Raw genomic sequence first — 54,435 nt, 5'->3', positions numbered from 1 at the left:
TTTATTCATCACATGAACTTCAGTGATAAAAGGTTTAAAACAACGTTGACAAATCTGTTCTAACGTCACTTTTGCATCTATTGTGATAACACAAAGTTTTAGCTCATCATAATCAAAAGATAAGCTACACTCAATATCACTTTTTAAACCTTCAACCCTTGTTGCACTTTTTGCTGGATAGTAGCCAACATAATCAAGTCTTTTTTGTGCGGCTTTAATCGGGTCAATAGTTAATGGTAATTTATTTTGCATAAGTTATGCATGCTACCTTAAATTTATTCGGTGTTGTTAAAAATCACACAAAGCCGTAAGGCGCGCATATTACCTTTAAATAAGGATTTCGTCAATGGGCGCGCGCAATATAATTTGTTTTAATTATTGATTATTAATTTAATATTGACTTTTATCATCTTATTTTTATTGTTAAATTGTTTCAGGTTTGCTATACGTTTAAGTATAAAAACAATTTTGATAATTTCCTATGACAACCGTCCAAAACTATCTTTCACTATTATTCGAAAATCATCAAATGTTTTGCTATCTAATAAACGTTTGGTTGATTTTTCTTTAACCAAATTAACAAACAAATTGTATATGCCCATCGCATCTTCATATTCATCTTTACTAATTGCCAATAGAAAAATAACCTGTGCCACCTCATTTTTATTCCATATAACACCTTGTGGAACTAAAACTGTGGTAACTACAGTTTTTTTTGCTAATAAACCAACTGAATGTGGAATAGCTATATTTTCACCTAATAAGGTGGATACTATTGCTTCTCGTTCTACTACTGAAGGATAAAAATCCGCATTAACAAAACCACTTTTTTCAAGTTTTTGGCAAACTATCTTAAAAAGTTCTTTTTGCGTAATTGGTTTATCTATAATAAGAAAAAATTTTTCATCAAAAAAACGTTCAATAATATAAGGCATAGTACGATCAACCATTGCTAATCGGCCCAATTGCTCAAGTTGATAAGGTGTAGGAAATGGTGCAATTTTCACAATTTGCTTATCTTTTTCAGTTAAACGAACAGTTGATACCACAAAATCCTCTTCAATTTGGGAGAGTTGTTCATATTCTCGATATGAAAGCGTACGATTGATTTTGATATGTGGAAAGTCACGTTTAATCTTTGATTCAATCATACGCAAAGCTGCATTACCAAGCTCACTAACTAACAAAATTTGAGCAAACCGTTCATGACCTGAGCTATAATTGCGCTCTAATGCAACCCCTATATGAACCGCTAAATAACTAATTTCATCTTCTGTCATTTTCGATTCTGTGTATTTTTCTGTATTGGTTAAGGCAGATAGAGTAATATCGTAGGCAAACGGATAATATTGTTTAATTTCATGTAATAAAGGATTAGTTGTGCGGATCTGATATTTAATCCTAGATAACATTGATGAAATATGAATTAACATATCTTGGCATAATTCTTTATCTGGCCATAAGTTATAGTGATAAGAATCATTAATATAAGATAAAATGTGTTTTACCAATGCTAAACTTTTCGTTTGATTCGGTGAGTCCATAATGGTGCGCGAGATAATTTGCACACATAAATAATTAAATTCCGCATCAGAAAGCACGCTACCCAAAAAATAAGAAAAACCTTCTGAAATTTCACGTGCGGCACCAATAACGGTACTATCTATTTTATCCACTCGATATTCATGAAGTTCATGTCCTTGGGTAATTCGAGTGATCGAAACAGCACAACTAAAAACTAAATATCCCAGTCCTTCAGCATTTAATTTTAATTCAAAACGTTCAAATTGATTTTGCAGTATTTTTTCGAGATAATTTAAATCAATATCGTTTAAAATAGTTTTTTTTAATCTATCAATGGTTAAAGTATCTTCAACCATATACCGTTGCCATAAAATATCAGTTAAGCATGCTCGAATTGCTGATTCATCACCAATTAATTTCATACCATAATAAGGACGATTTTCTAGAGATAAATTGTATTTGTCTAAGTACTGTTTAACTTCAAATACATCATTTTGCAATGTACTACGACTTAAAAACCACGCTCCTGCAATATCATCTAATTTGACCGAATTTGATTGGGTTAAAAACGCAATTAATAAAGCAGATACCCGTTCTTTGCTCGATCGAGGTAGTTGCTTCATTGATTGAGTGATGGGTAATTTAGCATAACGATCAGGATCGGAGATAACCAGTTGATAACCAATATTTCTGGTATAGGCTACTTGTGCGCCATAATCTCGTAAAATATCATTCAGTGCTGATATATCAGTGCGAATTGTTCGAGTAGATACTGCAAAACGATTGGCTAGTTCTTGTTGAGGTAGTATCTCGCTTTTTATCGTATCGAATAAATATGCTAATCGCTGATAAGAAAACAGCACTTTAGATGTCATCTCTTATCCTACGAGTTTTTGTGTAATTGCCAAAAGTTGTTTAACGTCATCTATTCTGGTTGCCCCCGATGCTTTATCAATAATCGAACTATAAATATGTGGAATGATTTTTTTCACCCCTGCATCTAATGCAATTTTCAAAATAGCGCCATAGTTGTCTAAATCTATTCCCCTTGTGGGTTCAAGATAAAAATTATTTTCTGCACAGCATCTGGCTACATATTCAAATTCATTTTGATGTTTTAATCCGCCCATTGGAAAATATTTTATCGAACTGCCACCCATGTCTTTTAATAAAGCAATGGCTGTCTCAACCGGTACTATTGCAGCAGCAGATTGAGAGCTTAATGGCCCGGTTGCAATATTAACTAAACCAACTTTTCCTGTCGGAGATACCAGTCCGTTAATAACCGTTTCTTTTTGTCCCAAAAGTGCCCTGCTTGTAGCAACGCCGGTAAAAACTTGGTTAATATGCTGCGGTTGCAGTTCCGCTGAAATTTCTGATACCATCGTGGACTGATTCGGGTCACCTGCACCCAAACCTACTGATATTGCATTATCTATTGCTAATGCATATTTTTTCATATCTGCAATCGCTGAACTATTATCTGGGTAGTTTTTTGATAAAATACCAACCACCACGTGGGTTTGTGCCGCTTCATAAATTGCTTTTGCATTAGCTATTGAATTGGCCAAAACATTTAAACAGACACGGTCATTGTAATAATTGGGGGTCAGTTGCATGAGCTTGCTCCTTGAATAATTGCTTTAATTTTGTTGTAAATAATATCGAGTTGTTCGCCCGTTACACTACGAACATCTGCATCTACTTTACCTTCATTCGCTTTATAGTCTCGAAAATAAACGGCAATTTTACCTTGTTTCATCAGATGTACCATATCTTGAGCGCTCTTACCTGTCACTTTTGCATCAAACGATATTTCGGCTCGGGCAATATCTCGCCCCGCTCCATCCCAAACGACCTTAGCTGATATACCGGCTATAGCATTTAGTTTTTCTATAAATGGAGTCATTTTTGCCACCATCTGTTGACCGGTTTCTTGCTTTGGCTCGGTAATATAAAGTTCAATGGCTTTTGTTAAACCCAAAATACCTTCTTTACCTACTTTCATTGGCCTTCCAATACCTTGTGATTGGCGTTTTACCCACTCAACTGCTTGTTGACGACCAATTACTAAACCGCTGGTCGGACCTTCTATCGCTTTGGCACCACTATAAATAACTAAATCAGCTCCCTGTTGATAATAAGTTTGCAAATCTTCTTCTGCCGCCGCATCAACAATTAGTGGAATATTATACTTTTTGGCAATACTGGCCGTTTGCGCTACCGACAACATACTTTTTTGAACACAGTGATGTGACTTAACATATAAAATCGCCGCCGTATCAGGATTAATTAACGATTCAATATGCTCCGGTTTGCACTCATTGGCATAACCTGCTTCAACTACAATACCACCACCTAAACCAACCATTGTGCCTATTGGGGCTCCAAAATTAACGTTATGGCCTTTAGGGACAATAATTTCACGTGGCACATATTTATCTGATGAATGTAAATTCATCAACAGGTCAAGGTCATCTTTTACAATAACCCCGGCAACCGCTTGTGCAATACCCGCTGATGCACATGACACCACTACGGCATTTTCAACATTTAGCAAGTTAGCAATATATTGCCCTGTTTTATCCACTAAATCCTTTATTTCAAAATACTCATTTAAGCCTTCACAAACAGTATTGACTACTTCTGGTCTCGGTGTTGATACACCTAATATTGTCATACGACCTGAGGCGTTAATCACTTTTTTTAAGTTATATTTTTGGTATATATCTTTTTCAGTTTGAGATTCTAAGCCCATTTTTATTACCTTCTTCTGTTATTTCAATGCGTACATGATTTTTGGTATTCCCTGACACAATACATGCTAAAGGCACAAATTGTTCATGACTTTGGCGAACTTGACCTTCTGAATCCAATAATGAAACAGGGGCTTGTTTTATATCAAAAATAGTGAGATCAGCATCATAACCAACCGCTAATTTACCTTTATTTTCAAGATGTAACACTTGTGCCGCATTTTTGGTTACACTATCAATAATTCTTTGCCGACTGTAACCTAGACAAATAAATTTCGTCATCACATTAGCTAAACTAAATACCGGTCCTTTTAGGCGGTTTTTCGAATAAATATCAGAACTAATGGTGTTTGGATAAATATCTAAACATTTAGCTCGTTCGGCTACAGCGAAACTAAAACTCTCACCACCATGACCAATATCTAAAATCACGCCTCGCGCAATGGCTCGTTTAATTGAATCACGTAGATTATTGTGCTTATCAAAAATTTGATTTGGTTTACCATTAAAACAATGAGTAATGATGTCACCTGCTGTTAATAGATCAGCAATTTCATCAAGTTCTGGCGGATTATTCCCAACATGTATCATTAAAGGTAATCCGCTTTTTCGTTGCATATCTTTGGCTTTAATCAACGGCAAAATACCATTTTCACCAACAACACTACGACTCATACGCACTTTAATACCTATAATAAAATCAGGATATTGAGTTAGTTTGGCATCAAATAAAGGGACATCGATATCATTCATGTCAGCAAGTTCACTTTGCCGAATCAAGCCAATTTTTGAAATGTTTAAAAAAGCATAAACGTTGGTATTTGCTTGTTGTGCTAATTGATAAAATTCATCAATATCTAGTGCTCCAACACTACCTGCATCAACAACCGATGCTACTCCTGATTTAACACCAATCAAATCAGGCTCATCATAGTAAATGGGAGAATGAGCAAAACAATGAGTATGGGAATCAATCCATCCTGAGCTGATGTAATGTTGAGCTTGTAGATCCATAATTTGCTGAGATGGAGCAATGATACTTTTATCAACCTTAACAATTTTTCCAAGATGAACAGCAATGTCGGTAATAGAATCGTCTATTAACTTGGCATTTTTTATAACTAAATCATACATAATTAGGTCCAAACCCTCTGTAATTTAAGTTATTACACAGGGTTAATAAAACATTATACAATTGGGAAAATACCACCAAAAATCATTGCACCTAAAATGGCACCACCCGTAATTGGTTTTTTCCAAACATAAAAAAGTAATGCCCCAAGTAATGATCCAATACCAATAGGAATTGAAGCAACCATAGCAGATAGAATTATCATTGGGCCTAAAAATCGACCTGATGCATTACCTGCACCCATCATAACATCGGCACCAAAAGTTGAACCACCGCCACTATTCACAGTAAATTTACGAATAAGGATGATAATTAAACCAATCAATATTCCTAATACTAAACCTGTTACCAAAGCAAGGGGGAAGTTTTCAATCGGTAAAGTATAACCACCAGCTAGTAATAACGCTGGCACACCTAAACCAATACCAGTTTGTAATGCTCCCCCAATATCAAGTATTCCAACTAGCGATCCTTCTATAACTCGCGCAAACAAAAAACTAGCCCCAAAAGCAGCAACTGCACCATAATCACCTGTGGTCATGCCTGATTTAAGCATGGCAACAAAAGCGATTTCATTAAATGCGCCTATACCATAAACATAAAAAGTATGTGTTCCTGCAAAAATACCGGCTGATAATAATCCACATATAATAGGGAATGACCAATCGGCATACCAAAAACTTTTGCTAATAGTTGTTTCTGTATTCATAATTCGTTCCCTATATACTATTTAAACCAATAAGATAGGCCATCTCTAAAAGAGTTGATCATCTTCATATCAAAACCACGGAAATATCCACTCATTACAAATAGAATAATTACTGCAACTAACATGATTTTCATCACTCGATTCCAACCACTGTCATCAACCCCTTTCCCAATCAAAATACCTAATACTAGTCCTGGAACAGCATTACCCATAACTAACTGAGCTAGCCCTCCAAATAATGTTCCCCAAAAACCACTTCGTCGTCCGGCATCTAACGCTGCTAACCAGAAAATTACTGGCATCACAGTCGCAACAAGTAAATTTGCCGCAGGTACTAAGACTTTAGTTGCTGTAATTTTTAGTGAATCAGGTATTGCCGAAGTCGTAGTGTTTAAAAATAAAACAACAATCACACCAATAATCATACAGGCAAATGCCATTTTTTTAGGATCGTGTAATGTTTCGGCAAGATTGCGATTTTTTATCATTAGTAATGATGCACCCCAGTTTGGGATAATGCGGTGATCAACATCTTGCGTGAAAGAACCTGCTGCGACTGATGACGCCCAAGCATTAAAAAAGAAACCTAGACCAAATGAGAAATGTGCTGCCGGATCGCCTTCGCACGAATTAAGCTCTCCTAAGGTACGAAAAGCCCCCATACCTTGATATGTCGGTGCATGAAACATTCGAGCAGCGCCAGCACCAACGCCAAAACCACAAAGTCCACCGATAATAATAGACTTTAATGCAATAATTAGAATTTCCATAACTTTCCTTTTACGTTATTTAGAGGTAAATTCAATGTCCTTTAGATCGACAAAGCTTATATCAACAGATATATCAAGTGTGATTTCATAAAAGGTTCTCTTCCTTGGTAAAAAGATAAACAAAAAACGCTCAGTAGTTATCTTTTCAGATGCTGACACCACTTCAATGTTAAGAGGTTTAATACGCAACATAATATTATCCGTATTTTTTAGTACCTCTTTTTGAACTTGATTCAATGCTGTAGCAAATGCTCGTTGCTTAGAATCACCCTGACCTTTTACCCTCACAATCATCTGCTGAGTTTTTTGCATGCTACTTTTCCATTTATCAACGAGGATTCTTTTTTAAAAATGCTTTGGCAATACGTTGTCCTAATTCTTGAGTATCCATAAAGCCAAAACCCAGTACTTTACAACCATCATTGATTGCGGTTTCACCTTCTTCAATAGATCGCATGCCATGACGTTGGGTATAGCCATATTTATTTTGTGCTGTAATTGCACCAGCACCACCACTACCACAGAAAGAGAGCCCTAAATCAGCATTCTCTTTGTTCATTACATCACCTAATTTCATATCAGCTGCCATACCTGGGATAACAATGGCACGACAACCCTCTACAGAATTAATACCTTCTGCAATTTTTTGCCCTTTTCCCATTCTATCGCCAATGACAATGACCACTTCAGTCATACCTTTTCTCCTATTAATTATTGTCTTTTGAATGTCTAATAACTTTTTTAATTTGCTTTGGCTACCTCGTAATGAACCGCCAATAAATAGGCTTCTTCCATAGGTAAATTATCAAATAATTTTACAGTCCTACGTGCAAGTTCTAAGGATTCCTCTGATAGTTCTGCAAACAACGTTGGATCTACTTCTGGTAATTTTTCCAATGTTTTTGATCTTTCTACCATTGCTTTGACATGTGAAAACAACATCGCTTTCTGTACGTCATTTTGGGTAATTTGCTTTTCTGATAACCAATTATTTATAATTTCAATGGTTTGTTTAGTTACTAATTCAGGTTTAAGGTTATCTTCAATCATTCGAAATTTTATTTGAGTCATATTAAATACATATTTTTTGTTTTATGAGATGCCTTAAGCGTAAATGAAACAAGAGACGATGTGGATAGAGACTTTTTCCATCAGCAACAGGAAATTTGTTATAAATTGGTTCAAATACTGTATCAAACTAAATTGTTCACATACTGCATAAATACAATCTGAATAAACTCTTTTTCAAATTTGTGATTTTGATCATGAAATTAATGTCACTCTTAAATTCAAAGGTGAATTCATATACTACGTGCGTGACAGTAAAAAAGGTCAGCCATTTATGATAATTTATCTGTCAGCGATCAAAATTAAGATAGCTCAGGATTATAATTATCCTAGTCAAACGCATGAATTTGCTATGGCTTGGTAAGAGGATAAGGTTGAGTGAGCAAATCACCTAAGTATATTGAATGTAGGGGTGTTTTTATACGCAAACGTATACTTAACCTGAAACATCTTTACAAATTAAGTATCATTAGTCAATATTACACATTAATCCGTTAGTTAATTATGATGTAATAAAACCACTATCTGTAGTAATTTATTTTAATTATTGAGGATGATATGAGTAATATCAGGGTTAATTTTTAGAAAAACATATTATGAAACAAGCCACCTATAAATGGCTCTATAAAATGGTTATCAAAACGAAAAAATATAAATAACACTAGTAGTAAAAAATATTGCCGTTAACGATCTGTATTGAATTTTCATTATTTAGGCGCCACTTGACGCCTATTTTTTAACTTAACTACCAACTACCAGATGCACCGCCACCACCACTGCGGCCACCACCGCCACCACTGAACCCACCTGAACCTCCGCCAAATCCACCACCTCCGTTACCACCAAAACCTCCACGTCGATGATTATTGCCACCACCATTATTACCTTGAATGTATAAAATACCACTTAAAATAGTACTAGCGACAAAAGCCAAAAATAAAAGCGGTAATGCAATATATAATGGATAACCATTCCACAAGGTAAATCCACCAACCGAAAAGCCATTAAGTATTCCGGTTCCTAAACTTCGATTTGCATGTAATTTGAATAAATTGATTGGAAATATGTTAGTTATAGCAAAACAAATAAAGAAAGACACTAAACCATAATTGATCAAATCTGCTCCAAATTCACTAGCAAGTAATGTTTTAAGATTAGGCTTTTCATTATTTGCATTATCTGGCATGGGTACAGAGTCATTTATTTTTTGTATTAATACGGATAAAGCATTATCAATACCTTGATAATAGTTATTTTGCTTAAATTGAGGCGCTAATTGTTCTCGAATAATTCGGCTAGCAACTAAGTCAGTAATAGTTCCTTCTAATCCATAACCTACCTCAATACGCATCAATCTGTCATCTTTTACAATCAATAACAATATACCGTTATCTTGCCCTTGTTTACCAATTTGCCAATCACGAAATACTCTTTGGGCATATTGTTCAACCGTTTCGTTATCGAGTTTTGCGATCATTAACACCGCTATTTGTGCGCCATCGGTTCTTGGTCGCTCATATTCAATTAAACGTGACTCTAACTCGTTTTTTTGCGATGCGGTTAAAGTATTTGAAGTATCAATAACTCGCTGTTCAAATATGGGGATGGCTGTTAATGCATAACTATAATAGCTAGCAATAAGCAAAAAACACAATACCAGATATTTTTTCATTATAGCTACTGCCCGAAATTGACTACTGGTGCATTCGATATTTGTTTTTCATTTTCAACTGTGAATTGCTGCTTAGGTTGTTCGCCTAATATATCAGCTACCCATTTTGTTGGTAATTTACGAATATAACTATTGAAAGTTTGCACCGTTTCGATATATCGGCCACGTGCAACTGCTATACGATTTTCGCTACCTTCAAGCTGACTCATTAAATCTTGATAAAGTGTATTAGCTTTAAGATCAGGATAATTTTCACTAACTGCAATAAGATGACTTAATGCAGAACTTAGTTGAGATTGAGCTTGCTGAAACTTAGCAAACAATGCTGGATCTGTGAGCTGATCTGCATTAAGTTGAACTGATCCCACTTTCGCCCGCGCTTCGGTTACTTCCGTTAATACTGTTTTTTCATGTTCAGCATAACCTTTTACGGTATTAACTAAATTCGGTACTAAATCAGCACGGCGTTTATATTGATTTAGAACTTCGGCCCATGAAGCTGCCACTTTTTCATCTTGAGATTGAATACTATTATAATTATTAAAAAATACCAACGCACCAACAATTATTAGCACAATAATGATATAAAAAGGTTTTACTTTCATCGTGAGCCCCTGTAATGAATTGTTTAGCTTATATACAAATTAAGAAAAGAAAGATACGGATTGATAACGTTACAAAACCACGTTACATTTTTAGATACTTTTTAAAACGAGTTTATTATACATTTATTAAATGTGATATGCGAAGTTTAATTACTATGCATGAAGCTTAATTACTATGCATAATGCTATATTAATACAAATTTTCTATTTATATCAAAAATAATAGATAAAAAAATAGCACGTCTATGCGTGCTATTTTATAAATAAAACCTAACTTAGGTTTATTGATTTTCCTCTGCAGAGTTAAGTAATTCGGCTAAATTAGCTGTTGCTTCCTCAGCTGAAATAGTTGTTTGCAGATCATCATTAGTAACAGGTGTTACTCGCTTACGCAAACGTTCTTTATGGTAAGCATAACCGGTACCGGCCGGAATTAAACGACCCACAATGACGTTTTCTTTTAATCCACGTAACTCGTCGTTTTTACCTGCAACCGCTGCTTCAGTTAACACTCGAGTCGTTTCTTGGAACGATGCCGCTGAAATAAACGATTCAGTAGTTAATGACGCTTTAGTTATACCCAATAAATCATGTAAGTATACAATTGGTTCTTTACCTTGTGCTTCAAGTTCACGGTTAATAATCTTCAAGCGTGAAACTTCAAGTTGTTCACCGTCAAGTAAACGAGAACCACCAGGATGAATAACCGTTGCCTTACGCAACATTTGGCGAACAATAACTTCAATGTGTTTATCATTGATTTTTACACCTTGCAAACGATAAACTTCTTGAACTTCGTTAACAATATAACGCGTTACTGCATTTACCCCGCGTAGACGTAAAATATCATGTGCTGATTCAGGACCGTCAGAAATCACATCACCACGCCCAACTTGTTCACCTTCAAATACGTTAAGTTGACGCCATTTTGGAATCATCTCTTCGTATGGTTCACTGCCATCTAATGGAGTGATAATTAAGCGACGTTTACCTTTAGTCTCTTTACCAAATGAGATAATACCGTCAATCTCCGCGAGAATTGCTGGCTCTTTCGGTTTACGTGCTTCAAACAAGTCGGCAACTCGTGGTAAACCACCGGTGATATCTTTGGTACCAACAGATGCTTGTGGAATACGGGCAAGTGTATCACCAACGTTGATTTCCGCACCGTCTTCTAACTGTACTAATGCTTTACCCGGTAAGAAATATTGTGCTAGCATTTCTGAACCTGAAACGTAAACATCTTTCCCTTTAGCATCAACAATCTTAATCGCCGGACGTAAATCTTTACCTACACCGGTACGTTCTGCTACGTCTAATATAACAATAGATGATAAACCGGTTAATTCATCAGTTTGACGAGTAATGGTTTGACCATCAATCATATCCACAAAACGAACAAAACCTTTTGCTTCTGAGATAACTGGCATAGTATGCGGATCCCAGTTAGCAATGGTTTCACCAGCATCAACAGCTACACCATTACCTTTAGTCAAGATCGAACCATAAGGCACTTTATATGTCTCTTTCATTCGACCTAGAGCATCAATAATCGTCAATTCAGCATTACGTGAAGTAATCACTAATTTCTTATCTGGATTAATTACAAATTTAGCATTCGTTAATTTAATGCTACCTTTATTTTTAACCTGAACACTTGATTCAGCGGCTGCTCGAGACGCCGCACCACCGATATGGAATGTACGCATGGTTAACTGTGTACCTGGCTCACCGATTGATTGCGCAGCAATAACACCAATTGCTTCACCTTTATTCACCAAGTGACCACGCGCTAAGTCACGACCATAACATTTAGCACAAACACCAAAATCAGTGTCGCACGATACGACTGAGCGTACTTTCACACTATCAACAGATTCGGCTTCAAGTAAGTCACAGTAACCTTCATCAAGTAAAGTATTACGTGGAATTAAAATATCGGCACTACCTGGTTTTAAGACATCTTCAGCAGTAACTCGACCTAATACGCGTTCACGCAGAGGTTCTTTAACATCTCCACCTTCAATAACCGGTGTCATTACTACACCTTCTAAGGTGCCACAGTCATCTTCAATAACCACTAAATCTTGAGCAACATCAACTAAACGACGGGTTAAATAACCTGAGTTTGCTGTTTTCAATGCTGTATCAGCAAGACCTTTACGCGCACCATGGGTTGAAATAAAGTACTGAAGTACGTTTAATCCTTCACGGAAGTTCGCAGTAATAGGTGTTTCGATAATTGAACCATCTGGTTTTGCCATCAAGCCACGCATACCAGCTAACTGACGAATCTGAGCAGCAGAACCACGCGCACCAGAGTCGGCCATCATATAAATGCTGTTGAAAGAAGATTGAACTTCTTCTTCACCGTCACGATTGATGACTTTTTCGGTTGATAAGTTATCCATCATCGCTTTGGCAACACGCTCATTGGCTGCAGCCCAAATATCGATAACTTTATTATAACGTTCACCTGCAGTCACCAAACCTGACTGGAATTGTTCTTGAATTTCAGCGACTTCAATTTCAGCTTCGTTGATGATTTGTAATTTCTTCGCAGGAATTTCCATATCATCAATACCGACCGATACCCCTGAGCGTGCAGCATAAGCAAATCCAGTGTACATAACTTGGTCAGCTAAAATTACTGTTTCTTTCATGCCTAATTGGCGATAACAAATATTTAAGATTCGTGAAATCGCTTTTTTACCAAGCGGTTGGTTAATCACAGAAAAACTCATACCTTTTGGCATAATCAACCATAAAATCGCACGTCCAACCGTAGTATCAATGACTGAAGTTGTTTCTTCCCATTCGCCAACAGCATTACGGTGATTTTCAGTTATACGTACCTTAACTTTTGCATGCAATTCAACTAGGCCTAAACGATACAGTTTTTCTGCTTCTTTAGGACCAGTTAAGATCATGCCTTCACCTTTAGCATTAATCTTATCGCGAGTCATATAATAAAGACCTAATACCACGTCCTGTGAAGGCACGATAATAGGTTCACCACTCGCTGGTGAAAGAATGTTGTTAGTTGACATCATTAACGCGCGCGCTTCTAATTGCGCTTCTAGTGTTAATGGAACGTGAACCGCCATTTGGTCACCATCGAAGTCCGCATTGAATGCCGCACAAACTAATGGATGTAACTGAATCGCTTTACCTTCAATTAGGATTGGCTCAAACGCTTGAATACCTAATCTATGTAAGGTTGGTGCACGGTTAAGCAATACCGGATGTTCACGAATGACTTCATCTAAAATATCCCAAACAATTGAGTCTTCACGCTCAACCATTTTTTTAGCTGCTTTAATAGTTGTTGCATAACCACGGCGTTCTAATTTGCCGTAAATAAATGGTTTGAATAATTCAAGTGCCATTTTTTTCGGTAAGCCACATTGGTGTAGACGTAAGTATGGCCCTACAGTAATAACTGAACGACCTGAGTAGTCAACACGTTTACCTAATAAGTTTTGACGGAAACGACCTTGCTTACCTTTAATCATATCAGCAAGTGATTTTAATGGACGTTTGTTTGAACCAGTAATAGCTCGACCACGACGACCATTATCTAATAGGGCATCAACCGATTCTTGTAACATACGTTTTTCGTTACGTACAATAATATCCGGTGCAGCTAGATCTAATAAACGTTTTAAACGATTATTTCGGTTTATTACCCGACGATAAAGATCATTCAAATCCGATGTTGCAAAACGTCCGCCATCTAGTGGTACTAATGGACGTAAATCAGGTGGCAACACCGGTAATACATTTAAAATCATCCATTCGGGTTTATTTTCTGATTGGATAAATGCTTCAATAATCTTAATGCGTTTAGTTAACTTTTTACGTTTAGTTTCTGAATTAGTGGTAGCCAGTTCATCACGAAGTGCTTCACATTCGGCTTGCACATCGATGTTACGCAATAACTCTTGAATAGCTTCCGCACCCATTCGTGCATCAAACTCATCACCAAACTCTTCTAACGCATCTAAATACTGTTCTTCAGTTAAAATCTGACCGCGTTCTAAGTTGGTCATACCACCATCAAGAACCATAAATGATTCAAAATAAAGTACACGTTCAATATCACGCAGTGGCATATCAAGTAATAGACCAATTCGAGATGGTAATGATTTTAAAAACCAAATATGTGCAGTAGGTGAAGCAAGTTCAATATGCCCCATACGTTCACGACGTACTTTGGCTTGAGTAACTTCAACACCACATTTTTCACAGATCACACCACGGTGTTTTAAACGTTTATATTTCCCACATAAACATTCATAATCTTTAACGGGTCCAAAAATACGCGCACAAAACAATCCATCACGTTCTGGTTTAAACGTACGGTAGTTAATTGTTTCCGGTTTTTTGACTTCACCAAAAGACCATGATCGAATCATATCAGGAGAGGCAAGGCCTATCTTAATAGCATCAAAATCTTCTGTTTTTGTTTGTGCTTTTAGAAACTTAAGTAAGTCTTTCACAATTGGCTCCTATGGAGTTAAACCAATTAGATAACTTATTATTGCTAATAAGTTATCCCTATAAATAGAAATCATTTGAGTTAATAAAGATTACTCTTCATCTAGCTCGATATTAATACCTAGCGAACGAATCTCTTTTAATAGTACATTAAATGATTCTGGAATCGCAGGTTCCATACGATGATCACCATCTACAATATTTTTATACATCTTAGTACGACCGTTCACGTCATCTGATTTAACAGTTAACATTTCTTGTAAGGTATAAGCTGCACCATATGCTTCAAGTGCCCACACTTCCATCTCACCGAAACGTTGACCACCAAACTGAGCTTTACCACCCAATGGTTGTTGCGTAACCAGACTGTATGAACCAGTTGAACGAGCATGCATTTTATCATCAACTAAGTGATTTAATTTCAACATGTACATATAACCAACTGTAACTGGACGTTCAAATTGTTCGCCAGTACGGCCATCATACAATGTAATTTGACCAGAAGTTGGTAAATCACCTAGTTCTAATAGTGATTTTATTTCTTGCTCTTTTGCACCATCAAATACTGGTGTTGCAAGTGGCATACCGTTACGTAAGTTTTGCGCTAATGTCATGACCTCTTGATCAGTAAATTCAGCCACATTAACTTTTTGCGCCGCACCTAAGCCAAGATCATACGCTTTTTGAATAAATTCACGTAATTTAGCTAGTTCTTGCTGTTCTTTTAACATTGTATCGATCTTTTGACCAATACCTTTAGCCGCCATACCTAAGTGTGTTTCTAGGATCTGTCCGATATTCATACGTGACGGAACACCTAATGGATTTAACACAATATCAACTGGGCGACCTTTTTCATCATATGGCATATCTTCAATTGGATTGATCTTAGAGATAACCCCTTTATTACCATGACGACCAGCCATTTTATCACCCGGCTGAATTTGGCGTTTCACTGCTAAATAAACTTTCACAATTTTTAGTACACCTGGTTGTAAATCATCACCTTGTGTAATTTTCATGCGTTTTGCTTCAAGTTTTTTGTTAAAGTCAGCTTTAATTTCTTCATGCTGCTCGGCAAGTTGTTCTAATTGCGCTTGTTTATCTTCGTTAGCAATACCGATGGTTAACCATCTTTCACGCGGTAAAGCATCTAATTTATCGGCTTTGATGCCACCAGAGATTAGCACATCACGAATGCGAGCAAACAAGGCTGCTTCTAAGATTTTTAGCTCTTCTGTTAAATCTTTTCTAGCTTGTTTAAGTTGCATGTCTTCAATTTCTAGTGCACGTTTATCCTTTTGTACACCATCACGAGTGAAGACTTGCACATCAATTACTGTACCTGAAACACCATTTGGTACACGTAAAGAGGTATCTTTAACATCTGAGGCTTTTTCACCAAAAATAGCACGTAGTAATTTTTCTTCTGGCGTTAATTGGGTTTCACCTTTAGGTGTCACTTTACCAACCAGAATATCACCACCTTTAACTTCTGCACCAATATAAACAATACCCGATTCATCCAGTTTAGAAAGCGCAGCCTCACCTACGTTTGGAATATCAGCAGTAATTTCTTCAGCGCCTAACTTAGTATCACGAGAAATACATGATAATTCTTGAATATGAATTGAGGTAAAACGGTCATCTTGAACCACTTTTTCAGAAACTAAAATAGAATCCTCAAAGTTATAACCATTCCATGGCATAAATGCTACGCGCATGTTTTGACCTAATGCCAATTCACCTAAGTCTGTTGAAGGTCCATCAGCAAGTACATCACCACGTTCAACTTTCTCACCTAATTCCACACATGGAATTTGGTTAATACAAGTATTTTGGTTAGAACGGGTATACTTCGTTAAATTATAAATATCGATGCCTGTTTCACCAGCATACATTTCATCAGCATTTACATTTACCACAATACGTGACGCATCAACATATTGTACTGTACCACCTCGTCGAGCAACCGCTGTTACCCCTGAGTCAACCGCTACCGCACGCTCCATACCTGTACCGACAAATGGTTTTTCCGCTTTTAAGGTCGGCACAGCTTGACGTTGCATGTTAGCACCCATTAAGGCACGGTTAGCATCATCATGCTCTAAGAACGGGATCAATGAAGCACCAACCGAAACGATTTGCTGTGTTGATACATCCATATAATGAACTTGTAGTGGACTATATAAACCAGATTCACCATTTAAACGACAGGTGACTAAATCCTCTTTAAACCGCCCATCATCATCTAAATTTGAGTTAGCCTGAGCAATAACAAATTCACTTTCATCTATCGCTGATAAATAATTAATTTCATCGGTCACCACACCATCGATAACTCGGCGATATGGTGTTTCTAAAAATCCATACTCATTTGTACGTGAATAAACAGCTAATGAGTTAATCAAACCAATGTTCGGACCTTCAGGTGTTTCAATCGGACATACACGACCATAATGGGTAGGATGTACGTCACGTACTTCAAAGCCTGCACGCTCACGAGTCAAACCACCTGGACCTAACGCCGAAATACGACGCTTATGCGTGATTTCAGATAATGGATTATTTTGATCCATAAACTGTGATAGTTGGCTTGAACCAAAGAACTCACGAATTGCTGCTGATATTGGTTTTGCATTGATCATATCTTGTGGCATCAGAGAATCGAGATCGCCTAATGATAAACGTTCTTTTACCGCTCGCTCTACTCGAACTAAACCAATACGGAATTGGTTTTCTGCCATTTCACCGACACTGCGAATACGACGATTACCTAAATGGTCAATATCATCTACTTCGCCATGACCATTACGGATAGCAATCAATTTCTTCATGACATCAACGATGTCACCTTTGGTTAAAACACTTTCACCTTCAATATCATCACGACCTAAAGAACGATTAAACTTCATACGACCAACAGCCGATAGATCATATCGTTCATCAGAGAAGAACAAATTATCAAATAAGCCTTCAGCTGCTTCTTTTGTTGGCGGTTCCCCTGGACGCATCATTCGATAAATTTCAACCAACGCCCCTAATCGGTCTCGAGTTGAATCAACATTTAATGTTTCAGAAATAAAAGAACCATGATCAAGATCATTGGTAAATAATGTTTCAATTTTTTTATGACCAGCATTAGTTAATTCAAGCAATAGCTCTAATGAAATTGGAGTATTGGCTAGTGCAATAACTTCACCAGTTGTTTCATTAGCATAATTTTTGGCAAGCACTTTATTGACAATATATTCAACTGGCACATCGATTTTGCTGATGTTATCTTTTTCCAATTCACGAATATGACGAGCCGTAATGCGACGACCTTTCTCAGCGTAAACTTTACCTTTTGCCTCAATATCAAATAGTGCGGTTTCACCACGTAATCGCTCAGGAACAAGATCCATCTTTAATTTTGATTTACCAACTTCAAAAATAGTCTTTTCGAAGAAAATATCTAAAATTTCTTCCGTTTCATAACCTAGAGCTCGCAAAATAATTGTTGCAGGTAGTTTACGACGGCGATCGATACGAGCAAAAAGGTTATCTTTTGGATCAAATTCAAAATCAAGCCAAGAGCCACGATAAGGAATAATCCGAGCATTATATAAAACTTTACCAGATGAGTGTGTTTTACCTTTATCACTATCAAAGAACACACCAGGACTACGATGTAATTGTGATACGATAACACGTTCTGTACCATTGATTACAAACGTTCCATTGTCTGTCATTAAAGGAATTTCGCCCATGTAGACGTCTTGCTCTTTAATATCTTTTACTGTTCCTTCTGGCGCATCTTTATCGTATATGACTAATCGTAATTTTACGCGCAACGGCGCTGAGTAAGTGATCCCTCTAATTTGACATTCTTTAACATCAAATACTGGTTCGCCCATCTTAAAACTCACGTATTGTAACTCAGCATTACCACTATAACTTTTTATCGGAAATATTGAACGAAACGCGGCTTCTAAGCCATATTGACCTTCAGGATCTTGCTCAATAAATTTCTGGAACGAATCAAGTTGAATAGAAAGAAGATACGGTATATCCAAGACTTGTGGACGCTTACCAAAATTCTTACGAATTCGTTTTTTCTCGGTATAAGAGTAAACCATTAGTTCCTCAACTTGCTTATCTGCTAATTCAGTATGATTAAATATTCATCAGGGGGTACTACCTATCAAATAATAACGCCTGACACCTCATCGAAAATATCTATAAATATCAGTTGATTAGGCTTAATAAATATACTATTTCTTTATTACTTCTTATTATATAGTCTTCAAATATAATTCTTGGACTTATTACAGCGCAAAAAGGCTGGAGGTATAAAACCCCCAGCCATTGATGGTGTTATTGATAACTTATTTAAGTTCGACAGTTGCACCTGATTCTTCAAGTGCCTTTTTAAGTTCATCTGCATCCGCTTTACTAATGCCTTCTTTAACTGTTGCTGGAGCTGATTCAACAAGATCTTTTGCTTCTTTCAAGCCTAAACCAGTTGCACCACGAACCGCTTTGATAACAGCTACTTTGTTAGCACCAACATCTTTTAAGATTACATCAAATTCAGTTTTTTCTTCTACTGCGTCAGCTGGACCTGCTGTTGCAACTGCAACAGCTGCTGCTGCAGAAACACCAAATTTTTCTTCCATCATTGATACAAGTTCAACAACATCCATTACAGACATTTCGGCAACTGCATCTAAAATTTGTTCTTTAGTGATAGACATAATATAGTTTCCCAAATTTACAATTTTTATTAATTAATAAAATTCACAATCATACTGCCAATTAAGCAGCTTCTTTTTGATCGCGAACTGCTGCAAGAGTACGAACCAATTTGCCAGCTGCGGCTTCTTTCATGGTTGACATCAAGCGAGCTAATGCTTCTTCATAAGTAGGTAATGTTGCTAAGCGATCGATGTTCGCTGCAGTAATTAACTCACCTTCAAAGGCTGCGGCTTTAATCTCAAAATTTTCATTTTCTTTTGCAAACGCTTTGAAAATACGCGCTGCGGCACCTGGGTGCTCATTTGAAAATGCAATTAGAGTTGGACCAACAAACGCATCTTTTAAGCACTCATACTGAGTACCCTCAACAACTCGGCGTAATAACGTATTACGAACAACACGCATATATACACCAGCTTCACGAGCAGATTTACGTAATGCTGTCATTTTCTCTACAGTTACGCCACGAGAATCAGCAACAACTGCAGATAGCGCACCTTTGGCGATTTCATTAACTTCAGCAACAATTTCTTGTTTATTTTGAAGATTTAGTGCCATTGGTTTTGCTCCTGGATTAAACTAGGCAGCGCCTAGATTTATTTTAACTAACTACAAATGTAGTTAACATAACCACGATGAGCAGAATTCCTGTATTATATCTTATCAGGTTCTGTCACCGTCTACGTAGGAAAATTAAGTAATTAAACTACAACTACACCTACGGTCTTGGACGGGGTCTGGTTAAGGCCAGACACCAACCGATTTTTTTGTTTAATGACTAAAAAATGTAATTAAACAGTTGCATTCAATGTTGCTTGATCAATCGCAACGCCAGCGCCCATTGTAGTAGACAGGCTAACTTTCTTCACAAATACACCTTTAGAAGATGCTGGTTTTGCACGTTTCAAAGCAACAAGTAATGCTTCTAAATTCTCTTTAAGCTTGTCTGTATCAAAATCTGCTTTACCAATAGTAGTATGGATAATACCATTTTTATCATTACGATAACGAATTTGACCAGCTTTAGCGTTTTTAACAGCTTCTGCAACATTCGGTGTTACTGTTCCAACTTTAGGATTTGGCATCAAACCACGTGGTCCTAAAATTTGACCTAATTGGCCCACTACACGCATTGCGTCTGGTGATGCAATAACCACGTCAAAATTCATTTCACCTTTTTTGATTTGATCAGCAAGATCGTCCATACCCACTAATTCAGCACCTGCTTCCTTAGCAGCTTCGGCGTTTGCGCCTTGAGTGAACACAGCAACACGAACACTACGTCCAGTACCATGTGGAAGCACAATCGCTCCGCGAACATTTTGATCTGATTTACGCGAGTCAATACCTAAATTGACAGCCACATCAACACTTTCAGTAAATTTAGCTGTCGCTAACTCTTTTAATAAAGCAATTGCTTCATTAATTTCATATTGTTTTGTTGCGTTCACTTTTTCGCGGATAAGTTTAGCTTTCTTAGATAATTTAGCCATTGATTAACCCTCCACTTCCAAGCCCATTGAACGAGCTGTACCTTCAATAGAACGCATCATTGTTTCAATGGTAGCACCATTCATATCTGCAGCTTTTAATTCAGCAATTTCGCGAATTTGAGTACTGGTTACCTTACCTACTTTTTTCTTGTTAGGTTCACCAGAACCTGATTTGATTTTCGCTGCTTTTTTCAATAACACTGCCGCTGGAGGCGTTTTAGTTACGAAAGTAAATGAACGGTCTGAATAAACTGTAATAACAACAGGAATCGGTAAACCCTTTTCCATGCTTTCTGTTTTTGCATTAAATGCTTTACAGAATTCCATAATATTAACACCATGTTGACCAAGTGCTGGACCAACTGGTGGACTAGGATTTGCTGCACCAGCTGCAACTTGCAACTTGATGTAAGCTTGTACTTTTTTTGCCATCTTAGTTTCCTTTTCTCGGGTGCAAACGCCTCTATTAACAAGAACTATTAATAAATAGACAGCTCCCCTAAGTTAAATGAGGGCAGAATTATCCTATAACTGATAACAAAATGCAACATTTATTTATGATAGAAATTAAAAGCAGGACATCTGCCCTGCTGACAGTGAATTAAAGCACATTTACCGCATTAAGTTCTTTAAATGCAAGTTCTAAACGTGCAACTAGTGATTCTTGACCTTTACGTAACCATACTCTCGGATCATAGTATTTTTTATTTGGTGCATCTGGTCCTTCAGGGTTACCCAATTGTCCTTGTAAATAAGCTTCATTCGCTTGATAATAACCTAAAATACCTGCCCAGTTAGCCCATTGAGTATCAGTATCAATGTTCATTTTAATCACACCATAACTTACCGCTTCGCTGATTTCTTCAGAAGTAGAGCCTGAACCACCATGGAAAACAAAGTTCAGAGATTTAGCTGGTAAATTAAATTTTTCAGATACATACTTTTGAGAATTATCCAAAATTTTTGGTGTTAATTTTACATTACCTGGTTTGTAAACACCATGAACATTACCAAATGAAGCGGCAATAGTGAAACGCGGACTAATTGCACTTAAACGTTCATAGGCATAAGCCACATCTTCAGGTTGAGTGTAAAGTGCTGAACTATCCATATGGCTGTTATCAACACCATCTTCCTCACCCCCAGTACAACCTAATTCCAATTCTAAGGTCATTTTCATAGCTGACATACGAGCAAGGTATTGACAACAAATGTCAATATTATCTTTTAGTGTTTCTTCTGACAAATCAATCATATGAGAAGAAAATAATGGTTTACCTGTTTTGGCAAAATGTGTTTCCCCGGCATCAAGTAAACCATCGACCCATGGAAGTAGTTTTTTGGCACAGTGATCAGTATGAACAATAACTGGCACACCGTATTTTTCTGCCATTAAATGCACATGCTTAGCACCTGAAATAGCACCTAAAACAGCGCATTCTTGACCTTCTAGTTTCAAACCTTTACCAGCTATAAATTGAGCACCACCATTTGAAAATTGCACAATAACCGGAGAGCCCATTTTAGCCGCTGTTTCAATTACAGCATTGATGGTATTAGTATCAACGCAGTTAACAGCTGGTAATGCAAAATTATTTTCTCTAGCAATTTGAAATACTTTTTGCACATCATCACCAGTAATAACACCGGGTTTAACGACATCAGAAATCTTTGTAGCCATTCTATTACCTATAATTTTATTTATATAAAAAATAAAGGATGATTAAATAACTCATCCTTTTTATTGAACTCTATATTTATGCTTTTGCTCTAGCCTCTAACATTGCAACAGCCGGTAGTTTTTTGCCTTCTACAAATTCAAGAAAAGCACCACCACCCGTTGAAATATAAGAGATTTTATCTTCGATACCAAATAAATCAATTGCAGCTAATGTATCACCACCACCAGCAATTGAAAAACCTTGGCTGTCAGCAATTGCTTTAGCAACAATTTCAGTGCCACGGCGGAAATTAGGAAATTCAAAAACACCTACCGGACCATTCCATAAAATGGTTTTAGCATTTTTTATAATATTCGCTAATACTTGAGCTGATTTATCACCTAAATCAAGAATTTGTTCATTTTCTTTTACATCTTGCACTGATTTTTCAGTTGCAGTAGCTGTTTCACTAAACTCAGTTGCGACACGAACATCAGTTGGTACTGGGATTTCACAATTTGCCATGAGTTTTTTTGCTTCAGGAATTAAATCAGCTTCATAAAGCGATTTCCCTACATTATAACCTTCAGCTGCAATAAAGGTATTCGCAATACCACCACCAACAATAATTTGGTCAGCAATTTTTGAGAGTGAATCAAGTACTGTTAATTTAGTGGAAACCTTAGAACCAGCGACTATAGCTACCATTGGACGTGCTGGATTATCTAGCGCTTTACCTAATGCATCTAACTCAGCTGCTAATAAAGGACCGGCACAAGCAATTGGTGCAAATTTACCAGCACCATGAGTTGAAGCCTGAGCACGGTGAGCGGTACCAAACGCATCCATTACATAGATATCACAAAGCGCAGCATATTTTTTAGATAAAGCTTCATCATCTTTACCTTCGCCGACATTAAAGCGTACATTTTCTAGAACAACTAATTCGCCTTCTTTAACATCAACACCATTGAGATAATCTTTCACTAAACGAACAGGGAAAGAAACATGTTCTTTTAAATAATCAACAACAGGTTGTAGAGAAAATTCTGGATTATATTCCCCTTCAGTAGGACGACCAATATGAGAAGTAACCATTACTTTAGCACCTTTTTTGATTGCTTCTTCAATAGTTGGTAGCGATGCTTTAATACGCGCATCAGAGGTTACTTTACCATTTTTAACAGGCACATTAAGATCTGAACGAATAAATAAACGTTTCCCTTTTAGATCAAGATCTTGCATTCTTATAACAGACATGAGACTCCCTCTTGTAAAATATAAAAAAATAAAATTGGTGCTATTCTAACATAAAAATTCTATTTAGGTTACTCTCATTAATGGTTAAATAGTGGGCATTTTAATTCCCATTATATTTATTAATCCTAATTTTTTTTATACAACAGCATTGACAAAAGAGAGAAAATCAGGCATATTTCGTCGCCTTATTAATATATAATTTTTATTTTGGGAGTTGACTTTGGCTAATATCAAATCAGCTAAAAAACGTGCGATTCAATCCGAAAAACGCCGTAAACATAATGCTAGTAACCGTTCAATGATGCGTACCTATATCAAGCGAGTTTACGCAGCTGTTGCAGCTGGTGATAAACAAACAGCTGAAGTAGCATTCAAAGACATGCAAGCAGTTGTTGACCGTCAAGCGGCTCGTGGCTTAATTCATAAAAATAAAGCTGCACGTCATAAAGCAAATTTAATCAAACAAATCAAAGCATTAGCATAATAATTCATTTTATCAGTTATAGTGAAATAATTAAAAGTGGTGAAAGCCACTTTTTTTATTTATATACTTAATCATTTATTCAATACTAATAAAAGAAAAGAGAGCATATTGTGGTTCAACGTGATTATGTTAGAAGAAAGAGCCAATCCAAAAAAAATAAGTCACGATTAATGCCTAAATTAATGACATTCACTGCTTTTGTTCTTGTTGTTTTATTTTCAGCTACTCTCCATTTTCTTTCAAAAAATAAACCCAATAAACCAGCTGAACCACCTAAAAAAATAACTCAATCACCGGCAATAACCTTACCTGAGGAACCACAAGAACGCTGGACATATTTAAAGGCATTAGAAACACCAAATGCTAGCTCTGGTTCAATATCGAATTCTGTTACTAATGAAAAAAAACAAATTATAGATAGTTTTGCTAATAATAACAGTAGCATTCCACCTCAAAACCAAGCAAATGCAGTAACACAGCTAAAATCAGAACCGGAAAACCCAGTATCTAAAGCTGATTCTATGACAAACAAATGGTTATTACAGTGTGGTGCATTTAAAGATAAAACTAATGCTGACGCATTAAAGGCAAAACTTGCTATGTTTGGTATTAATAGTAATATCATATCAGAGCAGTTATATCGTGTCACTGTAGGGCCTTATACTAGCAAAAACGAAGCGGATAAAGCTATGAACTCATTAAAAAATAATGGTATTGATAATTGTATAATATTTAATAAATAGAATAGACTATGACAACATTTAAGCAAGTACAGATTTTTTCAAAAATGTTATGGTCTCGGATTGTTCAAGACCGCTTGACTACCTTGTCTGCTGGGCTCGCTTATACGACAATACTGGCACTTGTTCCACTTATTACTGTTATTTTTTCGTTATTATCAGCCTTCCCTATGTTTAATGAAATTAGTCACTCACTAAAGCAGTTAATCTATAATAACCTTGTGCCTACCGCTGGGGATACGATTCAAAATTATCTTGAACAATTTATTGCCAATACAAAAAAAATGACCATTTTGGGCGTAGTAGGACTAATTGTAACGTCTTTGTTATTAATTAATTCTATTAATAATGCGCTCAATCATATTTGGAATACTAAGCGTAAACGCTCTTTTATTTATAATTTAACTATGTACTGGACCATCTTAACCTTAGGCCCAATTTTAGTTGGTTCAAGTATTGCAATTAGTTCTTATATTTTTTCTTTAAAATGGTTATCAGCGGCCGCAACCGGAAATATTTTGCTTAGTATTTTGCCATTTATTATTTCTGTTGTAGGATTTTGGTTACTTTACAGCATTATCCCCACCGAGTCAGTACCATTTAAAGAATCACTTATTGGCGCTATTGTAGCAGCCATATTGTTTGAATTAGGCAAAAGAGCCTTTGCATTTTATGTTACTTCTTTTCCAACTTATCAACTTATTTACGGTGTAGTTTCATCCATTCCAATTATGTTAGTTTGGATTTATTGTTCTTGGTGTATAGTTTTATTTGGTGCAGAATTTGCAGCAACACTAACTGACTACAATCGACAAAAAAAACTCACCTTTAACCATAACCCAGAGTCGGAGTAATTATACCATGATCGCCTTAATCCAACGTGTTAGACAAGCAAGTGTTACAGTTGATAATCAAATTATTGGACAGATTAATCATGGATTACTCGTTTTACTTGGTATTGAACAACAAGATAATGAGCAAAAAGCAATGCGCCTTTGTGAAAAGGTTTTGGGTTATCGCATTTTTAGCGACCATGAAGGTAAGATGAATCTCAATGTAAAACAAATAAACGGTGAAATATTAGTTGTTTCTCAGTTTACTTTGGCCGCTGACACTCACAAAGGAATGCGACCTAGTTTCACTCAAGGAGCTAAGCCCGAAGAAGCTAATAAGCTTTATCAATTTTTTGTTGAACTATGCCAAAAACAGATCCAAACACAAACAGGTCAATTTGCCGCTGATATGCAAGTTTCACTGATTAATGATGGGCCAGTGACATTTTGGTTACAAGTTTAATCTTCAACCAAAGGCTACTTTTTAAAAAAGATTCTAAAACAACATATAATGCTGGTTAATAATGATTTAATCTGCATAAATATATGCTTAGTACAAACAATAAATATACATTACATTTATATAGACTATTTTAAATTTTTTAACATTTCAAGCGTATTTTGGCTGTCCGTCAAGCCTAGTTTATTCAATTTATTAATATAAAACTGTTTAACATCCTGCCAACGATAATAAGGATAATTATTAGTTGGTACTGGAATTTTTACTTCCTGTTCGTTTAATAATACCTTGACTAAAACCGGTTGGTTAGTTTGCTGGCTTTGGTAAAAGATCCATTGAATATTGGCACTCATAGGAACAATTTTATCTGCTTGCCAAACGGAAGGATAATCAAAAAGCGAATTAGTCACCGTATATGTGCCGTTAATCTCAAGTAAGGTTGCTAGAGGCGATACCGTTTCCGCATGAGCAAAACGCAAATTGGCATCAAGCTTTTGATTAGCTATTGCCTCATCTGCAGTATGTATCATATGCCATAATAATGGTGCGGCTATTTTAATTTGGATACCATTTGCATCAAATGCTGGACCAATTTGTAAATAATTTTTCGTACCAACTACGGTATTCAGCCATGTTTGTTCTTCTAATGAGAAATAAGTACTAAGGTCAAGATGATTATCAGTTAAAACTTGCGATGGAAACGCAAGTAATTCTTGATAAAGTTGATAGATTGCAATAACAAAATCATTAGTTTTAATTGTTGATTTCCCTATTACATCAACACCATTATTTAATTTACTAGAAAAATCACTGGTGAAGATTTTTTTAGCAATTTCATCACCCATTTGTATAGTTTGCGGAGCATGTTCTAGTGATTTAATCGCTTTTTTAAGAGTTTTACTGCTTTTATATTCATAATAAGCAGGTGAATAGTCAAAAAAACGTAATAACGTTTGTGCATCATCGGGTTGTTGCCTTATTTCAACATTAGGATATTTAGTATTAAAAGCTTGCATAAAAATTTTGGACGTTTCTTTTGCTCTGGGTGAACTTGAGGTAATTACATCAAGCTGTTGCCCTTTAAACACCGTAGGATTATTAGCAAGCATTCGTTGACTAATTAAGCTAATATCTTTACGTCCAAGATCAGTAAGCTCACCATAATGGTTTTTATTAAGTTGCATAATCGTTGCGACTTGTTTAAGTAACGCTTTACCTCTATTAGTTAATTGATCTTCTTTGTCAGCTAATAGCAAAATGTTATAAGCAATATCTTCATACTTTTCTTTACTGATATAACGAGAACCATGACGCCCAATATGATTGATATAAAAAGCTTGATACCCTTTAGGTGCAGGTGTTAAATGTTGTGTAGTATCGTACTGATAAGCAGTTTTAGAACCAGAAACCGTCATTTGCTGTGCAAAACTCATTGAAGAAAAGACAATTAAAAAAATCGGAAGCAATTTTTTAGAGTTATCCATAAAAAATCCCATTTTTAAATACCTTATTTTATTGCTAAATTGAGATTAAAAAATATGAACAAGTAAATGCTATTTAGATAAATATGTGACAGATGGAACAAATTTAATTATTTACCCAATAATTAATGACATTTAATTTTACCTTTTCCCATCCATTGCGTCAAAAAATAAGCGATTATTTTAACCACACTCTTTTATTTTTTGTAAAAAAGATTATCTTATACACCATTGAAGATAACTCCCTGCTTAATTGATAAAAAACAATGAAATTATATGGATTCAGTAGCACAAAAATTGGTTGTGCTTTTATTTCAGCATGTATAAATAATCCTTACAACATCTCGCGCTTCTTTAAAGACTTAATTGCCGGTATAACCGTTGGTATTATTGCTATACCACTTGCAATGGCACTAGCGATTGCTAGCGGTGTTCCACCACAACATGGACTTTATACCGCTATCATTGCAGGCTTTGTGATTGCTTTAACCGGTGGTTCACGATTTAGTGTTTCTGGCCCTACAGCGGCATTTGTGGTTATTTTATACCCTGTTTCATTGCAATTTGGCTTATCTGGACTTTTAGTTGCAACATTACTGTCTGGTCTATTTCTGATTTTAATGGGTGTGATTCGCTTAGGTCGGTTGATTGAATATATTCCATTACCTGTAGTATTAGGCTTTACATCAGGCATTGCTATCACCATTGCCACCATGCAAATTAAAGATTTTTTTGGCTTAACACTAGAACATATGCCCGAAAGCTATCTTAGCAAAGTCATTGCGTTAGCTAAAACACTACCAACTATTAATATAGCCGATACTGTGGTTGGTATTGTAACACTAACAGTCCTAATTGTCTGGCCTAAACTCCGTGTTAGGATATCTGGTCATTTACCAGCCTTAATCGCTGGTATTATTGTGATGCTAATATTTAACCAATTTAATTATCATATTGAAACAATTGGTTCACGCTTTACTTATACTCTAAGTGATAACACGGTTGGACATGGAATCCCACCGGTATTACCAGAGTTTATTTTACCTTGGCAGCATGCTGATTTTCGATGGGATTGGACAACACTTTCAGCTCTGCTCCCTATTTCGTTAACCATGGCAATGCTTTGTGCGATTGAATCGCTACTTTGTGCAGTCGTGTTAGATGAAATGACCCATACTAAACATCACTCCAATAGTGAACTGATTGGACAAGGTTTAGGTAATATTATTGCGCCATTTTTTGGTGGCATTTCAGCCACCGCAGCAATTGCTCGTTCGGCTGCTAATGTAAAAGCTGGCGCAACTTCACCTATATCAGCCGTTTTACATTCATTAATTGTCTTACTGGCACTAATATGCTTTGCCCCTATTTTATCCTTTATTCCATTATCGGCGATGGCGGCATTATTACTAATTGTGGCGTGGAATATGAGTGCGGTCCAACGAGTAATTTACATTATTAAACGCGCACCTAAAGATGATATAATAACAATGCTTATTTGCATGTCATTAACTGTATTATTCGATATGGTTATTGCCATAACAATTGGTATCGTGCTAGCATCTATTTTATTTATGCGTCGCATTGCTCGAATGACGCGCTTAGTGGAACTAAATAAAACTGACGATAAAACTTTAGTTCTTCGTATTAGTGGGCCACTGTTTTTTGCCGCTGCAGAGCGCACTTTTTTAGAACTATACCAAAAAATTAATGGCTATCATCACATTGTATTACAATGGGATGCCGTACCCATTCTGGATGCTGGAGGGCTTAATGCCTTAATACATTTTATTGATGAATTACCTGAACAAGTCGATTTATCAATTTGTGAATTACAATTCCAACCACTTAAAACATTAGCACGAGCAAAAATTGTACCTGTCCCTAATAAATTGATGTTTTTTTCAACTTTGGATGAAGCACTGAAAGATAAAAGTTAATTTTATATTTTGTTTTATTATAACGTGTAACCAATATATGCCATGATATGTTCAATGTGAAGATTGTCATGGCATACTTAGCTTTATGTCCTACTCGTTCTCTCTTCTTCTGCCAATAACATTAGGCAGATCTATTGATTCGAAAGATGTTTTTATAAAACCTGAAGTTAACCATAACTACAATAGGAAAATGATATGATATCTGACATAAACAATCTCAAACAAAAATCTGGCTGGTTTATTTTAGTTGGAGTAATTTTAATTGTATTAGGATGCTTAGCATTAGGCTACCAATTTATTGCCACTGTTTTTTCTGTTTATTTTATTGGTACATTGCTTGTCATTGCTGGTATTGCTCAAGCACTACATTCGTTTAGTATTAAAGGTTTTGGTCAAACTGCATTATGGGCAATTATGGGGATTTTATATATCTTCATTGGGTTAATGTCATTTTTTCAACCCATTGCCATCTCATCAGCTTTAACTTTGGTTATTTCCTTTTTATTGATTATGAGTGGCTTTACCCAAATATTAGCAGCCTTTAACAATCGCAATTTACCTAGCTGGGGGTGGATACTAACATCGGGCATTATCACACTTATTCTAGGTTTAATCATTATTAGTGGCTGGCCATATGATAGCCTTTGGGTGTTAGGCATGTTTTTAGGTGTTGATTTGGTATTTCAAGGTTGGGCTTACATTGCTATTGGTTTTGCTTTAAAAAAGCAATAACTTTAGCGGTAATACTTTGACATGATCAATCTGACTGTTTCTGAGTTGCTACCCGGATCGGGTACAACTCCAGTCAATAGCAACGATACATTCCGATATATTTTAAATAAATAATTATAACTACTCCTTAAATTCTACAATGGATAGACTTCATAGTCTGCTGCTCTAATAAAATCATCTAACTTCAAATTATTTTTGCCAGATAGCTAAATAAATCATCAATTGAATTGATATATTCAAATTCACCAACCTCATCATAAGAAGGAACATAACTATTTTCTATAACCATCAATGCTCAACAGGGGTTATTGATTATCAGGATTGAGGGGCAGGTCTAAGATAAAGTGAAATAGATAAATCCTTGATAAGATGAACCTTATGATTAAATTAAAGACGGATTAGTTAATCATTTTATTAACGTTAAAAATTTTGTAAAAATAAAAGGTTGCAATCTTATTTCAACCTCCGTTCTTGTGTCCTCTAATACAACCTCGGTCATTAGGTACTCACCATTTACATCTTTTTCTATTTTAAAATATTCCACACCCTCAATTAGATTGTGTGCTACTATTTTCTGTTTAAACTCTATAACTGTTTGTATCCAACCTTCAATTGCACTAAACGAAAAAATTAAAGACATTTCATTTTGATCAGTATATTTGTATGCAAAGTGCAAATCCTGCGCATTCTGAAAAATAGGTTCTCCCTCAAAAAAAGCTAACAAATCTATTTCATCTGGAAAAGATCGAATAAACATTTATTTTTTTCCTTTCTCATCTATGAGACAAGCTATTGGGGTCAATCTTAAAGGAACATACTTAATTTAGTCAATCAAAATGAGTTGATTAAGACGTTGGAGACATTATTCTTTAAACCGCCTCAATAAGATAATTTAACATTATTGATGCATTTAAGGCATTCAGGCTTATTTATTTTTTATTTCATTGTATCTAATAAAAAAATTATTCAATGCATCATATTCATCTTGAGAAAACAATAAAATTATCTTGTCCCATGAATGACCACTTATTTCATAATAATCCTCAATATAGTGTTGAAAATAAACTAACACATCTAAATTGATAATTCCTTTAGGATCTCTTATTTGCCAACCATCTAAAAAGGCTTTTAACGCAGATATAGTGCACCTGCTTAAATACAATGCTGGCCTTTTCTCTATCATATCAATAAGATCAACGATATCGTTCATAATTAAAAACCTGTTAGATTAATTTTGAAATCACCCGAAAAATACAAGTCACTTAGCCAATCTGAATATTTGTTGGTGAATTCAAAATGTTTATTCCATATATTTCGATGCATCATAAAAAGCATTTGCATTATGTGCACCTTTAATTCCTTTAGAGTAAGAAAAATCATCCAATATTGCTGATTAGATTAACTAATGTCAAAACTAATACACATTAGATTTGTATTATTTTAATTTTAAGTCAACAAGCTTCATTATTGGTTTTGTTATTGTTTATGGACAAACATCTATCCCATCTTCTAATATCTCAATATTAACTTGTTCTAATTGTCTATTACACATAGTTAAAAACCATATATCATCACCGTCAACAGTCATAGCATCAGAATCAAACAGACTGGCATCAAATAAAATTGGCACATTTAATGCATAAGATAATTCTTTTGCGATATGGTAACCATCAACAATATTATTTAGATCAACAGGCCAATAAATTGATACTTCTGTCTTAAAACCTTGGGAAAAATCTATATGTGATACGTATAAAATACCATCTTGATTTGGGAAGTTAATTGAATCAGTTTTTAATCCCGTTATAAATTCTAGCTTTGAAAGGATTTGTTTTTCTGAAATTTTATCATATAAATACAGATTAATAAAAGGAGAGTCATTCATCTCTAATCCCTGATTATATTTAAAAGTTTTTAGTTCTTTTCACTAGCTCAGAAGTAAGCAGCTTATTTTTTAAATGACTTAATGAATTTAATGCATCAACTTTTCCATGTTTCCTTGCTTGAGATAAGACGTTATATTCCACATTAAAGGTCATTGGCTAGAGCAGATTTTTTTTACTGAGCAGTCGATAACCATTTGACCGTTGAGGACGGTAAGTTGATTATTGAATCGGCTATACAGGTTTAATGAATAACATGACAATAAAAATAAATAAACCGGAAAGATCGAGGGAGATCTTTCCGGTCATAAATTTTATGATTTAATCCAATCAGAATCAGTCAAACTTTTTTGAAATATCAGAAAATCAGTATTTTCATATTGAAAAAGCTTTTCCCTTATCAATCTAATTAAATCTTTTTCACCAAAATCATTATATATATATAATTCATCCACTGAAAATATAATAAGAATAGATGATGAACAATCAGATGAGGATAAATAAATTGCAACAACCTCATCATAATCAGGATTGAAAATAACTTTTATATATCCAACAATAAAAGAGGATGGAATTCCAAATTTATTTTCTTTTAACTGTGAATATAATGCATACAAATTAAAATCATCAAATTCACTAATACGATTTCTTGTGATGTATGGATTCATACCATTAATATAAAAACCGATAACCTTATGATTATCAATCTCCAAAAAAATAGTATTATCAATAAGATCATCATATTCATCACTGATAGATATAATATCAGTTATATTCACCCCACAAAATAAAGTATCTATTTTATTCAAAAATGATTTGTAGAAATTCGTCATTATCATTTTATTATCACCTGTAAATATGAAAATATTCGTTCTTTCCGGCAGACATATCGATTGGGGGAACGGCTTGGTTTGCCACCGCCGGAATACGTGACTAACGCCGTTTACTCCCGCCAACCGATTAAACTACTTGACCGAGTTATAGCGAGAAATCATTCATCGATAGTTGATATGTTAAATCTATATTTCTCGGGAAGATTGCAGGGATAACTATCTAAAGTTACTCCCCAAGGAGTAAATTCTAAATAAAATAAACCCTTGTTCCATAAACATAATTTACAGAGTATAAATATTTCCTTTAGGTGATTACACATTTCATTGTCATTTTGAGAATGAGCCTCATCTAAGACTGCTTTAAGATCTTCCATTAACATATTAATATCTTGTGTATTTTTAAATACAGAAGGAGATGCATCATCAACATTCCATAATATCTTGAACTTTTCTGACTCATTTTCTCTTTCTAAATAACGTCCATTACTTTCGTGAAACGTTCGATATAATATTAAATCATCATTATCTATACATATTTTTTTCAAATTAATTAATACCATAGAATTCCTTTAAATAATATTAGCCAGTTGCCTACCAGAAAATGATAAATCAGCTTCTGTTAGTTAAGCGAGAATTCTCTTGGTAGTTTTATTAACATATGATTTCATAAAGTGTATCTGGTGGCGCTTGATAGGTTTCAAAATCAGCATAAATAGTTTCTCGCATCTCAGTGAAGTTTATTTTTTTTATTGTTGCTATTTGACAACTGTCAGTTAATGCAATAACCATTTTAGATGCATTAGTAATTTTAATTATGTCTGACAAAGCATCTAAAAGAATATTAAGTCGATCTTTAGCCATTATTGGGTACCCTATATCTGCTTCAGGTGCATAATCAATGTAATCAATTAAAAAGCTTGCGTTATAATATTCATTGTCATCACCAATTGTAAAAATAAATCTTTTTTTATTGTCATCAGATAATATTGATGAAGGAAAATTATATAACTCATCAAGTTTAATCGCCTTTATTCCAATATTATATTTTTGTTCTATAGATATTATCAAAGAAGCTAGATTCTTTTCGCCCGAATAATTGATATAACCTCTTACATCATTTGTCATAATTTTTCCTATTCATTTTTATTATTAATCAATACGCCTATTGATTTACCATTTTTATCAATTTTCCGATAATATTTATCTATAAGTTGTTCTCTACCATGATATATACTGGTCATTGACATAAGAATAAACTGATGCGCGATCGTTTAACTATACCAGTGCACTAAAATCGCAACCACCAATCAGGCGCATAGATATAATTGCGACAACAAACGATAGTTTTCCGCCTTGTTATATCCATTACTTACCAGCGATAGATAAATATTGATATTTTGTATAAAGGTATCTTTCCGGTTTATCATATGACTAACATTGCACCTTTATTGATAGGAGAAAAACCATCAGGCCAAATCGTATCCTTATTATAAATAGCTTTGTCAAAACAAGCGTCCTCAATCCTTTCTGCTGTTAAATTTGCCCCACTTAAATTTGTATTACTTAAATTTACATTAAATAAATCAGCTCCGGATAAATCGGAATTCATCAAATTAGCATTGAGAAACTCTGCTCCCATTAGCTTAGCATTAGTAAGATTGGTGCTGATTAAACAAGCCGCTATAAAATTTACATTCATTAATAATGAATTGCTAAAATCAGCTTGATTTAACAAACAATGAGCAAAATTAGCACTCCGTAAATTGGCAGATCGGAAACTAGCTTTATATAATGACATGCCTTCGAATATAGCCGTATGTAATTGTCTATTATCAAAATTAAATCCATCCAAACTATTAACATCGAATTTCTGGATCTCTCCTGTTTCAAACTTAAGTATTATCATTACTTATTACTCCAATCGATAAAATCGACGACAATTTTAGATATAGATTTAATTCGAGGTATTTGGCTAAATGAAAGGGTTTTGGGAATTGTTTCAGGCAAAATCACACCTATCTTGTCTACAATATATATTAATGATTACTTTCAACAATCACATTAGCATCTTTAGTAATTTTACTGACAGCCATAAATTGCTTCAATGTAGATTTTTTTAGCTATATGTAAATCATTATAGTACAAATCTTTGATTGCTGATTTACTATCAATTTTTTTGCATGAGCATCAGTTACCATAATTGGTTTAATTTATCTAATTATTAAAAAAATACAACCAACTATTTCCAATGTATTTTTGGGAAATGATTCCTAACTCAATTAATCTATTAAAATCCTTTTCTAAAATAGTTCCATCTTGATACTGTGGATATTTATCAGGAAATTGTTGAGCATAATCCTTAAGTTTATATAAGTCGAATCCATCAATTCGGTCTTTCGGACCAAAATCAAAGTCTATATGATAATCTTTATATGATAAATAACATCCAATACCATGAAGCTCATAAAACACATTTTTGGAAATTTCGCCTTTTGCGGGAATAGACTCTTCGCCCCAAGCTCGTAAAATATCTTTTCTTCCAATCTTGGTAGAGAAAACAGCTATTACGTTTGCTACTTCTTTTAAATATTCTGCTATTAAAAGTTCTATGTCAGTTTTCATCTGTATCGCTATATCGATTTGTAAGTCAATATTTAGGATAATTTGTTTCCCATTCTTTCTTGAAGTCTTTTTCTGCTACATGATATTTTTCTTTTAAAAAAGCCATGCATTTGTAAAAATCATCAAATACAAATTGTTCACAATTTTTGGCATTCATTGCAAACACTTCCGAATCAGAGTCAACTAAAAATTCTTTTTCAATATCATCCACATAGACATTATATAACCAAAAAACTTTATTTCGGTCAGGCATATAGCCAAGTTTTTCTATTTCTGGATACATACCTTCCCAAGTATAAACACCTAGTTCAACCAATTGGCATTCTCTTTCATAGTCATCATCCGGCATATAAGGTTTTACTCTTATTACAATAAAGCGAGTCGTTTTGCCATCATCAAGATCAAGTTCACAATAGCTACCATCTCTTATATCGCCTCTAAATCTCCATGGAAAAGGGTTATAGGGATTAATATCACCCATTTTACTACCTCTCGTAATTAATTTTAGTCTACGGGACATGAGTATCAATATCGATTATCGTGTAATTAAAATCCTTAGGATCATCCTGATACTTCTCTTTTTTTAGGTCAACACTAAAGCGTTGTTTAAATTTGTTCTTACCAATTTGTCTTGGTCAAATTAATCTTGACTATTTATAACTTTTATTGGTTTTAGCTTTTACTTCCTGCATCGTATGTAAAATTCGGTGATAATTCTCTAACCTAGATGGTGCAATTTTACCTTCTTTGACTGCCTGTTGTAACAAACATCCTGGAGTATTTAAATGATTACAATCACGAAATTGACAACCACCTAAATAAGCATCAAACTCCTTAAAGCCATTTATAACCTGTTCTGGATCTAAATGCCACAAACCAAATTCTCGAATACCTGGTGAATCAATAATATCACCACCATTTGGCAAATGATAAAGTCTGGTCGAAGTTGTAGTATGTTGACCAAGCCCTGATAATTCAGACACATTCCCTGTCATAGCAAATTGCGATTGTTCAGGTAATAGTAAATTGATAATACTCGATTTACCAACCCCTGATTGGCCAACTAAAATCGATATTTTATTTTGTAAAGCTTCTTGCAATAATGTAATACCTTGTTCATTTTGACATGAAACCAATACTACCGAATAACCAATTTCAGTATAAATTGCTAATTGATTCTCAACCTCAGCTCGTTGTTCTTCACTTAATAAATCAATTTTGTTCAATACAATAATTGGTTTGATATTTATTGCCTCACATGCCACCAAATAACGATCGATGATATTAAATGACAATTCTGGCAATACCGCTGAAATAATCACAATTTGGTCAATATTTGCCGCTACTGGTTTAACACCATCATAAAAATCAGGACGTACCAGTTCAGAATGACGCGGGTGTACAGCTTCAATAATACCATTCGTATTAGGCTCTAAGCTTTCACGCCACATAACGTTATCACCGGTTACCAATGAGGGTAAAGTGCGACGAATACTACAACGAAAGATCTGTCCACTACTATCTTCAACGTCTGCAGATTTACCAAAACGACTTATTACCACACCATCTCGGGGTAATGAAAAATTTGATAAATTTTCATCTTGTTGCGTCGTTAAACGTTGTTGATGTTTAGCTGCAACACGCCTTTTTTGATTTTGAGAGAGTTTATTTTTCGCCACGGTCACTAATTTTTTACTAAAACAGTTTGACAGTTATGCTACACTACTCGGCATCAAAAAGAAATTTCTACAACAAAATATGACTACACAATCTCAAATTAACAGTAATAATCTTATTTGGATAGATCTTGAAATGACAGGGCTTAATCCAAGCACTGATCGTATTATCGAAATTGCGACGATTGTTACCGATTCTGACCTGAATATTCTTGCCGAAGGTCCGGTAATAGCCGTGCATCAATCAGATGAACAACTGGCATTAATGGATGATTGGAATAAAACTACTCATGGAAAATCTGGTCTAATTGAGCGCGTTCGTCAAAGTACCATTACTGAACAACAAGCTGAATTACAAACTATAGAGTTCTTGAAACTATGGGTACCAGAAAATAGCTCACCAATTTGTGGTAATACCATTGGACAAGATCGCCGATTTTTATTTAATTATATGCCAATGTTAGAGCGTTATTTTCATTATCGCTATTTAGATGTCAGTACTATCAAAGAACTGGCTAAACGCTGGAAACCGCAAATCTTAAAAGGAATCAGTAAACAGAGTACTCATCAAGCATTAGATGATATTCGTGATTCGATTGCCGAGCTTAGTTATTATCGCCAACACTTTTTTAATATAACTAATTAACTTATATGCAAATTCTATATACTATCTTAGTTTATTTAATACAACCATTAGTTTGGTTAAAATTGTTATGGCGCAGTCGTAAAGCCCCTGCTTATCGTCAACGCATACTTGAACGCTATGGCTTTTGCAACAATAAAGTCAAACCAGATGGAATTTTAGTCCATGCTGTTTCGGTTGGTGAAACTATCGCAGCAATACCTTTAATTAAAGCGTTACAGCAGCAATATCCTGATTTGCCAATAACCGTCACGACCATGACACCAACCGGTTCACAGCGAGTAAAAGATCTCTTAAATAATAGTGTCAGTCATGTCTATTTACCTTATGACTTACCATGTGCAATCAGACGTTTTCTAAAAATACTCCAGCCAAAGTTAGTCATAATTATGGAAACAGAACTCTGGCCGAACTTGGTTAGTCAATGTAATAAAAGCCAGATCCCACTGATTATTGCTAATGCCAGATTATCTGAACGCTCAGCGAATAGGTATCGAAAATTAGGACGAGCCATTAGCAACTTACTGTCTAAAATTAGTATGGTAGTAGCACAAAACCAGCAAGATGGTGAACGATTTGTTTCGCTCGGCCTACCAGCTAGTCACTTAGCTGTTACCGGAAGTATTAAGTTTGATATTGACTTAACCGCGGAACAACAAAAAAAAATAGCACAACTAAAACAGCAATGGCAATTAAATCGCCCCACTTTGATTGCTGCTAGTACTCATAGCGGTGAGGATGAAATAATTTTAACCGCATTTAAACATTTACTTAAACCGCATCCAAATTTGTTATTAATTATTGTGCCTCGTCATCCTGAACGTTTTAGAGCAGTTGAAAAACTCATTACTGATAATGGATTTAATTACCTGTGTCGCAGTAGTAACGCAATGCCAACAGCACAAACACAAGTCATTTTAGGCGATACCATGGGGGAACTATTAGAGCTTTATGCTCTTGCCGATATTGCCTTTGTAGGTGGTAGTTTAGTTGAACACGGCGGGCATAATCCACTAGAGCCAGCACTACACCATATTCCCATTATTAGTGGTGAACACTTTTTCAATTTTAAAGTAATTTGTGAACAATTAATTGCTGCCAAGGGAATGACAGTTTGCACAAATTCAGCTGATGCCTTATATTCAGCAATAGATCATCTGTTAAATGATAAGATGATGAGCAGACAAATGGGCGAACACGCTTATCAAGTATTAAAACAAAATCAAGGTGCGCTTCATCGATTACTTGCAATAATCAATCGTTATCTTACCTCAAAATAAGGATTGCCTGTGGAGAAAAAACACGGCCTGTTACTAATTAATTTAGGTACCCCAAGTGACACAACACCCGCAGCGATTAAACAGTATTTAACCGAATTTTTACTCGATCGGCATGTGGTTGACCTGCCCTATTTTATTTGGTATCCGATTTTAAGATATATTGTGCTACCCAAGCGGATTCCTTATATTATTAACCATTACCGCGAAATTTGGATAGAAGGCGCTTCGCCTTTATTACATTACAGCCAAATACTAAAAGATAAATTAAACTACTACCTACCTAATGTTCGATGTGAACTCGCGATGACATATGGGGAACCCAATATGCAATCAGCGCTAGAAAATCTCAAATCATGCAATAAAATTACTATATTGCCACTGTTCCCTCAATATTCAACCACCACAACGCTAGCCGCTTTTGACAAATTAAAGCAATTGATGCCAGCTAATTCGATTCTTGCTCATGCTTACTATATTCGCGATTATGCCGATCATCCGAGTTATATCAATGCTCTTTTTTTACAAGTAAAACAAGCTTTTTTACAGCATGGGCAACCAGAAGTATTACTTCTTTCTTACCATGGTATCCCTGAACGTTATCGAGATAAAAGGCAAGATGATTATATTGAGCGTTGTGAACTCACAACCCAACTGTTAGTTGATAAATGCCAAGCCAATGGTATAAATCTGCCAATACACATGGCTTATCAATCTAAGTTTGGTAAAGGTAAATGGGTTGAACCTAATACCAGTGATGTATTAGAACAATTAGCAAACAACAACATCAAAAATGTTCAGGTTATGTGCCCTGGATTTTCAGTCGATTGTATTGAAACAATTTATGAAATTGATGAACAAAATCGAGCAATTTTTTTAAATGCAGGAGGAGAAAAATTTCACTACATTCCAGCATTAAATGATTCCGATTTACAAATCAATTTAATTATAGATTTAATTCAACATACTGAAACGTATAGTTAACCTGAAACATCTTTACAAGATAATGAATTAACGTAATGACTACATTACGCTACGTTAAATAAATAAAATAATTAATCGTTACCCTGCAAGCACAAAGGAGAATAATATATGAAAATAATCATCATTGGCGCTCAAGCAGCAGGAGCAAGCGCTGCCGCAAAAGCCAAAAGAATGAACCCAAATGCAACCATTCGTATATATGAAAAATCGGATATTGTTTCATTTGGTGCTTGTGGCTTACCCTATTTTATTGGAGACAACTTTTCTGACCCAAATGAGATGATCTCCCGAACACCTGAACAATTCCAAAAAGATGGTATTGAAATAAAAACACTGCACGAGGTTATAGCTATCGACATAAATAGTAAAAAAATAACCGTCAAAGATCTTAGTAATGGCAATAGCTTTGATGATAACTATGATAAATTACTATTAGCCGTGGGAGCAAAACCAATAATTCCAACCTTTACTCATAGTCAACTTGACAATATTTTTACACTCCGCGATCTACATGATGGACTGGCAATAAAAAAAACACTCACCAATTCTGAGATCAAGAATGTAGTAGTTGTTGGTGCTGGGTATATTGGACTGGAAATAGCAGAATCGCTAGTCGCACTTAATAAAAATGTCAGAATTATTCAATTAAATGATCGCGTACTTATTGAGGCTTTTGATCAACAAATTACAGATATTATCGAAGAAAATATAAAACAGTATTGTGATCTACATTTACAAGAACAAGTACAAGGTTTTGAAGGCAACCAAAAAGTCACTCATGTTATTACTAACAAAGGACAATATCCTGCTGATGCAGTTATCATTGCCACTGGGGTAAAACCTAATAATGATATCTACAAAAATATTGGCATTGAAATGCTTAGCAATGGCGCAATCATTACCGATAGTTTAGGACAAACTAATCTTCCTGATGTTTATGCGGCTGGTGACTGTGTGGCACTTAACCATAGGGTGAGTCATTCAATGGTTTATATTCCATTGGCTACTGGTGCCAATAAATTAGGCAAAATTGTTGGTGAAAACATAGGCGGCGGGCATTGCCAATACCCGGGCACAATTGGTACGTCAGCCTTAAGAACATTTGATATTGAAGCAGGCCGTACAGGCTTAACTGAAAATGAGGCAACAAAAGCCCAGATACCTTATAAAATCGTTATAGTAAAAGATAAAAATCACAGTAACTATGTTGCAGGACAAACCATGGTAATAGCTAAACTGATTTACCATGCTGATACTCGTGTTATTTTAGGCGGTCAAATAGCGGGAGGAAGTGGTGCAGCACTGCGAGTAAACACCTTAGCAACGGCAATTTGGGCACAAATGCACATCGATGATTTAGCCATGATGGATTTTTTATACGCACCACCATTTTCAAGACCATGGGATATTTTAAATATCGCTGGCTCCATTGCCAAATAGATTAACAAATATCAAAACGTCTTAATTAACAATCATCTTATCTAACTAGCAAAAATATTAAATATAATATTTTTAACACTATATGATATAAGATAATTAAATGTATTATTAATAGCCGGGGGTCAATTATGTCAGATGCCATTTTCCATGGAACTTTTTTTGAAAAGTTCTTATCTATTACCCATTACCAAACGTTAATTGGTATTGCATTATTGCTTATTTGTTTTTTTGCTATTATGCGGCCATTACAAAATAGGAAAGTTAATTTTTCTATTCGTATGTTAATTGGGTTAATTCTTGGTATTGTCCTTGGTTTAGGAATACAAGCACTTGCCGGTTTCCCTAATACCTCAACGACTTGGATGCAAGAAATAGCAACCTGGTATGGCCTTTTTGGACGAGCATTTATTGCCTTTATTCGCATGTTGGTTATTCCACTTATTTTTGTCTCTATTGTTAAAGTGATTATTGATTTTTCAGGTAAAGACAACCTTGCGCAAATAGCTTTCAGAGGAATCTTTTGGTTACTATTTACCACCGCTATTGCATGTGTTGTTGGCATTGTATTAGCCAATGTGTTTTCATTAGGAGAAATGAGTTCAACGTCCACTCACCCAGCACAAGCAAAACAATACACCAATATCATTGATACTTTTGTTAATCTGATTCCAAGTAATATTATTGCCTCGATGGTAAAGGAGAACATCGTTGGTTTAGTCATTTTTTCAGCTTTAATGGGGATTGCCGCCAATCGTATGGAAAAAAAGAACCCCGAGCCTATTGCTCTGTTTAAAACCTTTATTGAAGCGCTATATAAAATAGTGATGTCAATTGCGATGACCATCATTAAATATATGCCCTATGCCGTGATTGCCTTACTTGCTCGTACCATTATTTCCAATGGTATTCCTGCCATCATTGAAGTATCGAGCTTTGTCGTAGCTGTTTATATTGCTACCTTGATGATGTTAATCATGCATATTTTGATTGTATTGATACATGGTGTTTCACCAATTATGTTCATTAAAAAGGCACTAGGTACTTGGTTATTAGCTTTTACCAGTCGTTCTTCAGTAGGTACCTTACCCATGACAATATCGACCTTAACTGTCAGAATGGGGGTTAATACTGGCACAGCTAACTTAGTTGGTTCACTTGGTAGTACCATTGGCATGAATGGTTGTGCTGGCTTTTTCCCAGCTTTACTTGCTGTTATGGTTGCTCATATGGTTGGTATTGATACCAATATCCAATTTTATATTATGCTTGTAATTGTGGTGGTTATTGGCTCTATTGGCATTGCCGGCATTCCTGGTACAGCGACAGTTGCTGCTACCGTGGTATTATCTGGAATGGGAATGGCAGAGTACTTCCCATTAATTGGTATGGTTTTAGCTGTCGATCCAATCATTGATATGGCACGAACATTAGCTAATGTATCAGGTGCAATGACTGCGGCGTTAGTAACCGATCGTGAAGTTGGACTGATGGATATGAATGTTTATAATGATCCTAATGTGACACTCGATAATGATCCGACCGAAGCTTAATATGATTTAAGATAATCAAAAGGACGCAAACGAGCGTCCTTTTACTTTCAACGCTAAAAAACTAAATGGTTTTTAACCAAGCTTTAACATCATCACCCAGACTTTGATGACGCATCGCATATTGCACAAAGGTCTGTACATAACCCAATTTATTACCACAATCATGACTTCGGCCTTTAATACAATAGGCATCAACAGGCTCTTCATCGAGTAACATAGCAATAGCATCAGTTAGCTGAATTTCACCACCGGCACCTAGTGGTGTTTTTGCTAGCATAGGCCAAATCTTTTCCGACAATACATAACGCCCAACCACAGATTGATTCGATGGCGCTTCTTCAATGGTTGGTTTTTCAATAACACTGTACATTTGTGCCACATTACCAGCAGATAATTGTTCTCCTCGACAATCGACAATACCATAAGATGAAACTAAAGCTTCTGGTACGGGTTCAACCATAATTTGGCTATGCTTCGTCTCATGATAATTGTTAATCATTGCTGCTAAATTGTCATTTGCAAGGTCGCTATCATATTCATCAATAATCACATCTGGTAACACTACCGCAAACGGTTGATCACCAACTAAAGGATAGGCGCAAAGTACCGCATGCCCAAGCCCTTTAGCTAAACCTTGACGCACACTGGTAATTGTTACATTTTTGGGTAAAATGCCTTGTACTTCTTGCAATAATTGACGCTTAACCCGTGCTTCTAACATTGCTTCTAATTCAAAACTGGTATCAAAATGGTTTTCGATTGAGTTTTTAGAAGAATGAGTAACAAAAATAATTTCAGTAATTCCCGCAGCAATGCACTCTTTAACGACATATTGGATAAGCGGTTTGTCGACCACTGGTAACATTTCTTTAGGAATCGCTTTAGTGGCGGGTAACATCCGTGTACCCAGTCCGGCAACGGGGATAACTGCTTTTTTTACTTTTCCTGTGATTGAAGGATCTAAATTTAATGACATTGTGTTTCCTTAAAACAATTTAACTAACAATCCCGTTGTAGCTAGGTTTGCTACGACGTCCGTTAATAAATGTATTTTTTACTCGCACTGAAGTTAACATATAGGGGATCCAAATACAGGCATTAATAATGGCTCCAACAATACCTATTAAATCAGGAAAGTAATTGTTTGCCAATTGTAATACAATGCAACAAAGAATAACATCTGATGTTATGAAAACAACATAGATAATTTTGAAAAAAATAAAAAATGAAGGGAGTTTATAATTTTTTCTAAAAAAAAGATAAATTATATAACCAATTAAAATCAGAAATACACTATTACAAACACATTCAAAATATATTAGCCAATCCAAATTAGCCACATACATATTCGAATTTGGATCACAAAAAACAGCCCACATATTACTAACAAAAATAGCACTAAAATTGCTAAAAAAACCATAACCAACCGATATAAATTGATAAATTAAACTAATGGCAACTAAAATCAGCCAGCCGCCTAACCCGCTAAGCTGTTTTTCTTCATCCATATAAGTATCCTATTTTTTAATAATTGTTAAATTTGCTGATTCAATCAGTTGAGGATTATTTCGATCTTTAGCTAAAGAATCAATAGCGATATAAACAATTTGACAATTTTGCAAAACAGCTTGCCTAACTACAAATTTGGCTTTGCGATCACGTTTTTCTTTTTGCTTTGCACTAATATAAAGATCATCATAACCGTCATCATATAAAGATGCTCTTTCTAACAAAGTTGGCGTCCGCCAAAAAGTTTGCTTGGGGTAATCACGCACCAATATTTGATCAGTCAGTTTGCCTTTCATTCCAACATAATCGGATGATAATACTCGGCTTTCTCGACTTTGCGCAATATAGATAGACTGGTAATTTGGCATATTTTCAGGTAATTGATTGAATACAAATTCCACACCAGCAAGCGTTGAATACTGACAATTTTGCATAACAAAAGGTGCGGTTCGATAATTCAACGAATCGCACCCAAGAAGTAAAAACAATGTTACTATAATTAAAGCTTTTTGCATTTCTTTTTAAAACTCATTTTTATGCTAAATATAAGTATATGATGCAATATTCATTAACTTATAATTTTTCACTGACCGTTTCAGCTGAATTTGAAATAGCTTTACCGCCTGATTGAACATCTTGACCAACCCCTTGAACTGTATTACATCCTACAACTAGGGTCGTCATAATAATACCTAACATCAAAATTAATATTTTGTGGAACATAAAATATACTCCTCTTATTAATGACATTGTTATGTTAATGCAGAAAATGCTTCTGCTACTCGGTAAATATTATGGTGATTCAAACCAGTCACACACATTCTTCCATTGCCTACCAAATAAACGGCAAAATTATCTTTTAAGTAAGTGACTTGTTCTTGGGTAAAACCGGTATAACTAAACATGCCGCGCTGTTTAACTAAAAAGTCAAAATTATGATCAGGTACGGCTTTTTTCAATGAGGCAACTAATGTAGATCGCATTAACACAATGCGATCACGCATTGCTGCAACTTCTTTAAACCATTGGGTTTTGAGTTCAGAATTATTTAATACATATGATACTAGCTGGGCACCATAAGCGGCGGGACTTGAATAATTACGGCGAACTGTTGCTTGAAGCTGACTTAAAACCCGATTAGCAACTTCGCTATTGTCACACAATACTGACAAACCCCCAACCCGTTCACCATATAGGGAAAAGGTTTTTGAAAATGAATTGCTCACCAAACCACATACCCCTTTTTCAGCCACTTTTTTTATGGCATAGGCATCATCTTCAATACTTTCACCAAATCCTTGATAAGCAATATCCATAAAAGCAATAAGATCACGTGCCAACAACACTTCAATCACTTTATCCCACTGGGCATGAGTTAAATCAGCGCCAGTTGGGTTATGACAACATGGATGAAGTAACACAATACTTTTGGCGGGTAATTGGTTTAATGTTGCTAACATTGCATCAAATTTCACACCACAAGTCTGAGGATCAAAATAAGGATATTTATTAACCTTAAAACCAGCACCATTAAAAATGGCAATATGATTTTCCCAGGTTGGATCACTAACCCAAACCTCAGATGTTGGGAAATAACGAAACAAAAAATCGGCACCTACTTTTAAAGCACCAGAACCACCTAATGTTTGAATAGTAGCAATGCATTTATCTTGATATGCACGATGATGCTCGCCAAATAATAAAGATTGAATAGCTTGGCAATAAGCTGGTAAACCGCTCATTGGTAAATAAAGCTGCGCATCTTGCTTATTTTGATAAAGATAATCACGAGCGGTTTTGATGCATTCTAATTGCGGAACAATGCCTTGCTCATCATAATAATAACCAATACTTAAATTTGTTTTATCTTCTCGACTATCATTATTAAAATCAGCCACTAACGATAAGATGGGATCCCCTGCATATAGCTCTACTTTTTCAAACATATCGGCAACCTAATTTACCCTGTAAATAACAATAATTAACTGTAGATTATTGCACCAAGTCAAATGGCAATCAATCATTAAATAATACTTTAACAATAGAGGGGTTATTGATTATTAAAATAAATTTATAATTCAATAGCGGACATTTTTATCAATAAAATTAACCTTATTATTATTAATTTTGTAGCACAATCTATACTAAAACATTAGCCTGACCTGAAACTTCTTTACAGATTATATTAATAACAAATAGGGTTAATTAAACCAATCAAGTTTATTTAGCAACAATCACTTCAATTTCGACTTTAGCATCTTTGGGAATTCTAGCGACTTGCACACAAGAGCGTGCCGGGAATGAGGCGTTATTCTCAGTAAAAAATGCCTCATAAACACCATTTACTGCCACAAAATCATTCATATCAGCTAAAAAGATGGTCGTTTTGACAATATTATTTACCGCATAACCTGCCGCAGTAATAATCGCTTTAACGTTAGCCAAACTTTGCTTTGTTTGTTCTTTAACACAACTTGGCATTGTACCTGTAGCAGGATCTAATGGAATTTGTCCTGACGCAAACATCATATTACCTAAATCAACCGCCTGAACATAAGGGCCAATTGCCGCAGGGGCCTTATCTGTATTAATAATTTTTTTCATGTTCTCTCTCCTTTTCTTTTTAGCTTTTGGTGTTTAATTACTAAAAACGCAATAGTTTATAACATTTGAACAGGATCATAATTTGCTGTCAAGTAAGTACAAAATTATGAACGTGGGACTTCTGACAAATTTCTGTTATGATAATCATCATTTTTTATTTTTTGAGATTAACTATGTTTGAGAACCTAACTGACCGTTTATCACAGACATTGCGAAATATTAGTGGTCGCGGAAGATTGTCTGAAGATAATATTAAAGAAGCCCTGCGCGATGTACGCATGGCATTACTTGAAGCCGACGTTGCATTGCCAGTTGTGCGTGAATTTATTAATCAAGTTAAAGAAAAGGCGATCGGTCTAGATGTCAATAAAAGCTTAACCCCCGGTCAAGAGTTTATTAAAATTGTACAAGCTGAACTCACCAGTGCAATGGGTGAAGTGAATAGCTCACTCAATTTAGCAACGCAACCACCAGCAGTGATTTTAATGGCCGGTTTACAAGGTGCCGGTAAAACAACCAGTGTTGCAAAACTAGCCAAATTCTTAAAAGAAAAACAAAAAAAGAAAGTATTGGTGGTATCCGCTGACGTCTATCGCCCCGCTGCAATTAAACAACTAGCAACCCTTGCTAAAGCCATAGATGTAGAGTTTTTCCCATCAGATATTAATGAAAAACCTGTTGATATTGTTAATAAAGCGATTTCTCATGCCAAATTACAATTTTTTGACGTACTAATTGTCGATACAGCAGGTCGTCTACATGTTGATAGCGATATGATGGATGAAATCAAAGCGCTTCATCAAGCAATTAATCCTATCGAAACCTTATTTGTGGTTGATGCCATGACCGGTCAAGATGCAGCTAATACTGCTAAAGCCTTTAATGACGCTCTACCACTTACAGGGGTAATTCTAACTAAAGTAGATGGTGATGCCCGTGGGGGAGCTGCGTTATCCATTCGTTATATTACAGGTAAACCAATCAAGTTTTTAGGGATGGGCGAAAAAACTGATGCTTTAGAGCCATTTTATCCAGATCGCATTGCTTCACGTATTTTAGGCATGGGTGATGTGATTTCATTAATCGAAGAATTACAAAGTAACGTTGATCGCGAAAAAGCGGAAAAAATTGCCAAAAAGTTGAAAAAAGGCGACAAATTTGACTTTAATGATTTTCAAGATCAGCTTAAACAAATGCGTAATATGGGTGGTATGGGAGCATTGCTTGCTAAATTGCCAGGTGCAGGTCAATTACCGGATCATATAAAAGCGCAAATGGATGATAAAATAACGATTAAAATGGAAGCTATGATTGGCTCTATGACGTTAAAAGAACGCGCTAATCCAGAAATCATCAAAGGTTCGCGTAAACGCCGCATAGCCAATGGTTCTGGTACCCAAGTACAGGATGTGAATAAATTACTCAAACAATTTGAAGATATGCAAAAAATGATGAAAAAGATGAAGGGCGGAGGCATGATGAAAATGATGCGCCAAATGAAAGGCCTAATGGGTGGCGGAGGAATGGGATTCCCACGTTAAATTAACATAGTTAGTCCCAATTTTATCATTAATTCAAATTGCATTTTAATTTATTGATTTATATTGAAATATCGCGCTATTTTAAGCGCGATATAACAACTTAACAATATTAATAACTCGGTTATTTAATTGATTTCAACTTCGTTGGTCGATTCATTGTCAGCACTGTTCCTATTGATGATACGATAATAAAAACAATGGCGAGCCATTGATAATGACTTAATTGTTCGTGTAACACAATCAAACCCGAAAACGCCGCAAATACAGGTGATAAACTCATTAAAGTACTAAATGTTTGCGCAGGTAATTTTGGCAAGGCAATCATATCCAAACCATAAGGAATGGCTGATGCTAATAATGCAACCACAAACACCAATGGTAAAAGTTCCACCGAAAACATCACACTGCCACATTGCCATACACCGATCGGAAATAGCAAAAATGAGGCAATAACTGAACCAATAGCTACACTTGATGAGCCATGAATAGCGCCAGCTTTGCGACCAAATACAATATAACAGGCCCAACAACTACCTGCACCAAATGCTAATAAAATGCCAATCGGGTCGATATTATTTGTTGCTTGATGAATGGGTAATAACATCACTAAACCGATCACTGCGATCGCTAACCAGATAAAATCAGTTAATCGGCGTGAAGAGCACATTGCGACCATGATTGGACCAGTAAGTTCGATAGCAACGGCAATACCAAGCGGAATCCTTGCTATTGCATTATAGAAGCATAAATTCATACATCCCATTGCAATGCCATATAAAAGGATATATTTCAAAGCTAATTTAGTCATTGGTTTTTGCCAAGGTTTGAAAATAATAACTAACATAATGGCTGAAAAAAATAATCGCCAGGCGGTCATCCCTTCTGGACCAAGGACAGGGAAAAGGTATTTCGCCATCGATGCACTACCTTGCACCGAAATCATCGAAATAAAAATTAAAACAACGGGCCAAGACCGTTTAAACATAATCAATACCTTGTATTATATTAAATGATGAGATTATAGTATGCATAATGATTGACAAAATGTTTCAGGAATACTATACGTTTCAGTATAAATATTGAATGAAACACTAAGTTAATTAATTTTCCCGTTTAACCGAAAGTAATGCCAGATCTTGCAATGCCTTTTTATATGGCGAATCAGGTAAAATGGCAATAACATCATATGCTTTTTTTGCCTCTTGCTGGGCTGTTTGCAAGGTAAAATCAAGTGAACCACACTCATCCATTATTTGTAAAATACGATCTAACAAATGCCTGCCGTTGCCTTGCTCAATAGCTTGGCGAATTAAAAGGGTATCTTGTGAATTTTTAGCATGATACATAGCATGTAAAAGTGGTAGTGTAGCTTTACCTTCATTCAGATCGTCCCCCAAATTTTTACCCAATTTTTGATTGCTATCGGCATTATAATCTAGTAAATCATCAATAAGTTGAAAGGCAGTACCTAAATATTTTCCATATTCTCGTAAAGCACATTCTTGCTGCTCATCTGCACCTGCAAGTACTGCAGCTGAGTGTGAGGTTGCTTCAAATAAGCGTGCTGTTTTACGATAAATGACTTCTAAGTATTGCTCTTTGGTAATATCAGGATCGTTACAATTAATTAATTGTTGTACTTCACCTTCGGCAATCACATTAGTTGCTGCTGACATAATCGTTAGCACTTTAAAAGATTCGGTACGTACCATCATCTGAAAAGAACGCGTATAAATATAATCTCCAACTAAAACACTTGCAGCATTACCAAAAAGAGCATTAGCTGTCGATTTGCCACGCCGTAAATCGGATTCATCCACCACATCATCATGTAATAAAGTAGCGGTATGGATAAACTCAATAAAAGCAGCAGTAATTATATGTTTATCACCTTGATAATTAAGCGCTTTTGCCACTAATAACGAAACAATGGGGCGAATACGTTTGCCACCGCTGCTAATAATGTAATTGCCCAATTGATTAATTAAGGCAACATCAGAACTTAACTCTGCTTGTATGGCTTGATTGACTTTTACTAAATCGTCTTTGACCAGTTCTAGAATTTGATTCATTGATGGATTATTCATCGGGATAACCATTATAAATAATAGATACTTGTTTGATATTATCTGATAAATATCATTGTGCAACAAGTTTTGCTATAGGTTATTTTATAGTATTAAGAAAACGCTACAAATGATAAGCATTTTCATTTAAAATAGCTGGCTTAAGTTACAAATGATAATTGTTATGAAGATTAACTTTGATATAGATATCAATAACGAACAGGTTCCTCTGTTTCCAAAGAAAAGATCAAAAGGTGTTTACTTATATACATCGCTTTCGGTTTTGTCACACTTTTTTTTGGTGGGTTTGTTATTTAGTTCTGCGTTGTTTGCGAACAATATTGTGGTTGATGATGGTGATAATTCCATTAAAGCGATTATGGTTGATTTGTCACAACTTGCGGCACCGGAACAATCATTGGTCGAAAACACGCCCGATGTTCAAGGTATGGAAAATAGTGAAATTATCGATAATCAACCTATTGAAGAACCAACTATTGAGCCAATTATTGAACCAGAAGTTGTCAAAGAGGAAGTGAAACCTACTCCATTACCGGATAACAAGATTGTCATCAAACAAGAGCAAAAACCTAAAAAGAAAAAACCTCAAGTTCAAAAATCCTCACGCAAACAGATAAGGCAGGAAGTCGTTAGCAATAATACGGCCCCCACAGCTGTTGCACCATCAATTTCAGATAATCGCCGTTTTTCAGAAAACCCATCGCCTATAAGTCGTGGTCAACCGGAATATCCACGTCGAGCTCTGGATATGCGTTTGGATGGGTACGTAGTGGTAACTTTTGATGTAAATAGTGAGGGACGTGTTGAAAACATTAATATTATTGAAGCAAATCCCAATAATATTTTTAATCGTTCTGTAATCACCGCAATGAAAAAATGGAAATATCAACCAATACCTGCTAAAAATTTAGAAATTAAAATTATATTTAAACATAATGAATCAACCAGGTTTGAATAGTGGTTAATTTATCAATATTAGTTACTATAATTTAATTATTACGCTATTAAATGATTATCATGTAACTAATGTTGATACAATTAGCTGTATTATTGTTTTGAGTAATCAATAAATTTAAACTATATTAAATTTGTATAAACACTTAATGTTTCATCAAATTTTCGATTTCATCCGCATTTTTCGGTACAATTGAAGTTAATACTTCGTTGCCATTTTCAGTGATCAAGATATTATCTTCAATGCGAATCCCAATGCCTTTATAACGTTCAGGCACATCAGCATCTTGATTTATATACAAACCAGGTTCAACCGTTAATACCATGCCTGGTTCTAAAGGGCGATGTTGGTTCCTACCAACATCATGCACATCTATCCCTAGCCAATGCCCTAAACTATGCATGTAGTAGGCACGATAAGCTTCTTTAGCAATCAAATCATTAACATCACCTTGCATAATGCCAAGTTTAACCAAACCTTCAACCATTATTCGAACAACATATTGATTAACCTCGGTAATGGATATACCCGGTTTAAACAAGGCAATAGCTTGATATTGTGATGCCAATACAATGTCATATATTTCACGTTGTGCTTGGCTAAATTTACCATTTACAGGGAAGGTACGCGTAATATCGCCCGCGTAATATTGATATTCGCATCCTGCATCAATCAAAACTAACTCACCGTCTTTTAACTGTTGATTATTATTTTCGTAATGTAATGTGCAACCGTTATTACCACCACCAACAATGGTGTTATAAGATGGCCAGCGTGCACCATGCTTAACAAATTCATGTAAAATTTCAGCCTCTAATTGATACTCATACATTTGAGGTTTACATTTTTGCATCGCCCTTACATGCGCTTGAGCACTGATTTTACAAGCTTGTCGGATAATAGCTATTTCAAATTCAGATTTGAACATACGCATTTTATGCACAATTGGTCGCCAATCAATTACTTTACTTGGTGTCGATAAATTTGTCATAGTCCCTTGTCGTAAAGTAGTTCGAGCCTTTTTGAGTATTTGATCGGCATATTTATATTGTTGTTTAGCATGATAGATTGTTGTTTTGCCATTTAATAAATCAGGCAGTACGGTATTTATTTCATCAATAAGATAAGCTTTATCAACAACAATCGCATCCAATGCCGCCTTTTGACCTAAGCGATACCCGGTCCATGTTTCGGCTAAAGGATCTTTTTTTCGGTTAAACAATATATATCGTGATTGATTATCTTCTTGTTTAATAATCGCTAACATAGATTCTGGTTCATCAAAAAACGTAAAATACCAAAAATCACTATTTTGCCGATATGGATAAAGCGTATCATTACTACGGACTGCCTCCGGCGCGGCAAAAAAAAGTGCAATACTATTTGCTTTCATTTGTGCTAACAATTTTTCACGGCGAGCGAGAAGTTCTTTTTTGATATCAGCTTTTATCATAATCATGACCCTACTTATAATTGACTATCAATCTTAATGAATAGTTGGAGTTATATCCGCTTCATTAAATTCATCAAAGCATAACACTGCGGTTATACGTACATATTCTTTAATTTCCTCAAAGGCAAATCCAAGTTCTTCTTCATTTTCGTTTTTGTCATAACCCAACTTAACAATTTGTCGTAGATCATAAATTGCTTCACCCACATCACCTTTAAGTCGATTAATTTTAGGTTGAACCAATCCAATGCCAAGCAAGAAATGATTTACCCACCCCACAAGATCATCTATTTGCGTAAATAAATCATGCTCACTTAAAAACAATTGAAATTCGAAATCTTCGTCAGAAAGTTGTTGCTTGGTAAGATGATAAAGTTGAGTAATTGGTTGAATTAAAGGTTCAGCAATAGCCTGTCCATTATTTAACATATCATCGACTAATGGACGCCAGCTTTGATCATGATTACCACCGGCTAAAATTCCCACTAAAAAACCATGCAATTCAGCTGCGGTAATACCTATTTTATGTTGAATTAGTTGGTAATTAAGTTTGTCGTAATTAATCATATCTGTCATTAACTCCACTCGGGTTGTTATCGTATCACTAAAATGCACATCTGCACTTTAATTGATTATTAGTATATAATTAGTACTTAAACTGTAAATGATAAACAGGTTATTGCACATAATAAAGGAATTATTTTGAACATTTCAAGATCGGTTAAAAAATGGTCGTTACTATTTGTTGTTTCCACTGTATTAATAACTGCATGTAATTCGTGGTTACCAAACAAAGGAACAATAATCCTCGATATGCG

Annotated in this window: 54 protein-coding genes and 1 pseudogene (1 of these 55 cut by a window edge); 14 read left to right on the top strand and 41 right to left on the bottom strand. The window is 35.3% G+C overall.

From position 1 onward, the window contains the following. The 20 genes and pseudogenes from Q0K76_RS05810 to pgk all read right to left on the bottom strand — a co-directional run. A pseudogene (locus Q0K76_RS05810) lies at window positions 1-252 on the bottom strand (hypothetical protein); the annotation flags it as partial. Window positions 253-479: 227 nt separating this feature from the next. Continuing rightward, window positions 480-2,399 carry a PRD domain-containing protein gene (locus Q0K76_RS05805; protein ID WP_294612803.1) on the bottom strand — a complete coding sequence of 640 codons (1,920 nt, stop codon included), beginning with the start codon at window positions 2,397-2,399 and terminating at the stop codon, window positions 480-482. A gap of 3 nt (window positions 2,400-2,402) precedes the next feature. Continuing rightward, on the bottom strand, window positions 2,403-3,143 hold the full coding sequence (locus tag Q0K76_RS05800; RefSeq protein ID WP_294612800.1) for a KDGP aldolase family protein: 741 nt from the start codon (window positions 3,141-3,143) through the stop codon (window positions 2,403-2,405). After that, window positions 3,134-4,282: a DgaE family pyridoxal phosphate-dependent ammonia lyase gene (locus Q0K76_RS05795; protein ID WP_294612797.1), complete on the bottom strand. Its 1,149-nt coding sequence runs from the start codon at window positions 4,280-4,282 to the stop codon at window positions 3,134-3,136. Before Q0K76_RS05795 ends, Q0K76_RS05800 begins: the two co-directional genes overlap by 10 nt. Then, window positions 4,260-5,414, bottom strand: coding sequence for an amidohydrolase/deacetylase family metallohydrolase (locus tag Q0K76_RS05790; RefSeq protein WP_294612795.1), 1,155 nt, complete (start codon window positions 5,412-5,414; stop codon window positions 4,260-4,262). The genes Q0K76_RS05795 and Q0K76_RS05790 overlap by 23 nt, the downstream gene beginning before the upstream one ends. A gap of 53 nt (window positions 5,415-5,467) precedes the next feature. Then, a complete protein-coding gene (locus Q0K76_RS05785; RefSeq protein ID WP_294612792.1) occupies window positions 5,468-6,121 on the bottom strand; it encodes a DUF4310 family protein in 654 nt (217 codons plus the stop codon). Window positions 6,122-6,138: 17 nt separating this feature from the next. Next, window positions 6,139-6,891 (bottom strand): DUF4311 domain-containing protein, encoded by a 753-nt coding sequence (locus tag Q0K76_RS05780; RefSeq protein ID WP_294612789.1) that lies wholly within the window; start codon window positions 6,889-6,891, stop codon window positions 6,139-6,141. Between the two features lie 15 nt (window positions 6,892-6,906). After that, a complete protein-coding gene (locus tag Q0K76_RS05775; protein ID WP_294612787.1) occupies window positions 6,907-7,203 on the bottom strand; it encodes a DUF4312 family protein in 297 nt (98 codons plus the stop codon). A 16-nt stretch (window positions 7,204-7,219) separates the two neighbouring features. Continuing rightward, window positions 7,220-7,585 (bottom strand): SFCGS family glycine-rich protein, encoded by a 366-nt coding sequence (locus tag Q0K76_RS05770; protein WP_294612784.1) that lies wholly within the window; start codon window positions 7,583-7,585, stop codon window positions 7,220-7,222. A gap of 47 nt (window positions 7,586-7,632) precedes the next feature. Continuing rightward, window positions 7,633-7,962, bottom strand: a complete 330-nt coding sequence (locus Q0K76_RS05765; protein WP_294612781.1) for a hypothetical protein — start codon at window positions 7,960-7,962, stop codon at window positions 7,633-7,635. A 742-nt stretch (window positions 7,963-8,704) separates the two neighbouring features. Next, on the bottom strand, window positions 8,705-9,631 hold the full coding sequence (locus Q0K76_RS05760; protein WP_294612778.1) for a TPM domain-containing protein: 927 nt from the start codon (window positions 9,629-9,631) through the stop codon (window positions 8,705-8,707). A gap of 5 nt (window positions 9,632-9,636) precedes the next feature. Continuing rightward, complete coding sequence (locus tag Q0K76_RS05755) at window positions 9,637-10,236, bottom strand: LemA family protein (protein ID WP_294612775.1); 600 nt, start codon at window positions 10,234-10,236, stop codon at window positions 9,637-9,639. Window positions 10,237-10,517: 281 nt separating this feature from the next. Continuing rightward, complete coding sequence (rpoC, locus tag Q0K76_RS05750) at window positions 10,518-14,738, bottom strand: DNA-directed RNA polymerase subunit beta' (RefSeq protein WP_294612772.1); 4,221 nt, start codon at window positions 14,736-14,738, stop codon at window positions 10,518-10,520. A 90-nt stretch (window positions 14,739-14,828) separates the two neighbouring features. Then, the gene (rpoB, locus tag Q0K76_RS05745) at window positions 14,829-18,857 is read right to left on the bottom strand and encodes a DNA-directed RNA polymerase subunit beta (protein WP_294612769.1); all 4,029 of its coding nucleotides are present in this window, start codon (window positions 18,855-18,857) and stop codon (window positions 14,829-14,831) included. A gap of 249 nt (window positions 18,858-19,106) precedes the next feature. Beyond that, complete coding sequence (rplL, locus tag Q0K76_RS05740; protein WP_294612766.1) at window positions 19,107-19,475, bottom strand: 50S ribosomal protein L7/L12; 369 nt, start codon at window positions 19,473-19,475, stop codon at window positions 19,107-19,109. Window positions 19,476-19,536: 61 nt separating this feature from the next. Continuing rightward, window positions 19,537-20,034: a 50S ribosomal protein L10 gene (gene rplJ, locus Q0K76_RS05735; RefSeq protein ID WP_294612764.1), complete on the bottom strand. Its 498-nt coding sequence runs from the start codon at window positions 20,032-20,034 to the stop codon at window positions 19,537-19,539. 233 nt (window positions 20,035-20,267) lie between these two features. Beyond that, window positions 20,268-20,969: a 50S ribosomal protein L1 gene (gene rplA / locus Q0K76_RS05730; RefSeq protein ID WP_294612761.1), complete on the bottom strand. Its 702-nt coding sequence runs from the start codon at window positions 20,967-20,969 to the stop codon at window positions 20,268-20,270. A gap of 3 nt (window positions 20,970-20,972) precedes the next feature. After that, a complete protein-coding gene (rplK, locus tag Q0K76_RS05725) occupies window positions 20,973-21,401 on the bottom strand; it encodes a 50S ribosomal protein L11 (RefSeq protein WP_294612759.1) in 429 nt (142 codons plus the stop codon). Window positions 21,402-21,570: 169 nt separating this feature from the next. Next, window positions 21,571-22,650, bottom strand: coding sequence for a class II fructose-bisphosphate aldolase (gene fbaA, locus Q0K76_RS05720; protein ID WP_294612756.1), 1,080 nt, complete (start codon window positions 22,648-22,650; stop codon window positions 21,571-21,573). Window positions 22,651-22,726: 76 nt separating this feature from the next. Continuing rightward, complete coding sequence (pgk, locus tag Q0K76_RS05715) at window positions 22,727-23,890, bottom strand: phosphoglycerate kinase (protein ID WP_294612753.1); 1,164 nt, start codon at window positions 23,888-23,890, stop codon at window positions 22,727-22,729. A gap of 220 nt (window positions 23,891-24,110) precedes the next feature. Here pgk and rpsT point away from each other — a divergent pair, with 220 nt between their 5' ends. The 4 genes from rpsT to dtd all read left to right on the top strand — a co-directional run bounded on the left by rpsT (window position 24,111) and on the right by dtd (window position 26,410). Beyond that, window positions 24,111-24,374, top strand: a complete 264-nt coding sequence (gene rpsT, locus Q0K76_RS05710) for a 30S ribosomal protein S20 (RefSeq protein ID WP_294612750.1) — start codon at window positions 24,111-24,113, stop codon at window positions 24,372-24,374. A gap of 110 nt (window positions 24,375-24,484) precedes the next feature. Next, on the top strand, window positions 24,485-25,117 hold the full coding sequence (locus Q0K76_RS05705; RefSeq protein WP_294612747.1) for an SPOR domain-containing protein: 633 nt from the start codon (window positions 24,485-24,487) through the stop codon (window positions 25,115-25,117). A gap of 8 nt (window positions 25,118-25,125) precedes the next feature. Further along, window positions 25,126-25,968 carry a virulence factor BrkB family protein gene (locus Q0K76_RS05700; protein ID WP_294612744.1) on the top strand — a complete coding sequence of 281 codons (843 nt, stop codon included), beginning with the start codon at window positions 25,126-25,128 and terminating at the stop codon, window positions 25,966-25,968. A 7-nt stretch (window positions 25,969-25,975) separates the two neighbouring features. Continuing rightward, entirely contained in the window at window positions 25,976-26,410 is a 435-nt protein-coding gene (dtd, locus tag Q0K76_RS05695) for a D-aminoacyl-tRNA deacylase (protein WP_294612740.1), read from the top strand. A gap of 125 nt (window positions 26,411-26,535) precedes the next feature. On the opposite strand, the gene Q0K76_RS05690 is transcribed toward dtd, so the two are convergent. Beyond that, entirely contained in the window at window positions 26,536-27,891 is a 1,356-nt protein-coding gene (locus tag Q0K76_RS05690; protein ID WP_294612737.1) for a histidine-type phosphatase, read from the bottom strand. A gap of 263 nt (window positions 27,892-28,154) precedes the next feature. On the opposite strand from Q0K76_RS05690, the gene dauA reads away from it, so the two are divergent. Further along, complete coding sequence (dauA, locus tag Q0K76_RS05685; protein WP_294612734.1) at window positions 28,155-29,828, top strand: C4-dicarboxylic acid transporter DauA; 1,674 nt, start codon at window positions 28,155-28,157, stop codon at window positions 29,826-29,828. Between the two features lie 195 nt (window positions 29,829-30,023). After that, entirely contained in the window at window positions 30,024-30,560 is a 537-nt protein-coding gene (locus tag Q0K76_RS05680; RefSeq protein ID WP_294612731.1) for an HdeD family acid-resistance protein, read from the top strand. A gap of 406 nt (window positions 30,561-30,966) precedes the next feature. On the opposite strand, the gene Q0K76_RS05675 is transcribed toward Q0K76_RS05680, so the two are convergent. The 10 genes from Q0K76_RS05675 to rsgA all read right to left on the bottom strand — a co-directional run bounded on the left by Q0K76_RS05675 (window position 30,967) and on the right by rsgA (window position 37,577). Next, a complete protein-coding gene (locus tag Q0K76_RS05675) occupies window positions 30,967-31,317 on the bottom strand; it encodes a hypothetical protein (RefSeq protein WP_294612729.1) in 351 nt (116 codons plus the stop codon). Window positions 31,318-31,485: 168 nt separating this feature from the next. Further along, complete coding sequence (locus tag Q0K76_RS05670; RefSeq protein WP_294612726.1) at window positions 31,486-31,770, bottom strand: hypothetical protein; 285 nt, start codon at window positions 31,768-31,770, stop codon at window positions 31,486-31,488. Between the two features lie 273 nt (window positions 31,771-32,043). Continuing rightward, a complete protein-coding gene (locus tag Q0K76_RS05665; RefSeq protein ID WP_294612723.1) occupies window positions 32,044-32,445 on the bottom strand; it encodes a hypothetical protein in 402 nt (133 codons plus the stop codon). A 312-nt stretch (window positions 32,446-32,757) separates the two neighbouring features. Next, a complete protein-coding gene (locus Q0K76_RS05660; RefSeq protein WP_294612720.1) occupies window positions 32,758-33,282 on the bottom strand; it encodes a hypothetical protein in 525 nt (174 codons plus the stop codon). A 152-nt stretch (window positions 33,283-33,434) separates the two neighbouring features. Beyond that, a complete protein-coding gene (locus Q0K76_RS05655; protein ID WP_294612717.1) occupies window positions 33,435-33,836 on the bottom strand; it encodes a hypothetical protein in 402 nt (133 codons plus the stop codon). Between the two features lie 91 nt (window positions 33,837-33,927). Further along, window positions 33,928-34,401 carry a hypothetical protein gene (locus Q0K76_RS05650; RefSeq protein WP_294612714.1) on the bottom strand — a complete coding sequence of 158 codons (474 nt, stop codon included), beginning with the start codon at window positions 34,399-34,401 and terminating at the stop codon, window positions 33,928-33,930. 298 nt (window positions 34,402-34,699) lie between these two features. Then, on the bottom strand, window positions 34,700-35,182 hold the full coding sequence (locus Q0K76_RS05645; RefSeq protein ID WP_294612711.1) for a pentapeptide repeat-containing protein: 483 nt from the start codon (window positions 35,180-35,182) through the stop codon (window positions 34,700-34,702). A gap of 308 nt (window positions 35,183-35,490) precedes the next feature. Then, on the bottom strand, window positions 35,491-35,898 hold the full coding sequence (locus Q0K76_RS05640; protein ID WP_294612708.1) for a hypothetical protein: 408 nt from the start codon (window positions 35,896-35,898) through the stop codon (window positions 35,491-35,493). Between the two features lie 25 nt (window positions 35,899-35,923). Then, entirely contained in the window at window positions 35,924-36,418 is a 495-nt protein-coding gene (locus tag Q0K76_RS05635) for a hypothetical protein (protein ID WP_294612704.1), read from the bottom strand. A gap of 130 nt (window positions 36,419-36,548) precedes the next feature. Next, window positions 36,549-37,577 (bottom strand): small ribosomal subunit biogenesis GTPase RsgA, encoded by a 1,029-nt coding sequence (rsgA, locus tag Q0K76_RS05630; protein WP_294612702.1) that lies wholly within the window; start codon window positions 37,575-37,577, stop codon window positions 36,549-36,551. Window positions 37,578-37,656: 79 nt separating this feature from the next. Between rsgA and orn the strand changes: the two genes are divergently transcribed. The 5 genes from orn (at window position 37,657) to Q0K76_RS05605 (ending at window position 43,468) form a co-directional block, all read left to right on the top strand. Then, window positions 37,657-38,220, top strand: a complete 564-nt coding sequence (gene orn, locus Q0K76_RS05625; protein WP_294612699.1) for an oligoribonuclease — start codon at window positions 37,657-37,659, stop codon at window positions 38,218-38,220. Window positions 38,221-38,225: 5 nt separating this feature from the next. Further along, on the top strand, window positions 38,226-39,497 hold the full coding sequence (gene waaA, locus Q0K76_RS05620) for a lipid IV(A) 3-deoxy-D-manno-octulosonic acid transferase (protein WP_294612696.1): 1,272 nt from the start codon (window positions 38,226-38,228) through the stop codon (window positions 39,495-39,497). A gap of 9 nt (window positions 39,498-39,506) precedes the next feature. Continuing rightward, entirely contained in the window at window positions 39,507-40,478 is a 972-nt protein-coding gene (hemH, locus tag Q0K76_RS05615; RefSeq protein ID WP_294612694.1) for a ferrochelatase, read from the top strand. 108 nt (window positions 40,479-40,586) lie between these two features. After that, window positions 40,587-41,918: a CoA-disulfide reductase gene (locus Q0K76_RS05610; RefSeq protein ID WP_294612691.1), complete on the top strand. Its 1,332-nt coding sequence runs from the start codon at window positions 40,587-40,589 to the stop codon at window positions 41,916-41,918. A 128-nt stretch (window positions 41,919-42,046) separates the two neighbouring features. After that, a complete protein-coding gene (locus Q0K76_RS05605) occupies window positions 42,047-43,468 on the top strand; it encodes a cation:dicarboxylase symporter family transporter (RefSeq protein WP_294612688.1) in 1,422 nt (473 codons plus the stop codon). 61 nt (window positions 43,469-43,529) lie between these two features. On the opposite strand, the gene galU is transcribed toward Q0K76_RS05605, so the two are convergent. From galU to Q0K76_RS05575, 6 genes are all read right to left on the bottom strand, one after another. Next, a complete protein-coding gene (gene galU / locus Q0K76_RS05600; RefSeq protein ID WP_294612685.1) occupies window positions 43,530-44,444 on the bottom strand; it encodes a UTP--glucose-1-phosphate uridylyltransferase GalU in 915 nt (304 codons plus the stop codon). A 19-nt stretch (window positions 44,445-44,463) separates the two neighbouring features. Beyond that, a complete protein-coding gene (locus tag Q0K76_RS05595) occupies window positions 44,464-44,976 on the bottom strand; it encodes a DUF2569 domain-containing protein (protein WP_294612682.1) in 513 nt (170 codons plus the stop codon). A 9-nt stretch (window positions 44,977-44,985) separates the two neighbouring features. Continuing rightward, complete coding sequence (locus Q0K76_RS05590; protein WP_294612679.1) at window positions 44,986-45,492, bottom strand: hypothetical protein; 507 nt, start codon at window positions 45,490-45,492, stop codon at window positions 44,986-44,988. A gap of 58 nt (window positions 45,493-45,550) precedes the next feature. After that, a complete protein-coding gene (locus Q0K76_RS05585; protein ID WP_294612676.1) occupies window positions 45,551-45,700 on the bottom strand; it encodes an entericidin A/B family lipoprotein in 150 nt (49 codons plus the stop codon). A gap of 29 nt (window positions 45,701-45,729) precedes the next feature. After that, on the bottom strand, window positions 45,730-46,923 hold the full coding sequence (locus tag Q0K76_RS05580; RefSeq protein WP_294612673.1) for an amino acid aminotransferase: 1,194 nt from the start codon (window positions 46,921-46,923) through the stop codon (window positions 45,730-45,732). Between the two features lie 274 nt (window positions 46,924-47,197). Next, entirely contained in the window at window positions 47,198-47,581 is a 384-nt protein-coding gene (locus Q0K76_RS05575) for a RidA family protein (RefSeq protein WP_294612670.1), read from the bottom strand. Window positions 47,582-47,754: 173 nt separating this feature from the next. Between Q0K76_RS05575 and ffh the strand changes: the two genes are divergently transcribed. After that, window positions 47,755-49,122 carry a signal recognition particle protein gene (ffh, locus tag Q0K76_RS05570; protein ID WP_294612667.1) on the top strand — a complete coding sequence of 456 codons (1,368 nt, stop codon included), beginning with the start codon at window positions 47,755-47,757 and terminating at the stop codon, window positions 49,120-49,122. A gap of 121 nt (window positions 49,123-49,243) precedes the next feature. Here the strand turns inward: ffh and Q0K76_RS05565 are convergent, their stop codons facing one another. Then, window positions 49,244-50,107, bottom strand: coding sequence for an EamA family transporter (locus tag Q0K76_RS05565; RefSeq protein ID WP_294612664.1), 864 nt, complete (start codon window positions 50,105-50,107; stop codon window positions 49,244-49,246). A gap of 115 nt (window positions 50,108-50,222) precedes the next feature. Beyond that, window positions 50,223-51,209, bottom strand: a complete 987-nt coding sequence (ispB, locus tag Q0K76_RS05560) for an octaprenyl diphosphate synthase (protein WP_294612661.1) — start codon at window positions 51,207-51,209, stop codon at window positions 50,223-50,225. A 163-nt stretch (window positions 51,210-51,372) separates the two neighbouring features. On the opposite strand from ispB, the gene Q0K76_RS05555 reads away from it, so the two are divergent. Beyond that, window positions 51,373-52,167: a TonB family protein gene (locus Q0K76_RS05555; RefSeq protein WP_294612659.1), complete on the top strand. Its 795-nt coding sequence runs from the start codon at window positions 51,373-51,375 to the stop codon at window positions 52,165-52,167. Between the two features lie 142 nt (window positions 52,168-52,309). Here the strand turns inward: Q0K76_RS05555 and pepP are convergent, their stop codons facing one another. Beyond that, the gene (gene pepP, locus Q0K76_RS05550; RefSeq protein WP_294612656.1) at window positions 52,310-53,617 is read right to left on the bottom strand and encodes a Xaa-Pro aminopeptidase; all 1,308 of its coding nucleotides are present in this window, start codon (window positions 53,615-53,617) and stop codon (window positions 52,310-52,312) included. A 33-nt stretch (window positions 53,618-53,650) separates the two neighbouring features. Next, window positions 53,651-54,193, bottom strand: coding sequence for a YecA family protein (locus Q0K76_RS05545; RefSeq protein ID WP_294612654.1), 543 nt, complete (start codon window positions 54,191-54,193; stop codon window positions 53,651-53,653). A gap of 126 nt (window positions 54,194-54,319) precedes the next feature. Here Q0K76_RS05545 and Q0K76_RS05540 point away from each other — a divergent pair, with 126 nt between their 5' ends. Continuing rightward, window positions 54,320-54,435, top strand: partial view of a hypothetical protein gene (locus Q0K76_RS05540; protein ID WP_294612651.1) — the start only. The gene runs 229 nt beyond the window's last position; only the first 116 of its 345 coding nucleotides appear in the window; it begins with the start codon at window positions 54,320-54,322; its stop codon lies off the right edge, out of view.

The organism is uncultured Gilliamella sp., from assembly GCA_945271295.1.
Classification (GTDB): domain Bacteria; phylum Pseudomonadota; class Gammaproteobacteria; order Enterobacterales; family Orbaceae; genus Gilliamella.
The sequence above is the reverse complement of the archived record's forward strand: the minus strand, read 5'-3'. Positions and strand labels throughout refer to the sequence as shown.

Bases quoted from the DNA above. Each gene is read 5' to 3' on its own strand.
- Q0K76_RS05805 (WP_294612803.1), bottom strand. From the start codon at position 2,399: ATGACATCTAAAGTGCTGTTTTCTTATCAGCGATTAGCATATTTATTC.
- Q0K76_RS05800 (WP_294612800.1), bottom strand. From the start codon at position 3,143: ATGCAACTGACCCCCAATTATTACAATGACCGTGTCTGTTTAAATGTT.
- Q0K76_RS05795 (WP_294612797.1), bottom strand. From the start codon at position 4,282: ATGGGCTTAGAATCTCAAACTGAAAAAGATATATACCAAAAATATAAC.
- Q0K76_RS05790 (WP_294612795.1), bottom strand. From the start codon at position 5,414: ATGTATGATTTAGTTATAAAAAATGCCAAGTTAATAGACGATTCTATT.
- Q0K76_RS05785 (WP_294612792.1), bottom strand. From the start codon at position 6,121: ATGAATACAGAAACAACTATTAGCAAAAGTTTTTGGTATGCCGATTGG.
- Q0K76_RS05780 (WP_294612789.1), bottom strand. From the start codon at position 6,891: ATGGAAATTCTAATTATTGCATTAAAGTCTATTATTATCGGTGGACTT.
- Q0K76_RS05775 (WP_294612787.1), bottom strand. From the start codon at position 7,203: ATGCAAAAAACTCAGCAGATGATTGTGAGGGTAAAAGGTCAGGGTGAT.
- Q0K76_RS05770 (WP_294612784.1), bottom strand. From the start codon at position 7,585: ATGACTGAAGTGGTCATTGTCATTGGCGATAGAATGGGAAAAGGGCAA.
- Q0K76_RS05765 (WP_294612781.1), bottom strand. From the start codon at position 7,962: ATGACTCAAATAAAATTTCGAATGATTGAAGATAACCTTAAACCTGAA.
- Q0K76_RS05760 (WP_294612778.1), bottom strand. From the start codon at position 9,631: ATGAAAAAATATCTGGTATTGTGTTTTTTGCTTATTGCTAGCTATTAT.
- Q0K76_RS05755 (WP_294612775.1), bottom strand. From the start codon at position 10,236: ATGAAAGTAAAACCTTTTTATATCATTATTGTGCTAATAATTGTTGGT.
- rpoB (WP_294612769.1), bottom strand. From the start codon at position 18,857: ATGGTTTACTCTTATACCGAGAAAAAACGAATTCGTAAGAATTTTGGT.
- rplL (WP_294612766.1), bottom strand. From the start codon at position 19,475: ATGTCTATCACTAAAGAACAAATTTTAGATGCAGTTGCCGAAATGTCT.
- rplJ (WP_294612764.1), bottom strand. From the start codon at position 20,034: ATGGCACTAAATCTTCAAAATAAACAAGAAATTGTTGCTGAAGTTAAT.
- rplA (WP_294612761.1), bottom strand. From the start codon at position 20,969: ATGGCTAAATTATCTAAGAAAGCTAAACTTATCCGCGAAAAAGTGAAC.
- rplK (WP_294612759.1), bottom strand. From the start codon at position 21,401: ATGGCAAAAAAAGTACAAGCTTACATCAAGTTGCAAGTTGCAGCTGGT.
- fbaA (WP_294612756.1), bottom strand. From the start codon at position 22,650: ATGGCTACAAAGATTTCTGATGTCGTTAAACCCGGTGTTATTACTGGT.
- pgk (WP_294612753.1), bottom strand. From the start codon at position 23,890: ATGTCTGTTATAAGAATGCAAGATCTTGATCTAAAAGGGAAACGTTTA.
- Q0K76_RS05700 (WP_294612744.1), top strand. From the start codon at position 25,126: ATGACAACATTTAAGCAAGTACAGATTTTTTCAAAAATGTTATGGTCT.
- dtd (WP_294612740.1), top strand. From the start codon at position 25,976: ATGATCGCCTTAATCCAACGTGTTAGACAAGCAAGTGTTACAGTTGAT.
- Q0K76_RS05690 (WP_294612737.1), bottom strand. From the start codon at position 27,891: ATGGATAACTCTAAAAAATTGCTTCCGATTTTTTTAATTGTCTTTTCT.
- dauA (WP_294612734.1), top strand. From the start codon at position 28,155: ATGAAATTATATGGATTCAGTAGCACAAAAATTGGTTGTGCTTTTATT.
- Q0K76_RS05680 (WP_294612731.1), top strand. From the start codon at position 30,024: ATGATATCTGACATAAACAATCTCAAACAAAAATCTGGCTGGTTTATT.
- Q0K76_RS05675 (WP_294612729.1), bottom strand. From the start codon at position 31,317: ATGTTTATTCGATCTTTTCCAGATGAAATAGATTTGTTAGCTTTTTTT.
- Q0K76_RS05670 (WP_294612726.1), bottom strand. From the start codon at position 31,770: ATGAACGATATCGTTGATCTTATTGATATGATAGAGAAAAGGCCAGCA.
- Q0K76_RS05665 (WP_294612723.1), bottom strand. From the start codon at position 32,445: ATGAATGACTCTCCTTTTATTAATCTGTATTTATATGATAAAATTTCA.
- Q0K76_RS05660 (WP_294612720.1), bottom strand. From the start codon at position 33,282: ATGATAATGACGAATTTCTACAAATCATTTTTGAATAAAATAGATACT.
- Q0K76_RS05655 (WP_294612717.1), bottom strand. From the start codon at position 33,836: ATGGTATTAATTAATTTGAAAAAAATATGTATAGATAATGATGATTTA.
- Q0K76_RS05650 (WP_294612714.1), bottom strand. From the start codon at position 34,401: ATGACAAATGATGTAAGAGGTTATATCAATTATTCGGGCGAAAAGAAT.
- Q0K76_RS05645 (WP_294612711.1), bottom strand. From the start codon at position 35,182: ATGATAATACTTAAGTTTGAAACAGGAGAGATCCAGAAATTCGATGTT.
- Q0K76_RS05640 (WP_294612708.1), bottom strand. From the start codon at position 35,898: ATGAAAACTGACATAGAACTTTTAATAGCAGAATATTTAAAAGAAGTA.
- Q0K76_RS05635 (WP_294612704.1), bottom strand. From the start codon at position 36,418: ATGTCCCGTAGACTAAAATTAATTACGAGAGGTAGTAAAATGGGTGAT.
- orn (WP_294612699.1), top strand. From the start codon at position 37,657: ATGACTACACAATCTCAAATTAACAGTAATAATCTTATTTGGATAGAT.
- waaA (WP_294612696.1), top strand. From the start codon at position 38,226: ATGCAAATTCTATATACTATCTTAGTTTATTTAATACAACCATTAGTT.
- Q0K76_RS05610 (WP_294612691.1), top strand. From the start codon at position 40,587: ATGAAAATAATCATCATTGGCGCTCAAGCAGCAGGAGCAAGCGCTGCC.
- Q0K76_RS05605 (WP_294612688.1), top strand. From the start codon at position 42,047: ATGTCAGATGCCATTTTCCATGGAACTTTTTTTGAAAAGTTCTTATCT.
- galU (WP_294612685.1), bottom strand. From the start codon at position 44,444: ATGTCATTAAATTTAGATCCTTCAATCACAGGAAAAGTAAAAAAAGCA.
- Q0K76_RS05595 (WP_294612682.1), bottom strand. From the start codon at position 44,976: ATGGATGAAGAAAAACAGCTTAGCGGGTTAGGCGGCTGGCTGATTTTA.
- Q0K76_RS05590 (WP_294612679.1), bottom strand. From the start codon at position 45,492: ATGCAAAAAGCTTTAATTATAGTAACATTGTTTTTACTTCTTGGGTGC.
- Q0K76_RS05585 (WP_294612676.1), bottom strand. From the start codon at position 45,700: ATGTTCCACAAAATATTAATTTTGATGTTAGGTATTATTATGACGACC.
- Q0K76_RS05580 (WP_294612673.1), bottom strand. From the start codon at position 46,923: ATGTTTGAAAAAGTAGAGCTATATGCAGGGGATCCCATCTTATCGTTA.
- Q0K76_RS05575 (WP_294612670.1), bottom strand. From the start codon at position 47,581: ATGAAAAAAATTATTAATACAGATAAGGCCCCTGCGGCAATTGGCCCT.
- ffh (WP_294612667.1), top strand. From the start codon at position 47,755: ATGTTTGAGAACCTAACTGACCGTTTATCACAGACATTGCGAAATATT.
- Q0K76_RS05565 (WP_294612664.1), bottom strand. From the start codon at position 50,107: ATGTTTAAACGGTCTTGGCCCGTTGTTTTAATTTTTATTTCGATGATT.
- ispB (WP_294612661.1), bottom strand. From the start codon at position 51,209: ATGAATAATCCATCAATGAATCAAATTCTAGAACTGGTCAAAGACGAT.
- Q0K76_RS05555 (WP_294612659.1), top strand. From the start codon at position 51,373: ATGAAGATTAACTTTGATATAGATATCAATAACGAACAGGTTCCTCTG.
- pepP (WP_294612656.1), bottom strand. From the start codon at position 53,617: ATGATAAAAGCTGATATCAAAAAAGAACTTCTCGCTCGCCGTGAAAAA.
- Q0K76_RS05545 (WP_294612654.1), bottom strand. From the start codon at position 54,193: ATGACAGATATGATTAATTACGACAAACTTAATTACCAACTAATTCAA.